The organism is Rhodoferax sp. MLSD5-FHT05B10 (genome assembly GCF_058793415.1).
The window spans coordinates 1-55,702 of record NZ_JBXAFT010000012.1 but is presented as its reverse complement, the minus strand read 5'-3'; the positions used below and the strand labels follow the sequence as shown (position 1 = coordinate 55,702).

Here is a 55,702-nt window from a genome sequence, read left to right as displayed (position 1 = left end):
GGCATGTGCCCGTGCAGCACCTTCAGGCTTGAATTGGAGCCTGCTGCGGCCTGACTAAAGGCTGGCCAACGGGGTGCCTGCAGCGGAGTCGTCGACCTGCAGCTCCTGGGTCAGCTTGTGCAGATCCGCACTCAGGCGCGCAAGGGTGGCTGCATCCAGCCGGGCCAGGGCGCCCGGCAGAACCCCTTCATAGGGGCCCTGAACCTTCTTGAAAATCTTTCGGCCCTCGGCGGTGAGGCGCAGCTCAACGGCGCGCTTATCGCCGGGCGACTTGGATACCGTGATCATGTCCTTTTTCAGCAGTGCCTTGACCAGGTTGCTGGCCGTGGACTGGTGGATGTCCATGCCTGCGGCGATGTCGTTGACGCCTATCCCCGGCGTACTCTGGATCAGACTCAGTGCCCAAACCTGGGCACCACCCAGGCCCGCTTCCTTCTCCACCTGGCGGAAGTGGGTGCGGACCGCCTTGAAGACACTGCGAAATTGCCGCAGCACTTGTGCGGCATCGTCGGGCGCGCTGGCAGGAGGTATGGCCTTCATGGTGTGTTCTTTGAGGTGTTGGCGCAATCATAAAAGCACTGCGCGGGTCTCAGCTTACCCGTGGCGGGCATTGCATGTGTGCATCGCATAATCGGGCTTTTAGCCGCTTCAGATCTATGACCTGGGATTTTCCCGACCCGTTTACGCTGCCTGTGACGCCGTTGAGCGGTGACATTGACCATTTCAATCACACCAACAATGCGGTGTACATCCAGTGGTGCGAGCGGGTGGGTTGGGCCCATTCAGAGGCTTTGGGCTTGCGTCTGGCGGACTACCAGCGCCTGGACCGCGCCATGGTCATTCGTCGCAGCGAATACGACTACCTGCTCCCGACGGTATTGCAGGACGAACTCACTCTGGCTACATGGCTGCTCGACAGTGATGGCAAGCTGACGATGCGGCGGGGATTCCAGATCCAGCGCAACCGCGATGGCGCCACGGTTTTGCGCGGACGGTGGGATCTGGTGTGTGTCGAGTTGCGCACCGGGCGGCCGCGTCGCATGCCACCCGAGTTCTGTGAGGGCTATCTGCCGGCCATCGTGGCCCCGGGTACCGCCGCGTGATCCCGTGTCCGAGACCGGCCCGCGCATGACGCTTTACCGACAGGCTGCCGCAGTGGCCCTGCAGGGGGTGCTGGGTCTGCTGGTGTGGGCTGGCAGCGGCGTGGCGCTGGCCTGGGGACCGCAGGGGCACCGGATCATCGCCAGCCTTGCCGAGCAACAGCTCACTCCGGCTGCGCGCAAAGAGGTTGCCCGGCTGCTGGCCGCGGAGCCGGGCGCGACTCTGGCATCGGTCGCCAACTGGGCCGACGAGTACCGCAGTGCAGAAACGGCGGCGTGGCACTACGTGAATTTTCCACGCCACGTCTGTGTCTACAGTGCGCACCGCGACTGCCCGGATGGTGCCTGCGTGGTGGAAGCGATCGCGCAGCAGACGGCCGTCCTGCAGGCCGATACGTCCGACGCGAGCCGCCTTGCTGCCCTGAAGTACCTCGTGCATCTGGTGGGAGACGTGCACCAGCCTCTGCACGCCGGATACCGTGACGACCGGGGCGCCAACACCTACCAGTTGCAGGTCTTCATGCGGGGCAGCAATCTGCATGCATTTTGGGACTCCGGGCTGCTCTACGCACTCAACGAGGACGTGGCCGCCCTGACCGCCCGCTTGTCATCCCAGCTTCCACCGGTCGCCGACACCCAGTGGACGGCCGCCGAGGCGGCGCAGGAATCCTGCCGGATCGTGGGGATGTCTGGCTTCTACCCGCCGAGACGGGTGGGGGTAGACTACATCAGGCGGTTCACGCCGGTGGTGGAGCAGCGTCTCGTGCAGGCAGGTTCCCGACTCGCCGGATTGCTCAATCGGATCTGGAAATAATTGACATGCTGCAATACCGCACCATCCCCGTAACACCCTTCAGTCAAAACTGTACCGTGGTCTGGTGCGACCAGACCCTGCAGGCCGCGGTCATTGATCCAGGTGGTGATCTGGATCGCGTGCAAGCCGAGGTTGACCGGCTCGGACTCACACTGGAGCAAATCTGGCTCACGCACGCACACATCGACCACGCCGGTGGTGCGGCCGAACTGGCGCGGCGCTTGGCGCTGCCCATCGTGGGGCCGCATGAGGGTGACCGCTTCTGGATTGACGGCCTGCCACAGCAGGCGCAACGGTTTGGTTTTTCCCATGCCGAGGTGTTTACGCCAACCCGCTGGCTGCACGATGGCGATACCGTGTCGGTGGGGCGCAGCCATTTGGAAGTGCGCCATTGTCCGGGGCATACGCCCGGCCATGTGGTATTCCATTCGAGCGAAGCCCACCGCGCTTTTGTGGGGGATGTGCTGTTTGCGGGGTCCATTGGCCGCACGGACTTTCCGCAGGGAGACCATGCCACTTTGGTCGCGAGTATCAGGAACCGCCTGTGGCCCATGGGCGATGACACGGTTTTCATTCCGGGGCACGGTCCGGAGAGTACGTTTGGATGGGAGCGGAAAACCAATCCGTATGTGGCCGACTAGCGCGCAGGGGACAGGTGGGGGGCGAGCGTCGGCATACATTTGACCCTGGATGCGCGTTTTGGTAGGCTCACTCAACCCCGGCGCACCCCCGCAAACAACCCAAGGAAAGAACGCATGACCATTCTCGTAGCCTATGCACCGCGTCCCGAAGGCCAGGCCGCCCTGGACAAGGGGATTGAAATCGCGAAACGCCGCAAGGAACGTCTGCTGGTGGTCAATGCCACCTCCGGTGGCAGCAAGGACGAAGCGGCCATGGCCAGCGTGCAGGACGTAGAGCGCATCGAGAAGCTGCTGAAGGAAGCCGGCCTGGATGCGGAATTCAAGCAGTATGGTCGCGGCAAGAATGCCGTAGAGGAAATCGAGGCCCTGGCCGAGTCCCTGAACCCCTACGTGCTGATCATTGGCTTGAGAAAACGCTCTCCGGTAGGCAAGCTCATCATGGGCAGCATCGCCCAGGAAATCCTGCTGTCAGTTTCCTGCCCGGTGTTGGCCGTCAAGGCCCCATAGGCCTTCGCGGCCACGGGTATCGATCGCGGCCGGGGACGGGTCTGACGGCTCGGCATGTCCGGCTGCGCCGGGCTTCACCCTGACGCCCGGCGGGTCGCTCACGGTAGGCGACAATGGGGGCTGTGAAGCGCCAGGGCGTGTCAGTGCGCCGCCCGGGATTCCCTAGATTGAACCGTCCAAGAGAGTTTGTATGCCTGTTTACCGTTCCAAGACCTCCACCGCCGGCCGCAACATGGCAGGTGCGCGTTCCCTGTGGCGCGCGACTGGCATGAAGGACGACGATTTCCAGAAACCCATCATCGCCGTGGTGAACTCGTTCACCCAGTTCGTGCCGGGCCACGTGCACCTGAAGGACCTGGGTCAGTTGGTGGCGCGCGAGATTGAAGCCGCTGGCGGCGTGGCCAAGGAATTCAACACCATAGCGGTGGATGATGGCATTGCCATGGGCCATGACGGCATGCTGTACTCACTGCCCAGCCGCGACATCATTGCCGATTCGGTGGAATACATGGTCAACGCCCACTGTGCCGACGCCATGGTGTGCATCTCCAACTGCGACAAGATCACCCCCGGCATGCTCATGGCGGCCATGCGCGTCAATATTCCGGTGGTGTTTGTCTCCGGTGGCCCCATGGAAGCCGGCAAGGTCCAGCTGGCCAACCCCACCACGCACAAGCTGGAGTTCAAGAAGCTCGATCTGATTGACGCCATGGTGATGGCTGCAGACGATTCGGCGTCCGACGCCGACGTGGCCGAGGTCGAGCGCAACGCCTGCCCGACCTGCGGCTCGTGTTCCGGCATGTTCACCGCCAACTCCATGAACTGCCTGACCGAGGCCCTGGGACTATCCCTGCCCGGCAACGGCACCGTGGTGGCCACGCACGCCGACCGCGAGCAGTTGTTCAAGCGTGCCGGCCGCCTGGTGGTCGACCTGTGCAAGCGTTACTACGAGCAGGAAGACAGCAGTGTGCTGCCGCGCTCCATGGGCTTCAAGGCGTTCGAGAACGCCATGACATTGGACATCGCCATGGGCGGCTCCACCAACACCATCCTGCACATCCTGGCGATCGCGCAGGAGGCCGAAATCGACTTCACCATGGCCGACATCGACCGCCTCTCGCGCGTCGTGCCCCAGCTGTGCAAGGTTGCACCCAACACCGACAAGTACCACATCGAAGACGTGCATCGCGCCGGCGGCATCATGGCCATCCTGGGCGAACTCGATCGCGCCGGCAAGCTGCACACCGACACGCCCACCGTACATGCCAAGACCATGAAGGATGCGCTGGACCAGTGGGACATTGCCCGCAAGCCATCCGAGGCGGTCAAGACCTTCTACATGGCCGGCCCCGCTGGCATTCCCACCCAGGTGGCGTTCAGCCAGAACACCCGCTGGCCCAGCCTGGATCTGGACCGGGCCGCTGGCTGCATCCGCAGCGCTGACCACGCGTTCTCGCAGGAAGGCGGTCTGGCCGTTCTGGTCGGCAACATCGCGCTCAACGGCTGCGTGGTGAAGACGGCCGGGGTGGATGACAAGCTGATGGTGTTCGAAGGCCCTGCCCACGTGACCGAATCGCAGGACGAAGCCGTGGACCACATCCTGGCCGACGAGGTCAAGGCCGGCGATATCGTTATCGTTCGCTACGAAGGCCCCAAGGGTGGCCCCGGCATGCAGGAAATGCTCTACCCCACCAGTTACATCAAGTCCAAGGGCCTGGGCAAAGCCTGCGCCCTGTTGACCGACGGGCGCTTCTCCGGCGGCACTTCGGGCCTGTCCATCGGCCACGCTTCGCCCGAGGCTGCTGCGGGTGGTGCGATCGGCCTGGTGCGCAATGGCGACCGCATCCGCATCGACATTCCCAACCGCAGCATCAATGTGCTGCTGTCCGACGAGGAACTGGCCCGTCGCCGCGCCGAGCAGGATGCCAAGGGCTGGAAGCCCGCACAGCCGCGCAAGCGCAGGGTTTCGGCGGCCCTCAGGGCCTATGCCAAGCTGGTGATGTCGGCCGACAAGGGCGCCGTGCGCGACCTGTCCCTGCTGAATGACTGAGCGACAACCGGCCCCTTTCGGCACTGACCGGAATTCCATGCAAGCAGAAAGCTTCATTGTCGGCAAGGACGCGTCCCTTGAGTCCTCCATCAGCACCATGCAGGCCAGGCTGGGGGCTCTGGGGTTCCAGGTCGAGGAGCGTTCGTGGCTCAACCCGGTGGACGGTATCTGGTCGGTGCATGTGCGCGACCGGGACTGTCCCCTGATGTTCACCAATGGCAAGGGTGCCTCCAGGCTGGCCGCTCTGGCCAGCGCCCTGGGGGAATTCTTCGAGCGCCTGTCGTGCAACTACTTCTGGAACCACTACTACCTCGGCTATGCCTACGCCGAAAGTGAAGAGCGTCCCTTTGTCCACTACCCACAGGAAGCCTGGTTTGTGCCGGGCGAGAATGGCGAATGGCCGTCCGGTCTGCTGACCCCCGAGCTGCAGGCGTTTTACAACCCGCGGGGCACCATCGATGCGGCCGCGCTGGTGGACTTCAACTCCGGCCACAGTGACCGTGGCATTTGTGCCATCCCGTATGTGCGCCTGCGCGATGCAGCCGTGGCCTATTTCCCGGTCAACATCATCAGCAACCTGTATGTCAGCAACGGCATGTCGGCCGGCAACACGCCGCCGGAGGCGCGCACACAGGCGCTGTCCGAGGTGTTCGAGCGCTTCATCAAGTTTCGCATCATCAGCGAAGGGCTATGCCTGCCGGACGTGCCGCAGGACGTCATCGACCGCTACCCGCGCATTGCCCGGGGCATCCAGGGCCTGCGCGATGCGGGCTTTGGCATCCTGGTGAAAGACGCGTCGCTGGGCGGCAAGTACCCGGTGATGAACGTGACGCTGCTCAACCCCAAGGACCAGGGCTGCTTCTCCAGTTTCGGGGCGCACCCGCGTTTCGAGATTGCACTGGAGCGCGCGCTGACCGAATTGCTGCAGGGGCGGGCGCTGGACGCGCTGGAGGGCTTTCCGGCGCCGGGGTTTGACCTGGAAGAAATTGCCAGTTCGCCCAACATCGAAATCCACTTTGTGGATTCCAGTGGCATCCTGAGTTGGAATTTCCTGGGCGCCCAGCCCGATTTCGCCTTTTGCGACTGGAACTTCAGCACCACCACCGCCGAGGACTACGCCTGGCTGGTCGACGCCATCCATGCCATGGGTCACGACATCTATGTGGCCGACTTCACCCACCTGGGGGTCTACGCCTGCCGCATCATCGTGCCCGGCATGTCGGAGATCTACCCCGTGGACGAGCTCGAGTGGGAGAACAACAGTGTGGCCAACCCCATCCGCGAGGCCATCTGCCATCTGGCCGATCTCGACGACGAGGAGTGCCGCGATCTGCTGGACACGCTCAACGAGAACGGCCTGACCGAAGACCGCCTGGTGGCGGCCCTGATTGGCCTGGCGCCCGGTGACGACGCATTCTGGAAAGACCTGCGGGTGGGCGAGCTCAAAACCCTGCTGGCACTGGCCATCGGCGACCAGCAGGCCATCAGCGAAGGCTGCGAGTGGATGCGCCACTTCGGACAGATCAATGCCCAGCGGCTGCGGGTGTACGGCTGCATCGAAAACCTGCAGCAGCTCGATTCCGGCCACGGCAGTGCCCATTTCGCATTGGCACTGCAAAGCCTCTACGGTGCGGAAACGTTGGATCAGGCCCGCGCACTGCTCAGCGGCACATGGCGGTTTTTCGGCCAGCCATCGCTCGGGCTGGACCTGGCCCAGTGCGACATGCACCAGCGCCTGCTCACCGCCTACGGCAAGTTGCACCGGAGCGCGCCGGCGGCCCACTGAACAGCCACAGTGCGGCCGTCCAATGCGGCACAATTCACGCATTACCCCGTGAACCTATCCACCATGACTGACGCATCCACCATTGCCCCCCGCGACAAGGCCGAGATCCTGGCGCAGGCGCTGCCCTACATCCGCAAGTTCCATGGCAAGACCATGGTCATCAAGTACGGCGGCAACGCCATGACCGACCCGGCCCTGCAAAAGGCCTTTGCCGAGGACGTGGTGCTGCTGAAACTGGTAGGCATCAACCCGGTGGTGGTGCATGGCGGCGGCCCGCAGATTGAAGGCCTGTTGCAGCGCCTGGGCAAGAAGGGCGAGTTCATCCAGGGCATGCGTGTGACCGACCCCGAGACCATGGAGGTGGTGGAGTGGGTGCTGGCCGGCGAGGTGCAGCAGGACATCGTGGGCCTGATCAACCACGCCGGCGGCAAGGCCGTGGGCCTGACCGGGCGCGACGGTGGCATGATCCGCGCGCAAAAGCTCAAGATGCTCGACAACGCCGACCCCACCAAGGAGCACGACGTGGGCCAGGTGGGCGACATCGTCAGTGTCGACCCGTCCGTGGTCAAGGCCCTGCAGGACGATGCCTTCATTCCGGTGGTCAGCCCCATCGGTTTTGGGGACAACAACGAGAGCTACAACATCAACGCCGACGTGGTGGCCGCCAAGCTGGCCACCGTGCTCAAGGCCGAGAAACTGATGATGCTGACCAACATCAGCGGCGTGCTGGACAAGTCCGGCCAGCTGCTGACCGACCTCACGGCACGGCGCATCGACGAGCTGTTTGCCGACGGCACCATTTCTGGCGGCATGCTGCCCAAGATTGCCGGCGCGCTGGACGCGGCCAAGAGCGGCGTGAACTCGGTGCACATCATCGACGGGCGCGTGCCGCACGTGCTGCTGCTGGAGATCCTGACCGAGCAGGCTTTCGGCACCATGATCCGGTCCCACTGAGGGCGGGGCGCAGGAATGCTATGGTTTCCATAGCTGTCTGCGCAGATTCCACGGGGTTTTTATCCCGATTGAATGCCTTTTTCGCCGGAAACCGGCCACCCGCCGCACCCGGGGCCGCCGGCACCGGGCGCCGGGCGTCGGCTGTGCGAGAATCATTGCACAACTGCTGTGTGCACCATGCCAGACGCCCTCACTACTTCCACTGATTCCCAGGACGGCGAGTTCCACGCGGCCAGTTCGCCTGCGCCCGGCGCGGTCGTGCGCAAGCGTCCCAAGCCCGGAGAGCGCCGGGTCCAGATTCTGCAGGCGCTGGCCAGCATGCTGGAGCAGCCCGGTGGCGACCGCATCACCACCGCCGCACTGGCAGGACGCCTGGCGGTAAGCGAGGCGGCCCTGTACCGGCATTTCGCCAGCAAGGCGCAAATGTTCGAAGGCCTGATTGAATTCATCGAACAGACGGTGTTTTCGCTGGTCAACCAGATTGTGGAACGCGAGCAGGCCGCTCCGTCTGGCGGGGCGCCGGACGCCGGGCGGCGCCAGGTAGCACGCATCGTGGTCATGCTGGTGCAGTTCGTCGAGAAAAACCCGGGCATGGCGCGCGTCATGGTCGGAGATGCGCTGGTGTTCGAAAACGAGCGCCTGCAGCAGCGCATGAACCAGTTCTTTGACAAGATTGAAGCCACGTTCCGTCAGTGCCTGCGGAGCGAAGACCCTGCCGCCGTGTCCGCCACGCCGACCCTGGACGCGCAGGTGCAGGCCTCGGTGCTGTCGGCCTTTGTCGCCGGTCGCCTGCAGCGTTTTGTGCGTTCGGGCTACAAGCGGCTGCCGTCCGAGCATCTGGACGCCAGTCTGCACCTGCTGCTGGGGTAAACCCTTCTTTTCGTTAGAAAAATACGTCTAGAACGCCAAAATAGTGGCGGTGGTCGGTGGAAATGTTGCAAAATAGCACGATCGTTCTATTTTTGGCATACTCCTCCTATGTCCCTTGCATCCCTTTCGGCCAAGCTGATCCGCAAGACCCAGCCGTCTGCTGCACGGTCCGGGCGCGCGCTGCAAAAAGGCCAGCAGACGAAGATGGCCATCGTGGACGCCGCGCTCGGCCTGGCCACCCAGATCGGCCTGGAGGGCCTCAGCATTGGCGCGCTGGCAGAGGCCACGCACATGAGCAAGTCGGGGGTGTTTGCCCATTTTGGCTCGCGTGACGAGCTGCAGATTTCGGTGGTGCACGAGTATTTCCACCGCTTCGAGCGCGATGTCTTTTCCGTCGCGCTGCGTGAGCCGCGCGGTCTGCCCCGGCTGCAGGCCCTGTTTTCCAACTGGATGAAGCTGGTGGCAGTGGAAATCCAGTCGGGTTGCATTTTCATCAGTGGCGCGGTCGATTTCGACGACCGGCCCGGCCCGGTGCGCGATGCCCTGGTCTCTTCGGTCCAGACCTGGCTCAACGCGCTGCTGCGCGCGGTGGTGCTCGCCAAGGAATGCGGCCATCTGCCGCCCGATGCGGACGAAAACCAGATCGCGTTCGAGATCCATGGCCTGATTCTGGCCCTGCACTACGAGGCCCGTTTCTTGCAGAAACCCGGTTCCATTGAGCGGGCCAACACGGGCTTTGCCAACATCCTTGCGCGCTACGGTGTACGCGTTCCTTCCCCTTAATCCCTTCCTTTTTTGTTACCTAGGAGTAATTCCGCATGCCTACCTATACCCCTCCCCTGCGCGACATGCAGTTTGTGATGCACGAAGTGTTCAACGTCGTTGCCGACCTGAAGCAGATTCCCAAGCACGCGGACATCGATGCCGACACCATCAACGCGGTGCTCGAAGAAGGCGGCAAGTTTGCGGCCGAAGTGACCTTCCCCCTGAACATCAGCGGTGACGCCGAAGGGTGCTCCATCGACCAGACCACCCACGCGGTTACCACGCCCAAGGGCTTCAAGGAAGCCTACGCCAAGTACGTCGAAGGCGGCTGGGCGGCCCTGGGCTGCGAGCCCGAGTACGGCGGCCAGGGCCTGCCGTTCGTGGTCAACAGCCTGTTCTATGAAATGCTCAACAGCGCCAACCAGTCGTGGACCATGTACCCCGGCCTGACCCACGGCGCCTACGCGGCCCTGGAAACCCACGGCACGCCCGAGCAGAAAGCCACCTACCTGCACAAGATGACCTCTGGTGAGTGGACTGGCTCCATGTGCCTGACCGAACCCCATTGCGGTACCGACCTGGGCCTGATGCGCACCAAGGCCGAACCCCAGGCCGACGGCACCTACAAGATCACCGGCAACAAGATCTTCATCAGCGCCGGCGAGCATGACATGACCGACAACATCATCCACCTGGTGTTGGCCCGTCTGCCCGATGCGCCCCCCGGAATCAAGGGCGTCAGCCTGTTCATCGTGCCCAAGTTCCTGGTCAACGCGGACGGCACGCTGGGCAAGCGCAATGGCATCTATTGCGGCGGCCTGGAGCACAAGATGGGCATCAAGGCCAGCGCCACCTGCCAGATGGTGCTGGAAGACGCCGTGGGCACCATGGTCGGCCAGCCCAACAAGGGCATGCAGGGCATGTTCGTGATGATGAACGCCGCCCGCCTGGGCGTGGGCAACCAGTCCCTGGGCCTGACGGAAGTGGCGTACCAGAACGCCCTGGCCTATGCCAAGGACCGTATCCAGATGCGTTCCCTCACCGGCCCCAAGGCCAAGGACAAGCCGGCTGACCCCATCATCGTCCACCCCGATGTCCGCCGCATGCTGCTCACCGCCAAGGCCTATGCCGAAGGCGGCCGTGCCCTGCAGGCCTACTGCGCCATGTTGCTGGAAAAAGAGCACCACCATCCCGATGAAAAAGTGCGCAAGGACTCCGCCGAGATGCTGGCCATGCTCACCCCCATCGCCAAGGCCTTCCTGACCGACAACGGCCACATCGCCACCAATGCCTGCATGCAGGTGTTTGGCGGCCACGGCTTCATCAAGGAGTGGGGCATGGAGCAGTTCGTGCGCGACAACCGCATCAACATGATCTACGAAGGCACCAACACCATCCAGTCGCTGGACCTGCTGGGTCGCAAGATCCTGGGCAACACCGGCGCCACGCTGCGCAAGTTCGGCAAGCTGGTGGGCCAACTGGTGGCCGAAGAGGGCGTGAACGAGAAGATGGCCGAGTTCATCAACCCCATCGCCGTGCTGGGTGACCAGATGACCAAGTTCACCACCGAAATCGGCTTCAAGGGCTTCCAGAATCCCGACGAAGTAGGCGCGGCTGCGGTGGACTACCTGCGTGTGGCCGGTCACCTGGTGTTCGGCTACTTCTTCGCCCGCATGGCCCAGGTGGCCCTGCGCGAAATCGCCGCCGGCAATACCGATCCGTTCTACGTGGCCAAGCTGCAGACGGCGCGCTTCTATTTCGCCAAGTTGTTCCCGGAAACGGCTACATTGATGCGCACTGCGCGTGCCGGCAGCAAGGTGCTGATGGATACGGACGCAGTGTTCGCCTGATCCGGAGTCCCCGGGTTGAGCGACTTCCCTGTCTGATTAATAACAAAGAGGAGTTCCTATGTTTCGCTCAGCTATTGCCATCCTGATCGCCGCGTCGTCTGCTTCTGCCATGGCGCAGATGACCCCCGTGGGTTTGTGGAAGACCATCGATGACCACGATGGTTCTGCTAAATCCGAAATCCGCATCGTGGAGAACGCGGGGGTCGTTTCCGGCAGGGTCGAGAAGATCCTGGAAAAGGGCAAGCAGGATGAAAAGTGCGTCGAATGCAAGGACGAGCGCAAGGACCAGCCCATCCAGGGCATGGAAATCCTGCGCGGTCTCAAGAAGGCGGAAGGCAAGGATGTGTGGGAGGGCGGCAACGTCCTCGATCCCAACAACGGCAAGGTGTACCGCGCTTCGGTAACGCCCATAGAGGGTGGCGCGAAGCTCCAGATGCGTGGCTACATCGGGTTCTTCTACCGCACCCAAACCTGGATTCGCGTCCAGTAATTTATTTCAGGAATTTATATGTCCCGTTTCAATGTCCGTAAAGTCGCCGTGCTCGGCGCCGGTGTGATGGGCGCGCAGATCGCGGCCCATCTGGTGAATGTGAAAGTGCCGGTGGTGCTGTTCGACCTGCCTGCCAAGGAAGGCCCCAAGAACGGCATCGTCACGCGCGCGATTGACGGCTTGAAGAAACTCAAGCCATCCCCCCTGGGCGTGGCCGACGACGCCGCACTGATCCAGCAGGCCAATTACGAAGAGCATCTGGAGCAGCTGCGTGGCTGCGACCTCATCATCGAGGCCATCGCCGAGCGCATGGACTGGAAACTGGACCTCTATAAAAAGATCGCCCCGTTCGTGGCACCGCACGCCATTCTTGCGTCCAACACCTCGGGCCTGTCCATTACCAAGTTGTCCGAGGCACTGCCCGAAGAGATGAAGCACCGCTTCTGCGGCATCCACTTCTTCAACCCGCCCCGCTACATGGCACTGGTGGAGCTGATCAACACGCCGGCCACCGAGGCGGTGTACCTCGATGCGCTGGAAGCCTTTGTCACCAGCAATCTGGGCAAGGGCGTGGTGCGCGCCAAGGACTCCCCCAACTTCATCGCCAACCGCGTCGGCATTGCCGGCATGCTGGCCACCATGAAGGAAGTGGAAAACTTCGGCCTGACCTACGACGTGGTGGACGACCTGACCGGCAAGAAGCTGGGCCGCGCCAGTTCCGGCACCTTCCGTACCGCCGACGTGGTGGGCCTGGACACCATGACCCACGTCATCAAGACGCTGCAGGACACGCTCTCCATCGAGACCGATCCCTTCTACGCCAGCTTTGCCACCCCCGCAGTGCTCCAGACCCTGCTGGATATGGGCAACCTGGGCCAGAAGACCAAGGCCGGTTTCTTCAAGAAAGTCGGGCGTGACGTGCTGCGCTTTGACCTCAAGAGCAAGGACTACGTGCCCGCCGGCCAGAAAGCCGACGAGGTGTACGGACGCATGCTCAAGAAGCCGGCGGCCGAGCGCTTGAAGCTGCTGCGCAACGCCGAAGGCGCGCAGGGCCAGTTCCTGTGGGCTATCCTGCGTAACAGCTTCCATTACGCTGCCGTGCACCTGGCCTCCATTGCCGACAACGCCCGTGATGTGGACTTCTGCATGCGCTGGGGCTTCGGCATGAAGCAGGGCCCGTTCGAGCTCTGGCAGGAAGCCGGCTGGCTGGAAGTGGCCAAGATGATCCAGGAAGACATCGATGCCGGCAAGGCCCTGTGCAAGGTACCGCTGCCCGACTGGGTCTTCAAGGGCCCCGTGGCCGAAGCCGGCGGCGTGCACACACCGCAAGGCTCCTGGAACCCGACCACCGGCACCTTCGTTCCGGTGCGCCAGCTGCCCGTGTACGCACGCCAGCATTTCCCCGAAAGCGTGCTGGGAGCCAACGCCGCTTCCGCTGCCACCGCGGGCAAGACGCTGCAGGAAGACGAATCCATCCGCCTGTGGACGCTGGACGGCGACGTGCTGATTGCCAGCATCAAGACCAAGATGCACGCCATTGGCGGCGGTGTCATCGAAGGCCTGAACCAGGCCATCACCCTGGCCGAGAAGGATTACCAGGGGCTGGTGATCTGGTCGCCGGACGAGATGTTCTCGGCCGGTGCCGACCTGCAGTCCATGCTGCCCGGCTTCATGATGGGTGGCGTCAAGGCCATCGACGGTGCTGCGCACGAGCTGCAGAAGGTCATGCTCAAGCTGCGCTACGCCAGTGTGCCCACCATTGCCGCCATCCGCGGCCTGGCGCTGGGCGGCGGTTGCGAGATGGCCGTCTACTCGGGCAAGCGCGTGGCCGCCATGGAAAGCTACATCGGGCTGGTCGAAGTGGGTGTGGGTCTGGTCCCCGGTGCCGGCGGCCTGACCTACATCGCCCGCCGCGCCGCCGAGAACATGGCGCTGTCCACGTCCAAGGACGTGCTGCCTTTCCTGACCGAAGGCTTCACCTGCGCGGCCATGGCCAAGGTGGGCACCAGCGCGCTGGAGTCGCGCAAGCTGGGCTACCTGCTGGAGAGCGACGTGGTCGTGCCACACAAGGACGAACTGCTGTTTGTTGCCATCAACGAGGCCAAGGCGCTGTTTGCCAGCGGCTACCGTGCACCGCACAAGCGCCTGTTCCCCGTGGCGGGCCGCAGCGGCATTGCCACCATCAAGGCGCAGCTGGTCAACATGCGTGACGGCGGCTTCATCAGCGCGCACGACTTCCACATCGCCGGCCTGATTGCCGAAGTGGTGTGCGGCGGCGCGGTGGACGCCGGCACCCTGGTCACCGAGGAATACCTCATGGCCATGGAACGCAAGGCCTTCTGCAGCCTGCTCACCCATCCCAAGACCCAGGAACGCATCATGGGCATGATGTCCACCGGCAAGCCGGTGCGCAACTAAGGACACACCACAATGAAACAAGTTCAAGACGCCTACATCGTTGCCGCCACGCGCACCCCCATCGGTCGCTCCGGCCGCGGCTACTTCCGCAACACCCGCCCCGACGAACTGCTGGTGGCCGCCATCAAGAGCGCCATGCTGCAGGTGCCTTCGCTGGACCCCAAGGCCATTGAGGACGCCATCATCGGCTGCTCCTTCCCCGAAGGCGAGCAGGGCATGAACATGGCCCGCATCGCTACCGGTCTGGCCTTCAGCCACCCGGTGGGCGGCGTTACCGTCAACCGCTTCTGCGCTTCCGGCGTGACCGCCATCCAGATGGCTGCCGACCGCATCCGCGTGGGCGAGGCCGACGTGATGATCGCCGGCGGTGCCGAGTCCATGAGCATGGTGCCCATGGGCGGCAACAAGCCATCGTTCAGCCCCGCCATCTTCGAGCGCGACGAGAACATCGGCATTGCCTACGGCATGGGCCTGACCGCCGAGAAGGTGGCCCAGCAGTGGAAGGTGACGCGCGAGATGCAGGACGCGTTTGCGCTGGAGTCCCACCTGCGCGCCATCAAGGCACAGCAGACCGGCGAGTTCACCGACGAAATCACGCCTATCGACATCATCGAGCGCACCCCCGACCTGGCCACCGGCGAAGTCCTTACCAAGGCCCGGACCGTGAACCTGGACGAAGGCCCCCGTCCCGACACCTCGCTCGAAGGCCTGGCCAAGCTCAAGCCCGTGTTCGCGGCCCGCGGCAGCGTCACCGCCGGCAACAGCTCGCAGACCAGCGACGGCGCTGGCGCGCTGATCCTGGCCAGCGAAAAGGCGGTCAAGCAGTTTGGCCTGACCCCGCTGGCGCGCTTTGTGTCCTACGCCGCACGCGGCGTGCCGCCCGAGCTTATGGGCATTGGCCCCATCGAGGCCATTCCCGCTGCCCTGCGCTACGCCGGCTTGCAGCACAGCGACATCGACTGGTTCGAGCTCAACGAAGCCTTCGCTGCCCAGTCGCTGGCGGTGGTCAACACCCTGGGACTGGATCCCGCCAAGGTCAACCCCATGGGCGGCGCCATCGCCCTGGGCCACCCGCTGGGCGCAACCGGGGCCATCCGCGCCGCGACCGTGGTGCACGCCCTGCGTCGCCACAACCTGAAGTACGGCATGGTGACCATGTGCGTGGGCACGGGCCAGGGGGCTGCCGGAATCTTTGAGCGCGTGTAAGCGCAGCCGCACCAGGCCACCTGCGGGTGGCCTTTTGCATGGAGTAACGCCATGGAAACCTTGACCCTGTCTGCGCCCGATGGCGCTCCCCTTGCCGCACGCGTGTTTGGCGCCGAAGGGGGCGCCCGCGGCAGCGTGGTGATCGGCGCGGCCATGGGCGTGCGTCAAGCCTACTATGCGCCGTTTGCGCAGTGGCTGGCCGGGCAGGGCTGGCGCGTCACCACCTTCGACTACCGCGGCATGGGGGACTCGCTGCCGGCGGCCGTCTCCCGCGGCCTGCGCGGGGTGCAGGCAACCCTCAACGACTGGGTGCTGGACTACGAAACCGTGGTGGCGCACGCGCGTGCCACCCAGGCGGACGGGCCGCTGTACCTGATCGGGCACAGCCTGGGCGGGCAGCTGCCGGGTCTGTTCGCGCAGCCCGAGCGGGTGGACGGCCTGCTGGGGGTGGCGTCGGGCAGCGGTTACTGGCGCGACACCGCACCGGCACTGCGGCGCAGCGCGCCCTTTTTCTGGCATGTGCTGGTGCCGGTTTCCACCGGTGTGTTCGGCTACTTTCCCGGTAACCGGCTGGGCATGGTGGGCGACCTGCCCGCGGGCGTGATCCGGCAGTGGCGCCGCTGGTGCCTGAATCCGCGCTACAGCGCGGGTGCGGAGGACGCCACGACCCGCTATGCCCGTGCACGCTTTCCGGTGCTGGCCCTGTCCATTGCCGACGATGAAATGATGACGCAGCGCGGCATCGAAAACCTGGTGGCCCTGTACCAGAACGCGCCGCGTCGCGTGCAGACGGTGGCGCCAGCCGACATGGCGGTGCGCCGCATCGGACACCTGGGCGCGTTTCGCAGCGAGCACGAGCCGGTGCTGTGGCCGCAGCTGCAGCAATGGATGCTAGGCTTGGCATCCAAGGAATCCACATGACACAGCATCTTTTTGACCAGGCCATTGCGCTCACGGCACAGCCTGACAACCATTTTTCCGGCCACACCAGCCCGGCCTACGCCAACATGGTGGGCCCGTTTGGCGGCATCACCGCGGCGCAGGCGCTCAATGCCGTGCTGCAGCACCCCCAGCTGCTGGGCGAGCCGGTGTCGCTGACCGTCAATTTCGCCGCGGCACTGGCCGATGGCCCGTTTGACGTCGTGGCCCGCCCGGCGCGCACCAACCGCTCCACCCAGCACTGGATGGTCGAGTTTTTCCAGGCCGGGCAGACCGTGCTCACGGCCACGGTGTTCACCGCCACGCGCCGCGAGACCTGGGGGCTGGACGACGAACCCCTGCCCGTGGTGCCCCCGCCCGACCAGGTGGCGCCTCCCGCCCGGCAGGCCCCCATGCCGTTTGTGCAACGCTACGAACTGCGGCCTGTGACGGGTGACATGCCCTCCGTGTGGGACGGCAGCGGCGGCAGCAGCAGCCTGTCCCAGCTGTGGGTGCGCGACAACCCGCCGCGCCCGCTGGACTTTGCGGCCCTGAGTGCCATGGCCGACATCTTTTTCCCCCGCGTGTTCATCCGACGGGCCAAGTCGGTTCCGGTGGGCACCGTCACCATGACGGTGTACTTCCACGCCGACTCCGAGCAGCTCATGGCCACCGGCAGCGGCTACCTGCTGGCCCAGGCGCGGGCCCAGGTGTTTCGCAACGGCTATTTCGACCACACCGCCCAGCTGTGGAACGAGGCCGGTGTCCTGCTGGCGACCACGCACCAGATCGTGTACTACAAAGAGTGATGCAATCACTGTCTCCATTCCAAGAAAGAGGAAGACCATGCAAGATGTTTTGATCCACACCGCCGATGGCGTTACCACCCTCACCATCAACCGGGTGGAGAAGAAGAATTCCCTGACGGCGGCCATGTACGCCGCCATGGCCGACACCCTGCAGCAGGCCCAGGACGACGATGCCGTGCGCGTGGTGGTGATCCAGGGTGACGTCACCGTGTTTAGTTCCGGCAACGACATTGGCGATTTCCTGAGCGGCCCGCCCGCCACGCCCGACGCGCCGGTGTCGCGTTTCCTGCGCGCCATTGCCACCTTCCCCAAACCCCTGCTGGCGGCGGTGTGCGGCCCGGCCGTGGGCGTGGGCACCACCATGCTGTTCCATTGCGATCTGGTCTACGCCGGCGACAACGCCGCGTTTTCCATGCCCTTCGTGAACCTGGGGTTGTGTGCCGAAGCGGCCTCCAGCCTGCTGGTGCCGCAGATGATGGGCTACCACCGCGCGGCCGAGGCGTTGCTGCTGGGCGAGCCCTTCATGGCCGAGGCGGCGCTGGAAGTGGGGCTGGTCAACCGCATCGTGCCGCCGCTGGAGGCCAACGCCTTTGTCCAGGCCCAGGCGCGCAAGCTGGCAGCCAAGCCGCTGTCGTCCCTCGTGGAGACCAAGCGCCTGATGAAGAAAGGCCAGATGGCCCAGGTGCTAGCGCAGATGGACGAAGAAGGCCAGAGCTTTGGCCGCATGCTGCGCGAACCGGCAGCCAAAGAGGCGTTCACCGCCTTCCTAGAGAAGCGCAAGCCGGACTTTTCCCGGGTTTGAAGGCAAAATCGGCTGTCTGGCGCCGTGCACTCTGCGCAGACAGCTATTAAAACAATAGCACTAGGAGACACCATGTCACTCGCGGGCAAGACCCTGTTCATCACCGGCGCCTCGCGCGGCATTGGCCTGGCCATTGCCAAGCGGGCGGCGGCTGACGGCGCCAACATCGTCATCCTGGCCAAGACCACGGACCCCAATCCCAAGCTGCCCGGCACCATCTACAGCGCCGCGGCCGAGATTGAAGCGGCCGGTGGCAAGGCCCTGCCGCTGGCGGTGGACATCCGCGACGACGCGGCCGTGTTCGCTGCCGTGGAGCAGGCAGTGCAGACCTTTGGCGGCATCGACATCCTGGTCAACAACGCCAGCGCCATCAGCCTGACCAACACCGAAGCCACGCCCATGAAGCGCTTCGACCTGATGAACGGCATCAATGCCCGTGGCACCTACCTGTGCACGGCAGCCTGCCTGCCGGAGCTGAAGAAAGCGGCCGCTGCCGGGCGCAACCCGCAGGTGCTGACGCTGTCGCCGCCCTTGTCCATGAAGACGCACTGGTTTGCGCCGCATACCGCCTACACCATGGCCAAGTACGGCATGAGCATGTGCACCCTGGGCCATGCCGGTGAGTTCAAGAAGTTCGGTATTGCCGTCAACAGCCTGTGGCCGCGCACGGCGATTGCCACTGCCGCCATGCAGATGATCCCCGGCGTGGACCTGGCGTTGTGCCGTACGCCCGAGATCATGGCCGACGCCGCCTACTGCGTTCTCACCCAGGCGCAGTTCGACACCGGCAACTTCCACATCGACGACACCGTACTGGCCGCCCACGGCGTGACCGATCTGGACCGCTATGCGGTCACGCCCGGCAACACGCAATTCCTGCCCGACTTTTTTGTGGACTGAGCCGTGCTGATCACTCTGGTTCTCATTGCCGGCATCTGGGCCGGCCTGCAAAATTCCCTGGCCGGCGGAGGCTCGTTCATCACCCTGCCGGTGCTGATGCTCTCGGGCATGTCCCCGCTGGCGGCCAACATCACCTCTACCGTGGCCCTGTTCCCGGGGCAGGTCACCTCCGGTCTGGCCGGGCGCAAGCTGGTGTCGGGCGCGGGGCGCTTGCCGTTCTGGGCACTGTTTGCCGTCAGCATCCTGGGCGGCGGCGTGGGCGGCCTGTTGCTGCTCAAGACGCCATCGACCGTCTTCGCGCTCCTGGTGCCGTGGCTGGTGCTGTTTGCGACCGTGGTCTTTGCCTGGGGCAGCTTCTGGCGCAAATCCGGCGAAGCGGCCGTGCACCTGGGGCCCGTGGGGGCCGCGCTGGCCCAGTTCCTGATTGCGGTCTATGGCGGCTACTTTGGCGGCGGCATCGGGTTCCTGATGATGGCGGCACTCACCATGGCCGGCTTGCCGACCCGCAACGCTGGGGCCACCAAGAATGCGCTGGCTGGCGTCATGAACGCCTCGGCTGTGTTGCTGTTTGTCACCTCGCCGCAGGTGCACTGGTACCAGGCGCTGGTGCTGGGGGCTGGCGCCATTGGCGGCGGTCTGCTGGGCGCGTGGGCCCTGCACCGGATCAACGAGCGGGTGCTGCGCATCGTGATCGTGGGCGTTGGCATCTGCCTGACCGTTGGTCTGTTCCTCAAGCCGGTGTGAACCCGGTTCTGGCCGTGGCATATTTATACAAAGCAACCGCTTGCTTTAAATAAAAATATTTGGTATGGTCGGGGCATGAAGCCCGACGCAGCACAACCCGCTACCGAACCCACGGCCAAACGCCCGCGGGGGCGCCCCCGCAAGACGGTGGATGAACGCGACGACGGCAACCGCCGCCAGGCGTTGCTGACGGCGGCGGCGCATCTGTTTCGCCGCAAGGGCTTCGATGCCACCACGACGCGCGACATTGCCGCCGCAGCCGATATGCAAAGCGGCTCCCCCTTCTACCACTTCAAGAGCAAGGACGCGCTCCTGTACGCCGTGATGGAGGAGGGCATGCACTCGGCACTGGCCCGTCAGCGCGCCGCCGTGCAGCAGCCCGGCCACGCCCGGCTGGCTCCGGCCGAACAGCTGCGCATGCTGGTGGCGGCGCATTTCGAGGTGCTGCTGGGGCCGGGCAGTGACTTCGTGCCGGTGATGCTGTACGAGTCGCGCTCGCTGCAGCCGCGCCAGCGCAAGTCGCTGGCCAAGCTGATTGCCGAATACGAATCCCTGTGGATGCCGGTACTCAATGCCCTGCATGCCAGCGGCCAGTTGCGGGCCCCGGTCGGGTTGGCGCGCCTGCTGATCCTGGGGGCACTGAACTGGTCGGTGCAATGGTTTGATCCCAAGAAGGGCGCGTCGTTGCAAGACCTGACCGACGCCGCCATGGCCTTGTTTTTGAAGGAGTCCTGATGCAATACGGTTCTGTTTTCGCCCCCAATCTGTTTGCGGGCAAGGTAGCGGTGGTGACGGGCGGCGGGTCCGGCATCGGCCGCTGCGTGGCCCATGAGCTGGCGGCGCTGGGCGCCCAGGTGGCGCTGGTCGGGCGCAAGGTGGAGAAGCTGCAGAAGGTGGCCGACGAGATCACCGCAGACGGCGGCACCGTGAGCTTCCAGGTCTGTGACATCCGCGAGGAAGAGTCCGTCAAGCAAACCGTGGCGGCCATTCTGGCGCAGCATGGCCGCATCGACGCGCTGGTGAACAACGCCGGCGGTCAGTTCATGACGCCGCTGGAAGCCATCAGCGCCAAGGGCTGGCAGGCGGTGGTCAACACCAACCTGACCGGCGGCTTCCTGATGGCGCGCGAGTGCTACCTGCAGGGCATGAACAAGACAGGCGGCAGCATTGTGAACATCGTGGCCGACATGTGGGGCTCCATGCCCGGCATGGGCCACAGCGGTGCGGCGCGCGCCGGCATGGTCAGCTTTACCGAAACGGCCGCTGTGGAATGGGCGGGCAAAGGCGTGCGTGTCAATGCCGTGGCACCGGGCTACATTGCGTCGAGCGGCATGGACAACTACCCGGTAGAGGCCGGCCCGATGATCCGCGAGATGGCCAAGACCATTCCCGCCGGGCGCTTTGGCACCGAATCGGAAACCGCAGCGGGCATTGTGTTCTTGCTCAGCCCCGCCGCGTCGTTTATCAGCGGAACCACCTTGCGCATCGACGGTGCGCGCCCGCAGGCCCGCAGCGGCTACCCCATGCGCGTGCCCGACGCCACGGTGCAGGCACGCGATGCGGTCAAGGCCTTCAACGGCTTTCACCGCGCCATCGTTCCCAAGGTGTTCCAGGTCTGAGCCAGCTGAGCACCCCTCCATTGCATTGAAAAGGAAATCCGCATGTCCATGACTGATATTGGCGACGAAGACATCGTCCTGGTGGAAGACGCCGCACGCAAATTCATTCAAACCGAAGTCGCCCCCCACCTCGAATCCTGGGAGGAGGCCGGCGTGTTTCCGCGCGCCCTGTACCAGCGCGCCGCCGACATGGGCTGGCTGGCCATGGGGTTCCCGGAGGCCTTGGGTGGCACACCCAGCCCCTGGAAACTGCGCAATGCGCTGACCATGACGCTGGCCCGCACGGGCGGCAGCGGTGGCCTGATGGCCAGTCTGTTCAGCCACAACATCGGCCTGCCGCCGGTGATGCGCCACGGCTCGCCGGAACTGCAGCGCGAGGTGATCCCCGACGTGCTGGCGGGCAAGAAGATTTCCGCCCTGGCCATCTCCGAGCCCGGCGGCGGCACCGACGTGTCGGCGCTCAAGACCACGGCGCGGCGCGAAGGCGACGAATATGTGGTCGATGGCGAGAAGATCTTCATCACCTCCGGCACCCGTGCCGACTGGTACACCGTGGCGGTGCGCACCGACCTGCAGAACAAGGGGCCCATGGGCATCTCCATGCTCATGGTCCCTGGCGACGCGGTGGGGCTGGAACGCACGCCGCTCAAGAAGATGGGCTGGCTGTGTTCCGACACGGCCCAGCTGCGCTTTGACGGCGTGCGCGTGCCGGCGCGCTACCTGGTGGGCGAAGAGGGGGCGGGCTTCAAGATGATCCTCACCAACTTCAATGGCGAGCGCCTGTCCATGGCCGCGCTGGCGCTGGGCTTCTCGGAGGCCTGCTACGACGAGGCCTTGAGCTGGGCGCAGCAGCGCAAGACCTTTGGCACGGCCATCATCGACCACCAGGTCATCCGCCACAAGCTGATGGACATGAAGATGCGCATCGAATCCACCCGGGCCTGGCTCCACAGCGTGTCGGCCCGTGCCGATGCCGGCGACCGCGGAGACAAGGCGGCCAAGGGCGCCGAGTGGGTGGCGCAGGTGTGCCTGTTGAAGAACCACGCCACGCAGACCATGCAGTTCTGCGCTGACCAGGGCGTGCAGATCCTGGGCGGCATGGGCTTCATGCGCGGCACCAAGTGCGAGCGCATCTACCGCGAGGTCAAGGTCATGACCATCGGTGGCGGCACCGAGGAAATCATGAAGGAGTTGGCCTCCCGCCAGCTGGGTCTGTAAGATCGCGGCATGGCCCATTCCAAATCCAGCGCCCCGGCGGCGCCCATTGTCTTCGAACCCGAGTTCATCCAGAACCTGGCCCGCATCTTTGAAGAGTCCATCGTCTTCAATACCGTGCTGGGCCTGAAGATCGACTCCATCGCCCCGGAGCGGGTGGTGGCCCACATTGCCATGAAACCCGAGCTGGTGGGCCATTACAGCTTCAACCGGCTGCACGGCGGCGTCATCAGCGCAGGGCTGGACGCCATGGGCGGGCTGGCCGTCATGGCCGCCATCGGTGCCCGCCACATGGACGAGGCGCCGATGCAGCGCCTGCACCGCTTCTCCAAGCTGGGCACCATTGATCTGCGGATCGACTACCTGCGTCCTGGCATCGGGGAGCGTTTCGAGTTGCGCGCCGAGGTGATGCGCCTGGGCTCGCGCGTGGCGTCCACCCGCATGGAGTTCCTGGGCGCCGACGGCAAGCTGCTGTCGACCGGCTCCGGCGCCTACATCGTCTCCTGATCTGCTATTGATTGCATAGCTGTCTGCGCAGTATCTGCGCCGCCTGGCGGCCGATTTGATATAAAAAAGCCACCTTGCGGTGGCTTTTTTGTTATGGGGCCCGCTTACTTCTTGGCGGCCTTGCCGGCGGGGGCCTTCACATCGTCGCCAAAGTATTCGGAGACCGGTTTCCACTTGCCGTCCTGAATCTGCGACAGCCGTGCGGCGTCGCTGCCCAGGTGGCGGGTGGGTGAGAACGACTGCGCCGGGCTGCCGAAGATATCGGGCGCGATGGACAGGGTGTCCATGACCTTGATGAAGCTCTCGGTCGTCAGGTTCTTGCCGGCCTTGTTGGCTGCGTTGGCAAAGTTGGTGATGATCTGGTAGCCGTAGACCGAGAACACGGCGGGATCCTCGTTGAACTTGGTCTTGTACTTGTTGGACCAGAAGCGGATCGGTTGCGACGCGTCATCCGTGTAGGGATTCTGCGAGGTCATGGCGGCGTAGAAGCCGTCCATGGCCTTGCCGCCGAGCTTGTGGATCAGGTCGGTGTAGGCCGCGCTGGAGCCCAGGAAGACAGGGTTGTAGCCCATCTTGCGGGCGGTGCCGATGGCGCCAATGGTTTCGCGGATGATGGTTCCCAGCACCACCATGTCGCAGTTGGCGGCCTGCAGCTTCTGGATCTGCGAGGAGAAGTCGGTTGCGCCGCGCTTGTAGGACGTCTTCTCGGCGTAGGTCATGTTGAGGGTCTTCAGCCCGGCTTCGCCGCCTTTGAGCACTTCCAGCCCGAAGTCGTCGTCCTGGTACAGGGTGCAGACCTTCTTGAGGCCTTTTTCCTTCACCAGCTTGGGCGTCGCATAGCGGATCTGGTCATAGTAGGCGCCGGCAAACGAGTACTTGAGCTTGTGGAAGGGCTCGTACATTTCCCGCGCCGCCGACAGCGGCATGAAGTTGATGACGTTCTTCTCGAACTGCACCGGCATGGCGGCCATGTTGTGCGCCGTGCCGATGTGGCCGACCATCATGAAGATCTTGTCCTGGTTGACCAGCTTCTGTGCGGCCAGCACGGCTTTCTTGGGGTCGTAACCCGAGTCTTCCACCAGCAGGCGGATCTTTCGGCCGTTGATGCCGCCCTGCTCGTTGAGTTCGTCCACGGCCAGCATCATGCCGTTGCGGGCCTGCTTGCCGTAGCCCGCCAGGGGGCCGGACAGGTCCTGGATGGACCCCAGGAGGATTTCATCCTTGCTGACGCCTTGCTGGGCACTGGCTGCGGTGGCCGTCAGTGCCAGCGCGGCGAGGGTGATAGCGGTGTGCAGTTTCATCGTCCGTCTCCTTTATGAAAATAATCGCAAGGACCGGCGGGGTCCTTGCCCGGGGTGCTCCGTATGGTGCCCCAACGGCGCGGTTTTGTCATGTCCCGCCGCTGGTGGCCGTTCAGTAGGTGTAGTCCATCACCACCGCCCAGCGTCCGTCCTTGATCTGCGACAGGCGCGATTCATCGCTGCCCAGGCGGCGGGTGGGCGTGAACTTCAGGGGTGGGCTGCCAAAGATGTCGGCCGGAATCCGGATGGTTTCCATGGCGCGGATGAACTTGCTGGTGGTGGGGCGGTCACCCGCGTCCCGCATGGCCTTGGCAAAGATGTTGATGGTGTTGTAGCCGAACACCGACATGTTGGACGGGTCCTCGTTGAACCGGGTCTTGTACTTGTTGGCCCACAGGCGCGCCGCCGGGGTGCCCGAATCCACGTAGGGAATCTGCGCCGTCATGGTGGCGTACAGGCCCTCCACGATCTTGCCGCCCAGCTTGGGGATCAGCTCGGAGTAGGCTGCGCTGCTGGCCAGGAAGACCGGGTTGAACCCGGACTTGCGCGACTCGCCAATGACGCCCACGGTTTCGCGGATGATGGTGCCCAGCACCACCAGTTCGCACCCGGCCGAGCGCATCTTGGCAACCTGCGAGGAGAAGTCGGTGGCGCCGCGCTTGAAGGTGGTCTTTTCCGTCAGCGCCATGCGCTGGTTCTTCAGGCTGTCTTCCGTGCCGTTCAGGATTTCCACGCCGAACTCGTCGTCCTGGGTGACCGTGCAGACCTTGGTGGCGCCGGTCTGGCGCACCAGCTTGGGCAGGGCGGTGCGGATCTGCTCGTAGTAGGTCGAGTTGATGGCGAACTTCAGGCGGTGAAACGGCTCGTACATCTCGCGCGCCGCGGTCAGGGGGAAGAAGTTGATGACTTCCTTCTCGAACTGGATGGGCATGGCCGCCATGTTCTGCGCCGTGCCGATGTGGCCGACCATCATGAAGATCTTGTCCTGGTTGACCAGCTTCTGCGCGGCCAGCACGGCTTTCTTGGGGTCGTAGCCCGCGTCCTCCACCAGCAGCTTGATCTTGCGGCCGTTGATGCCGCCCTGCTCGTTGACTTCCTCGATGGCCATCTGCATGCCGTTGCGTGCCTGCTTGCCGTAGCCGGCCAGCGGGCCGGACAGGTCCTGGATGGAACCCAGCAGGATTTCGTTCTTGCTGATGCCCTGCTGTTGGGCCGATGCCAGGGTGGCGCTGGTGGCCAGAACGGCCAGCGCGATAAGGTGCTTGGTTTGCATGGTGTGTGAATGGACTTTCGTGTTACAGGTACATCGCGTCGATTTGCGCGGCGTACTTCTTTTCGACCAGCTTGCGTTTGAGCTTCATCGTGGGAGTCAGCTCTTCATCCTCCGCTGTCAGCTGGTTCTCCAGCAGGAAGAATTTCTTGATCTGTTCGACGCGGGCGAACTTCTTGTTGACGCGGTCGAGCTCGCCCTGGATGAGCGCCTGCACCTCGGGCGCGCGGGTCAGGCTGGCGTAGTTGCTGAAGGGCACATCGGCATCCTGGGCAAACTTCTCCACGTTCTCCTGGTCGATCATGATGATCACGGTCAGGTAGGCGCGCTTGTCGCCAATGACCACGGCGTCGGTGATGTACGGCGAGAACTTCAGGTCGTTCTCCAATTCGCTGGGCGTGATGTTCTTGCCGCCGGCCGTGATGATGATGTCCTTCATGCGGTCGGTGATGCGGTAATAGCCTTCGTCGTCCACCACGCCCACGTCTCCGGTGTGCAGCCAGCCCTGCACGTCAATGGCTTCGGCGGTTTTCTCCGGCAGGTTCAGGTAGCCGGCAAACACGTTCTTGCCGCGCACCAGTAGCTCCCCGGTGGCGGGGTCCAGCCGGACCTCGTTGAAGCCGGCCGCCGGGCCGATGGAGCCCGGCTTCATCTTGCTGGCTGGCACGCCGGTGGAGGCGCCGCACGTTTCGGTCATGCCCCAGACCTCCAGCATGGGCACGCCCAGCGCCAGGTACCAGCGCACCAGATCGGGTGAAATGGGCGCCGCACCGGTGACCAGAAAGCGGGCGCGGTGGATGCCGATGAGCTTGCGCACATTGTTCAGCACCAGCCACTGCGCCAGCCGGAACTGTAGCTTGAGCCCGGGGCCCACCGGCTGCCCGGCCAGCACGCGGTCGGCAATGGTGGTGCCCACGCCAATGCCCCAGGCATAGGCCGCCTGCTGGATGAAGCCGGCTTCCTTCAGCGCGATCATCACGCCGGAGTAGAACTTCTCCCACACCCGGGGCACCGCCGTGAAGACGGTGGGGGCAATCTCCCGCACGTTCTCGGGAATGGTCTCGGGGTTCTCCACGAAGTTGAGCATGGCGCCGGTGTACAGGGCGAAATATTCGCCGCCCATGCGCTCGGCAATGTGGCACAGGGGCAGGAAGCACATGCGCTCGTCGCGGTCGTCTTGCGCCACCAGGGTGTTGAAGCCGCGCACGGTGTAGACCAGCCCGGCGTGCAGGTGCATGGCCCCCTTGGGCTTGCCGGTGGTGCCCGAGGTGTAGACCAGGATGGCCAGGTCTTCAGGCCGGCAGGCGTCCACGCGCTGCTGCAGTTCCTGGGGATGCTCGACCAGGTAGGCCCGACCAAGGGTGCGCAGGGCCTCCAGACTCATGACGCCGGGCTCGTCGAGGTCGCGCAGGCCCTCCATGTCGAACACCACGATCTGGCGCAGCCCGGGCAACTGGCTGCGCACCTCCAGGGCCTTGTCAAGCTGCTCGTCGTCTTCCACGAACAGCACCGTGGTGCGGGAATCGTCGCACAGGTACTGCACCTGCGGCGGGGCGTCGGTCGGGTAGATGCCGTTGGCCACACCGCCGCAGGACAGCACGGCCAGATCGGTCCAGACCCACTCGACCACGGTGTTGGCCAGAATGGACGCGCACTCGCCCCGGGCAAAGCCCAGGCTCAGCAGGCCGCCGGCGATCTCGCGCACGGCCTCGGCGGTCTGGTTCCAGGTCCAGCTGCGCCACAGGCCCAGGTGCTTCTGGCGCATCCAGACCTTGGGGCCGCGCTGGGCCACGGCGTTCCAGAAAATGGCCGGGATGGTTTCGCCCGGCATCACGATGTCGTGGCAGGGCTGGATGTTGCTGGTGTCCCAGAGTCCGCTCATCTGTGTTATCTCCAGGTCTTCTTCTTTTTCCAGCGCCGCTCGCCGCGCACGCCGTGCTCCTTCATGCCGAGGTAGAACTCCTTGATGTCGTCCTTCTCGCGCAGGTGGGCGCAGGTGTCTTCCATGACGATGCGCCCGTTTTCCAGCACATAGCCGTAGTCGGAGGCGTTGAGCGCCATGTTGGCGTTCTGCTCCACCAGCAGGATGGTGGTGCCGCGCTCGCGGTTGATGCGCACCACGATCTCGAAGATTTCCTTGGTGAGCTTGGGCGAAAGGCCCAGGCTGGGCTCGTCGAGCAGGATCAGGTCCGGGTTGGCCATGAGCGCGCGCGAGATGGCCAGCATCTGCTGCTGGCCGCCCGAGAGCAGGCCGGCGTCCTGCGCCGAGCGTTCCTGCAGGATGGGGAAGTAGCCATACACCGCCTCCATGTCCCGGGCCACGCCGTCGCGGTCGGTCCGGGTGTAGGCGCCCATCAGCAGGTTGTCGTGCACGGACAGCAGCGCAAACACCTCGCGCCCTTCGGGCACATGGCTCAGGCCCTGCTGCACGATGAAGGCCGGGTCCTTGGCGGTAATGGGTTCGCCCTTGAATTCGATCGAGCCCTTGCGCGGGTCGATGATGCCGGAGATGGTCTTCAGAATGGTGGTCTTGCCCGCGCCGTTGGAGCCCAGCACGGTGGCAATCTCGCCCCGGCGGACCTGCAGGCTGACGCCGCGGATGGCCTTGATGGGCCCGTACGCGCTCTCCACGTTGAGCAGCTTGAGCACCGGCTGGTCACTGATGGGTGGGGGCTGGATGCTCATGCGGCCTCCCGGGAAGGCGCGGTCTCGCGCCGCAGTGATGACACGTCGTCAATGGACCCCAGATAGGCCTCCACCACCCCCGGGTCGGTCTGCACTTCGCGCGGCGTGCCCATGGCGAGCACTGCGCCCTGGTTCATGGCCACTACCCGGTCCGATACCTTGGACACCAGTGCCATGTCGTGCTCCACCATCAGCACGGTGATGCCCAGCTCGTTCTTGATGTCCTGGATCCAGAAAGCCATGTCGTCGGTCTCCTCCACGTTCAGGCCGGACGACGGTTCGTCCAGCAGCAGCAGCCGCGGCTCGGTGCACAGCGCGCGGGCCATCTCCACCACCTTGCGCACGCCGTAGGGCAGGCCGGCAACCAGGGAGTCGCGGTAATGCTGCAGGTCCAGGAACTCGATCACCTCCTCGGCCTTTTCACGCGCCAGCAATTCGGTCTCGCGTGCCTGGGCGGTGAAGAACAGGTCTTGCCACAGGTTGGTCTTGCGGTGGGTGTGGCGCCCGATCAGCAGGTTGTGCAGGACCGAGGCGTGCTCGAACAATTCGATGTTCTGGAAGGTGCGGGCAATGCCCAGGGAGGCCACGGCCTGCGGCGGCTGGTCGGTGAGCCTGAGCAGGCCGTTGGGGCCCAGGTAGTCGATCCCGCCCGTGGTGGGCGTGTAGATGCGGCTGATCAGGTTGAAGACGGTGGTCTTGCCGGCGCCGTTGGGGCCGATCAGCGTGAACACCTCGCCCTGTTTGACGTCGAAGCTGACGTTGTTGACCGCCAGCACGCCGCCAAAGCGCACGCTCAGGTTGTTGGCAGAAAGAAGGGTGTCGGTCATCACTTCAGCCTGTCGGATTTTTGGAAGGATTTCTGCCGCTTGAACATGCCCTTGCGGTAGAACGGGAACATCTGCAGGTAGGTGCGGATCTTGAGCCAGCGCCCGTACAGGCCCATGGGTTCGAACAGCACGAAGGCAATCAGTACCAGGCCGTACACCAGGCCCTGCAGGCCGGGGGCCTGGCCAATGACGGCGGGCAAGAGGTCCTTGACCGAGGCAATGGCCTGGGGCATGGCGATCAGGAAGATGGCGCCCAGAAAGGCCCCGTGCACCGAGCCCACGCCGCCGATCACGATCATCAGCAGCAGGTCGATGCTTTGGAGGATGTTGAATTGGTCCGGTGAGATGAACTGCAGGTTGTGCGCATACAGCGCGCCGGCAATGCCGGCCAGCGCGGCCGACAGCGCAAACGACAGGGTCTTGTAGTAGGCCAGGTGAATGCCCATGCTCTGCGCCGAAATCTCGGAGTCGCGGATGGCGACAAAGGCCCGACCCGTGGGGGAGCGCAGCAGGTTCAGGATGCCCAGCGTGGCGGCCACGGTGATGACCAGGCACAGAAAGTAGAACTGCTCGCCGCTGTCCAGCACCCAACCAAAGAGGTTGGGCTTGAGCACTCGTATGCCGGCATTGCCGCCGGTGACCGATTCCCAGCGCGCCAGCACCTCTTCCACGATGAACCCGAATGACAGGGTGGCAATGCCCAGGTAAATGCCCTTGACGCGCAGCGCCGGCAGGCCCACCACCACCCCCACCGTGGCCGACAGCGCGGCCGCGCAGGCCAGCGCCAGCGGGAACGGCAGGCCCATGTTGGTCAGCACGGTGTGTGTGTAGGCGCCCACGCCCAGGAAGGCCGCATGGCCCATGGAGAACAGGCCGGTATAGCCTGCCAGCAGCATCAGGCCCAGGCCGGCCACGGAGTAGATCAGCACCAGGGTCAGCTGCGCCAGCCAGTATTCGGCAAACAGCCAGGGCGCGGCCAGCAGCAGCACCATGAGCAGGCTGTACCAGAAGACATGCCCGCCGTGCTTGGCCAGGTTGATGTCCTGGCCGTAATTAGTCTTGAAAATGAATCTCATACTTTTTTGCGCAACTTTTCGCCGAACAGCCCGTTGGGCCTGACCATCAGCATGACCAGCACCACGATGTAGGCAGCGGTGTCTTTGAAGCCGTCGGGCAGGTAGAAGCCCGAGAGCGATTCCACAATGCCGATCACCAGCCCGCCTACGATGGCGCCCGGCAGGCTGCCAAAGCCGCCCACCACGGCGGCCGGAAAGGCCTTCAGGCCAATGAAGCCCATGTTGGCGTGCACAAAGGTAATGGGCGCCAGCAGCAGGCCGGCAATGGCGGCGACCGCCGAGGCCAGACCCCAGGCAATGCCGTTGAGGCGCTTAACCGGAATGCCCATGTAGTAGGCCGCCAGCTGGTTCTGCGAGGCGGCCTGCATGGCAATGCCCAGCTTGCTGTAGCGGAACAGGGCGAACAGCAGCACGCACAGCACGGCGGTGGCGCCAATCACCACCATGTGCTCCACGTTCAGCACCAGGCCGCTGACGTTCCAGATTTCATCCTTGTAGGGCACGGGTAGCGCCTGCGTGTCGGTGCCGATGCCGGGAATAACGGTGATGAGGCCGCGCGCCACGTAGCCAATGCCGATGGTCAGCATCACCACGGAAAAAGCCGGCTGGCCCAGGATGGGGCGGATCACCACGCGCTCCAGCAGCACGCCGAAGACGGCCATGCCGGCAATGGCGCAGACGACGGCGAGCCAGTAGGGGAAACCCAGCATGGTCATGCCCACCAGGCCGCCGAACGCGCCCAGCATCATCAGCTCGCCCTGGGCAAAGCTGACGGTCTCCGTTGCCTTGTAGATGAGCACAAAGCCCATGGCGATCAAGCCGTAGATGCAACCCTGTGCAATCCCGCTGATCACCAATTGAAGAACTAGCACATTGGCTCCCGTTGTTGTTATGTGGCAGCCCGTTTATAGCGGCGGCTTATCGAATGCTTGATAGGGTTGTCACTGATGATCAGGGTAGACACCGATGCTTTTGTCCCCTGCGTGACTGTTTAATCGGGCGCCATGATGCCAACCGTCCAAACCACCCAACACGGGGCCGTTACCGTGGTGACCCTGTCGCGCGCCGATGTGCGCAATGCCGTGGATGCCGACACGGCGCGTCAGCTGTACGAGGCCTTCCTGGCGTTCGACGCCGACCCGCAGGCGCGCGTGGCCGTGTTCCACGGCGCGCATGGCCATTTCTGCGCCGGCTGGGATCTGCAGGCCGGTGCCCGCATGGCCCAGCACCTGCAGGAGGGCGTGGATCCCTTTGCAGCATTGAATTTTTCGCCGGCGAACGCGGCACCGCAGGGGCCCATGGGGCCTTCGCGTCTGCTGCTGTCCAAGCCGGTCATCGCCGCTATCAGCGGCGCCGCCGTGGCTGGCGGCATGGAGCTGGCCCTGTGGTGCGATTTGCGGGTGATGGAGGCGGATGCCTACTTTGGCGTGTACTGCCGCCGCTTCGGTGTGCCGCTCATTGATGGCGGCACCGTGCGCCTGCCGCGCCTGATCGGCATGGGCCATGCCATGGACCTCATCCTGACTGGGCGCAAGGTGGAGGCCGCCGAGGCCTTGCAGATGGGCCTATGCAACCGCGTGGTCCCCACGGGGGAGGCGTTGCCCGCTGCCCTGGCACTGGCCGAGCAGCTGGCAGGCTTTCCGCAGGCCACCATGCTGGCCGACCGCGCCAGTGCCTATGCCCAGTGGGACCAGGACTTGCCGCACGCGCTGCACCAGGAGTGGCAGCGCGGCAAGGCCTGCATTGCCCAAGGGCTGGAGGGCGCGGCGCGTTTTTCCGCCGGCGCGGGACGGCACGGAAAGTTCTAGCGCCCCCGCGTGCCGGCGCGGACCCTGCTGCTTACTTCTTCATCTCGTCCTTGGCCATGCCATCTTTGGCCATCGCGTCCTTCTTCATGGTGTCTTTCGCCATGGCATCCTTTTTCATCGCATCCTTCTTCATGGCGTCCTTTGCCATCGGTTCTTTTTTCATGGTGTCCTTCGCCATGGCATCGTTGGCCATTGCGTCCTTCTTCATGGCGTCTTGTGCCAGGGCATAGTTGCCGGCCAACAGCAAAGAGGCGGTGAGGATGGTGGTCGTGATCTTGTTCATGTTGAACTCCTTTGAGATGGTAAAAAATGGCAGTGATGCCGATACTTCAGGGCGCCCGCGCAGGATTGCTCAGGTGCCGCCGAACCAGTTGTACCCCTGGTCTTCCCAGTAACCGCCGGGGTAGGTATTGGTGACAAAAATTGCGTGGATATGCTTGGGATTCTTGTAGCCGAGCTTGGTGGGCATGCGCAGCTTCAAGGGGAAGCCGTAGCGTGGTGGCAGGGGCTGTCCGTCATAACTAAGGGCCAGCAAAGTCTGGGCATGCAGTGCGGTCGGCATGTCGATGCTGGTGTAATAGTCATCCGAGCACTTGAAGCCCACATACTTCGCCGTCAGGTCCGCGCCCACGCGGCGCAAGAAGCTGGAAAAGGGTATGCCCCCCCATTTGCCTATCGCGCTCCAGCCTTCCACACAAATGTGGCGGGTAACCTGATCGGCCTGGGGCAAGGCATGTAGCTCCCGCAGGGACCAGGAATGCCGGTCTGCCACCAGCCCCGTCACTTCCAGCCGGTAGCGCTCCCCGTCCACTGGCCGGATCTCGTCTTCGCCATAGAACGCATTGAATGGGAATGGCCGGGTGATCATGGAGTCGGCATACGTCGGTGCCAACCGGTTCGGATCGAACAGCCACCCCTGCACCTTGTCGTTCCAGCGCGAGACCTCCATCAGAGCCGCCTCGGCACTGTTCTCGTCGACGATGGTGCAGCCGCTCAGCAGAGACAGGCCACCCAACGTCAAGGCGCGACTGAGAAACATGCGCCGCGCTGGCTGCTCCATGCGGCGTGCCAGGTCTTTGGTCGCGTCCTTGAGGAAGGCATCGGAGTCGAAGGTCTGCAGGTTGTGGAAATGTTTGCTCACGGTGTGGACTCCTTATTTGCCGCGGATCATGGTCACCAACGTGCGTGGCACCAGCGCCACCATCACCAGATGGACGCCCACGAACGCCACGAGCAGTGCCATGGCCAGGAAATGCACACGCCGTGCGGCTTCATAGCCGCCGAGCAGCTCGCGCAACAACGGGAACTGGACCGATTTCCACAACACAAGACCGGACATCACCAGCAACACGCTGTCGAGCATCACCAGGAGGTAAGCCATGCGCTGCACAGCGTTGTACTGGCGTGGGTTGGCGTGCGACAGGCGTCCGTGCAACGTGGCGCGAAGGTCCTGCAACAGGGCGTGCAGTGACAGTGGAAAGAATTTGTGCCACAGCCGTGCGCTGCCGACGTTGCACAAAAAGTAGACCAGACCATTGGCCACCAGCAGCCACATGGCGGCGAAGTGCCATTGAATGGCCCCGCCGAGCCAGCCGCCCAGCGTAATGCCTGCCGGCACCGTGAAGTCGAAAAATGGTGCAGCGTTGTAGATGCGCCAGCCACTCAGTGCCAGAACCGAAACGGCGACAGCATTGAGCCAGTGCGTTACACGCAACCAGGCGGGGTGAATGGGCGGGGCATTGTTGGGCATTGCGAATCCAGGTTCAGGCTTCAAACGGTTACGCGGTTTCTGCTCCTCAGCGGAAGCGGATTGGCTGTACGATCTGCCCGTTAATTCGCCAAGACATGCCGTCCGGTTACAACACCGGGAAAATATTTTCCAAATGGGGCGAGAAAAATATTCTTCATCCGCCTGTAACCAAACCCTCCGATGCAACGAATAGAGAAGGTAGATCACTTGAGTGCTGGAGAACAGCAGCTCAGAGCGTTGCTGGTTTCGGGGCTGGCCGGTGATGCGCATGCCTACCACGCGTTTTTGCAGCAACTGAGTGCGCATTTGCGCGCCTTCCTGAGAGGGCGCCTATCCAGCCTGCCGGATGAAGTGGAGGATTTGGTGCAAGAGTCGCTATTGGCCATACACAATCAGCGCCACACCTATGAAGCCAGTCGACCGGTGACGGCGTGGATTCACGCCATTGCCCGCTACAAGCTGATCGACTTCCTGCGTCGACGGGCCGGGCGTGAGGCACTCAACGATTCGATCGAAGATGAATCAGAGCTATTTGCCGCCTCTGACATCGAAGCGAGCAGCGCACGGTACGACGTGACCCAGTTGCTGGATCAGCTGCCTGACCGGCACCGGCTGCCCATCGTGTGTGTGAAATTGGAAGGTTTGTCGGTAAGCGAGGCGGCGCAGAAAACGGGCATGTCGGAGTCCGCCATCAAGGTTGGCATTCACCGTGGCCTGAAGGCACTTGCAGAAAAAATACGGGGAACAGAATGAAGACGGAAGATCTTGTCAATATGCTCGCGACCGGCGTCGAGGCCATCCCGCCGCATGTGGCCGCTCGCCGTTTTGCCGTGGCCTTGGGCTGGGGCGCGGTGGGGGCCACCCTGCTGATGCTGCCGCTGCTGGGTGTGCGCCCGGATCTGGGCGCCGCAGTTTTGCTGCCCATGTTCTGGGTCAAAGTGCTGTTTGTTGTATGCCTGTTGGCCGCCAGCTTGTTTGCAGCGGTTCGCCTGTCACAACCCGGCAGTCGGCTGCAACGGGGCGCAGGCATATCGGTTGCGCTGCCTGTGTTGGCCATGTGGGCGCTTGCGGTTCTTGATTTGAACCGGGCTGAGCCCGTGCAGCGGGCTGGGTTGTTCTGGGGTGATACGTGGGCTTCCTGCCCGTTCCTCATTGCCATGCTGTCCGTTCCCGTATTCGCCGGCGTTTTGTGGGCCATGCAGGGTCTTGCGCCAACGCGGCTGCGCCTCGCTGGTGCGGCAGCCGGGCTTCTTTCCGGGGCAACCGGGGCACTCGTGTACTGCCTGCATTGCCCGGAACTGACGGCGCCGTTTATAGGATTTTGGTATCTGCTGGGCATCCTTATCCCGACGGTGGTGGGGGGGGGGCTGGGGCCGCGGATGCTGCGTTGGTAGAGACAAAGGGTCGCAACGCGGAGTAGGTCGGCGGGTTGTTTGCGACCAACTTCTGTCCGTCGCTTTGGGACTGCGAACGTCGGAAAATGGCGGGAAGCAGCCCCATGGCTTCTTCAGCCTAGTACCGCAACGGACCAATATCAGGTGCTGACCAATGACCGCTTGTTAGCGATGCACTCAAATGAAGTTGTTGTTTTGATTGACTGATCTGGCAGCTTCAGACTGATTGCAGCCGATCAGTTTCCGCGGCCGAATGACTGCGTCTGCGGAAACTGGAAGTTGAACTTTTGTCTTCGCATGGTCCTAGAGCCTCCCCTCGCGCTAAACCGATATCAGAAGTCGGGCAAGAGCAACTGTTTGATATTGTTGTATGATGAACGTCATGCGAAATAAACAAATCAGCGCCAGGGCTGCAGCCAAAGAAGAGACGCACGAGCGAATCGTGGCCGTGGCTGCGCGGGCCATCCGTCGAAGCGGCTATGACGGAACGGGTGTTGCGGACATCATGAAGGAAGCCGGTCTGACTCATGGCGGGTTCTATTCCCATTTCACTTCGCGCGAGGCTATGCTGGCCGAGGCGGCCAGTCGGGCGTGCGCCGAGTCTGCCGCCGCCGTGGCGGAGGTTGTGGCTGACGTGCCACCCGACAGGTCCTTCGAGGCCATGGTGCGTGCCTATCTTTCCAAGGACCACTTGGAGCAAATAGAGGCGGGCTGCCCCCTGGCTGCCATCGGTTCCGAAACCTCGCGCCAGGCGCCCGAAGTGCGTCGGGTAACCACGCGCCACATCCAGGAAATGGTAGACCTCGCGGCCCGGCAATCGCCAGACTGGGGCCAGCCCGCGGCTCATGAACGCGCATTGGTGACAGTGGCCACCATGGTGGGTTCCTTGCTGCTGGCGCGCGCCGTGGACGATCCGGCCCTGTCCGATAGCCTGCGCGAGGCTGCCGTCAAACAACTGCTTTCCGCGGCTTCTTGACTTGCCTAAGGTTGTGGCCTATTTTTTTGTCTTTACATATGATGATCATCATTTCAAATAAGACGAGCCGCTTCATTTGACCCCCTTAATTCGACGGAGAACACACCATGAACATGAAACAGAAAATCGCACTGGTAACCGGTGCTTCATCGGGCATCGGCCTGGCCACCGCCCTGCGGCTGACGAAAGCCGGCTACAAGGTCTACGGCACCAGTCGGCGCGGCGGCACTGCCAAGGGCGCATCGTTTGAGATGTTGCCGCTGGACGTGACCAACGACGCGTCGGTCGATACCGCCGTCCAGCAACTGATGGTGTGCGAGGGCCGCATCGACCTGCTGGTCAACAACGCAGGCTTCGGGGTCGCCCCCGCTGCAGCCGAGGAAAGCTCGCTGGACCAGGCGCGGGCCATCTTCGATACCAACTTCTTCGGCATCATCCGCATGACGCGCGCCGTCGTGCCGCACATGCGCCGTCAGGGCAGCGGACGCATCATCAACATCGGCTCGGTGCTGGGCTTTCTGCCCATGCCCTACATGGCCTTGTACTCGGCGACCAAGCACGCGGTGGCGGGCTACACCGAGGCGCTGGACCATGAACTGCGTACCCTGGGCATTCGTGCCGTAGTGGTGGAGCCCGCCTACATCAACACACCGTTCGAGGCGAACCTGATGGCGCCCGACGCTCCGCTGGACGTGTACCGCGATATCTGCGCTGGTGTGGAGAAACGGGTCAAAGAAGTTCTGGTGAACGCCGACGGCCCCGAGGTGGTGGCCGAAATGGTGCTGACCGCCGCCCAGGCCAACCGACCCAAGCTGCACTACACCCCGGGGCTTGCCAAGCGCATGCAGTTGCTGCGCCGATTCGCACCCGCCAGTGTGCTGGACTCTGGGATGCGCAAGGACCTGCGTCTTCCCGCCTGATCACTAAGAAACACACAAGGAACCACCATGAAAGCATTTGTTCTTGACGGCTATGGGAAGAAGCGCGCATTGCGCTTGGCAGACGTGCCAGAGCCTGAATTGCGCGACGACGAAGTCCTGGTGCAGGTGCATGCTGCTGGCGTGAACCTGTTGGACTCCAAGATTCGGGCTGGGGAATTCAAGCTCATCCTGCCCTATCGCATGCCGCTGATCCTGGGTCACGATGTGGCCGGTGTGGTGGTCAAGGTGGGCGCGCACGTGCGGCAGTTCAAGCCGGGCGACGCGGTCTATGCGCGGCCCGATGACTTCCGCATCGGAAGCTTCGCCGAGTTGGTTCCGATCAAGGAGGCATCGCTGGCGCTCAAGCCCCAGGGGCTCACCATGGAAGAGGCGGCCTCCATCCCTCTGGTGGGCCTGACCGCGTGGCAGGCGCTGGTCGAGGTGGCCAAGCTGAAGAAAGGACAGAAGGTCTTCATCCAGGCCGGCTCGGGCGGCGTGGGCACCTTCGCAATTCAATTGGCCAAGCATCTTGGTGCCACGGTTGCCACCACAACGAGTTCGGCCAACGTGGCGCTCGTGAAGCGCCTGGGAGCGGATGTTGTCGTTGACTACAAGACGCAAGACTTTGAAGAGCATCTGCGCGACTACGACGTGGTGTTGCACAGCCAGGACAGCGCCGCACTGGAAAAGTCCCTGCGCGTGCTCAAGTGTGGCGGCAAGCTCGTCTCCATCTCCGGGCCAGCCGATCCGGCGTTTGGTCAGCAGATCACGGCGCCGGGCTTCGTGAAGGTGGTTATCCGGCTGCTGAGTGCCGGTGTGCGGCGCAGGGCAAGCAGGCTGGGTATCGACTATTCCTTTCTCTTCATGAAGGCCAGCGGCAGCCAGTTGCGCGACATCACGCGTCTCATCGAGGCGGGCGCGATCCATCCGGTTGTCGACAAGGTATTTCCTTTCGATTCCACCAACGAGGCCCTGGCCTACGTCGAGTCCGGTCGGGCCAAAGGGAAGGTCGTTATCAGCATCAAGTGATCGCAGCTTACTGCCCTACGAGAAGCCGCGGCAGTTGTCTCAGACGCGGCACTTGCGGCGTTTGCGAATGGCCGTATTGCATTGAAGGCTGAGCGCTCACGCATTGTTGGTTTCCGACACTATTCACAGCCGGACGCCTGTGGATCATGCCAGCCTGTAAGAACAGTCTTCAAATAGAACGATCAAGCGCATTGAAGGCATTGCCTTGTGAGGCGACCCCCGCCTTTGGATAAAGAGTGCGGCGCAAAAAAAAATGCGGCTGCACCAACGCGCCCGAAACCGGGGTGGGCATTTCTGGAGTATCTTGGCGGCAGAGCCTTTGCCTTACTGAATACGAACCATGCCCACCTCTGCAACCTCGGCCGCGCCGCCCGGACCCAAAAAACGACGCCGCCCGTCTCCGCTGACCCTGGATGCGTGGAAGCAGTTCGTCCATGTGGCAAAACCGTACTGGCAGGAAGACCAGAAGAAGGCAGCGTGGACCCTGCTGGCCCTGCTGATTGCCCTGATGCTGGCCGAAACCCAGCTGGCGGTGATGCTCAACGACCAGAGTGGCGAGATGACCTCGGCACTGGCCGGCCGCGATGCCGACCGGTTCTGGAAATCGGTGTGGGCCTGCCTGGGCATATTGGTGTTCGCGGTGCCGATCTACGCCTTTTATTACTACATGCGCGATGCCTTCGCCAACCAGTGGCGGCGCTGGCTCACCGGCCGCTTCCTGGACGGCTACCTGCAGAACCGCAAGTACTACGAGCTGGGCTCCGGCGGCGAGATCGACAACCCCGACCAGCGCATCAGCGAAGACATCAACACCTTCACCGGCCGGTCCATCCACTTCCTGCTCATCTTCCTGGGTTCGATGATGCAGTTGGTGGCCTTCAGCGCCGTGCTGTGGTCGATCTCGCATCTGCTGGTCGGCGTGTTGGCGGTTTACGCGCTGGTGGGCACGGTGGTTGCGCTGTACGTGTTCGGCGCGCCGCTGATCCAGCTGAATTTCTGGCAGCTGCGCCGCGAGGCCGATTTCCGCTTCGGTCTGATGCGCCTGCGCGAGAACGCCGAATCCATCGCCTTTTATCGCGGGGAGGCGCAGGAGCGCGCGCAGATCGACAGCAAGTTCGGCAAGGTGTTTGCCAACTTTGCGCGGCTGATCCGCAAGCAGCGCTCGCTCAACATGTTTCAGCGCGGCTTCAACCAGCTCACGCTGGTGATTCCCAGCGTGATCCTGGCCGATGGCGTGCTGTCGGGCCGGCTGGAGGTCGGCCGGGCCGTGCAGGCAGCCGGGGCGTTTGCCGCCGTGCTCGGGGCCGTGGCGCTGATCGTTGATAACTTTGAGAGCCTGAGCCGGTTTGTGGCGGGCATAGACCGCCTGCAGGCGCTGTCCAGGCTGGTGCTGGTCGATCCGGCGTCCAGGCCCGCTGCGGATGCGCAGCACCCGCAGATCCAGACCCGGCTGGGCGAGCAGTTGGCGCTGGAGTCGCTCACGCTGTACACGCCGCAGTTCGAACGGGTGTTGATCCGGGAGCTGAGCCTGACCCTGAAGCCGGGCGATGGCCTGCTGATCACCGGCGACAGCGGCTGCGGCAAGAGCTCGCTGTTGCGGGCGATTGCGGGGCTGTGGCGGTCTGGCACGGGCGTGGTCCGTCACCCGCCGCTGGAGGACGTTTTCTTCCTGCCGCAGCAGCCCTACATGCAGGTCGGCACCCTGCGCAGCCAGCTCATTTACCCCAGCGCAGAGTCCGGCTTGAGCGATGCGCGGCTACTGGAAATACTGGAGGAAGTGCACATGGCCGAGCTGGCTGACCGCGTGGGCGGGCTGGACGCCGTGCATGACTGGGAGAAGCTGCTGTCCGTGGGCGAGCAGCAGCGCATCTCTTTCGGGCGCGTGCTGGTGCACCGGCCCCGCATCGCCATCCTCGACGAAGCCACCAGCGCGCTGGACGACGCCAACGAAAACGCGTTGTATGAACGCCTGCGCAGCGGCGGAACCACCCTGGTCAGCATCGCCCACCGCGCTGCCGTGCTGCGCCACCACACCCATGTGCTGCGGCTGCTCGGCGAGGGCGCATGGGAGTTGCACGCCGCCAGCGGCTACCAGTTTCACGGCCCGGCATTGGGTGTGGTGGACTAGCCGCAAGGCTGGCTCCGGGCTCTGTTTGGGGCTTGGTGCGCCATACTCCCGGCAGGCGCCCCCACGGTGGGGTGCAACAGCAAGAAGGAATCGGCGTGCAATCAGCAAGTGACCAGTGGTTTGACGAGGCGTACTACCAGCGCTACTACTTCGACAAAAAAACCAGTGTGGTCGACCCCGAGCACGTCCAGCGGCTGGGCGCTTTTGTATGCAGCTACCTCAAGTACCTGCGCGTACCCGTCAAGCGGGTGCTGGATGTGGGCTGTGGCATCGGCCTGTGGCGTGAACCGCTGGCCAGGCACTTCCCGGACGCCACTTACCACGGCGTGGAGTACAGCGCATTTCTGTGCGAACGCTACGGCTGGGAGCGCGGATCGGTGGTGGACTATTCGTCTGCCGATCCGTATGACCTGGTGGTCTGCCAGGGGGTTCTGCCCTACCTGAGTGCGGTAGATCTGCAGCGGGCGCTGCGCAACCTGGGCACGTTGAGCCGTGGCGCGCTGTATGTGGAAGCCGTGGCGCGTGAGGACTATGAGCGCGGCACCCTCGACGAGGAACTGACCGACCCCCGCCTGTTCCGTCACCGGGCGCAGTTGTACCGGCGTGGCCTGTCGGAGGGGTTCACCGAGCTGGGCGGCGGCGTGTGGCTGAGCCACAAGGCCGAGGTGCCGCTGTTTGAACTCGAATGCGTGGGCGGCCGTTGACGTCGGGCGCTGCCTTATACCGCCGTCTTTGAGATTTCGCGCGGCTTGCCGTTGTCGTCAATGGCCACATAGGTGAGCGTGGCCTCGGTCACCTTGATGTACTGGCCCTGCGCGGTGAAGCGCTCGGCGTAGACCTCCACCTTCACGGTGATGGACGTGCGGCCAATGCGGCTGACCTTGGAGAAGAAGCTCAGGATGTCACCCACCCGCACCGGCTGCTTGAAGATGAACTCGTTCACCGCTACCGTGGCCATGCGCCCCTGGGTGTAGCGTGCGGGCAGCACCGAGCCCGCCAGGTCGACCTGCGCCATGACCCAGCCGCCGAAGATATCGCCGTTGGCGTTGCAGTCGGCCGGCATGGGAATCACCTTGAGCACCAGAGCCTCGTCAGTGGGTAATTGGATGCCTGTGGGGCTGGTATTGGTAGACATGGGCACAATCCTCCTGAAATAACTCAGAGAATTGTCGCCCATGCGCCCCAATGGTCACCACGCAGCGGCTATTGCCCCGGTTTCGCCCGGTGCGGCCACCCCGCCCAAGTCCGACTGGACCACCCTGCAGCGCCTGTTCCCCTACCTGTGGATCTACAAGTGGCGCGTGGTGGCGGCGCTGGCCTTCATGGTGGGGGCCAAGCTGGCCAACGTGGGCGTGCCACTGTTGCTCAAGAACCTGGTCGACGCCCTGGCGGTGAAGCCGGGTGACACGGTGGCGGTGCTGGTGGTCCCGGCGGCGTTGCTGCTGGGCTACGGTGCCTTGCGCCTGTCCACCTCGTTGTTTACCGAGCTGCGCGAACTGGTGTTTGCCAAGGCCACTGAAGGGGCGGCGCGCTCCATCAGCTTGCAGGTGTTCCGCCACCTGCACGCCATGAGCCTGCGCTTCCACCTGGAGCGCCAGACGGGCGGCATGACGCGCGACATCGAGCGCGGCACGCGCGGCGTGCATTCCCTCATCAGCTATTCGCTCTACAGCATCATCCCCACGCTGATCGAGGTGACCCTGGTTCTGACCCTGCTGGCGGTCAAGTTCGACGTGTGGTTTGCCTGGATCACCATCGTGGCGCTGGCGGTCTACATCGTCTTCACCATCACGGTCACCGAGTGGCGCACACAGTTCCGCAAGAAGATGAACGAGCTGGACTCGTCCGCCCACAGCCGCGCCATCGACTCGCTGCTGAACTACGAGACCGTCAAGTATTTCAACAACGAAGAGTTCGAGGCCCGGCGCTACGACGACAACCTGGAGCGTTACCGCCGCGCCGCCGTCAAGAGCCAGACCACACTGTCCGTGCTCAACACTGGCCAGCAGCTCATCATTGCCGTGGCATTGGTCACCATGCTGTGGCGGGCCACGCAGGGCGTGGTCGACGGGCGCATGACGCTGGGCGACCTGGTCATGGTCAACGCCTTCATGATCCAGCTCTACATTCCGCTGAATTTCCTGGGCGTGATCTACCGCGAGATCAAGCAGAGCCTGACCGATCTGGAAAAGATGTTCACCCTGATGGAGCGCGAACGCGAGATTGCTGATGCGCCCGATGCCCCGGCGCTGCAGCTGGCCGGCACACCTGCCGTGGTGTTTGACGACGTGAGCTTTGCCTACGACCCGTCGCGCCCCATCCTGCACCACATCCGGTTCGAGATTCCGGCCGGCAAGACGGTGGCCGTGGTGGGGCCCTCGGGCTCGGGCAAGTCCACCCTGGCGCGGCTCATGTTTCGTTTCTACGACGTGCAGCAGGGCCGCATCACCATTGCCGGGCAGGACATCAAACAGGTCACCCAGGCCAGCGTGCGCCAGGCCATCGGCATCGTGCCGCAGGACACGGTGCTGTTCAACGACACGGTGGAGTACAACATCGCCTACGGCAAACCCGGCGCCTCCCGCGCCGAGGTGGAGGAGGCGGCCAAGGCGGCCCACATTCACGCCTTCATCGCGGCCACGCCCGCCGGCTACGACACCATGGTGGGCGAGCGCGGGCTCAAGCTTTCGGGCGGCGAGAAGCAGCGCGTGGCCATTGCCCGCACCCTGCTCAAGAACCCGCCCATCCTGATCTTTGACGAAGCCACCTCGGCGCTGGACTCGGCCAACGAACGCGCCATCCAGGCCGAGCTCAACAGCGTGGCCCGCAACAAGACCACGCTGGTCATCGCCCACCGCCTGTCCACGGTGGTGGACGCGCACGAAATCCTGGTGATGGAAGCCGGGCGCATCATCGAACGCGGCAACCACACCGCGCTGCTGGCGGCGCAGGGGCGCTATGCCGAGATGTGGGCGCTGCAACAGCAGGGTGGGGACGTGGTTGAGGGTGAAATGGCGCGCTAGTAGCCGTGTAATGCGCGTGAAGTGCTATTGATTTAGTAGTGCTTTGGCCTGCGCGAGACAGGGTTTGGGGCATTGTCCCCCGCCTCATGCTGTCAAATGCCCAGAAATCGGCGGAGGCCAATGTCCCAAACTCTGCGGGTGGTCCGTTGGCCGGGATTCAAAGTCGCGGTTTGGACCACAGTGGGCCAAAAGCGGTCTTCGACTAATGTCTGCATTCGGGTAAAGTCCTAGATAAATTGCTATGCATTTGAACCCGACACATGCACAGCCCTAGCGGAAACTTTAACCCCAGTGACTATTGATAGACACCCAAGCCAGCGATGATGTTGCTCGGCAAGTTGCGCAACCCAGGCTGTAAAGCTCATGCCGTAGCCAATTCGCAAAGTGCCTTTGGAGAAGTGCGCACGTCGCGTCAGACGTGGAAACATTTAGATAGCGAGAACCTACCTTATGACGCTTGATATCCGCGGGGGGCTCAAGAACACTGCCATCAATCACAGTGATTACGTTGCATTCGAGGAGATGCTATCGAATGCCATCGACTCCTATTTAATTCGCAAGAGCAGGGGCAGCACCGCACCGCCATTCTTGATGAAGATCGACATCAAGATAATCGACGCCGATTTGTTTGGCGCTCAATTTGGCGTCGAGATCTATTGCGCGGACAACGGCGCTGGCTTTGGAGATGATGAGGTTAAGGCCTTTGTTACCAAAGATTCGACGTACAAGGACCAATTACAAATCCCAGGTATTGGTAAGTGCAAGGGCGCTGGCCGCATTCAGTTCTTTCACCACTTTGACCGACTGTCAATTGATAGTGTCATCGAGCGATCCGGCAGTATCGTAAGGAGAACACTGCAGGTAGATGAATCGACCCGCGAAATCTCCGAAAATTCGTTTAACACCACTCCGGCCGATGGTGCGGAAGTCCAGACTTCTTTCACACTAAAGAGTTGGCGGCAGAACACGCTCACGGCTGAACAAAAAGCGGAACGATGCTCCATACCCGAAGTCTTCTCTGCGTCGGCAGTCTCCGCCCACCTATACACCGCCCTACTGCAACGGCTCATCATCCTTAAGAAGCTGATTGGGGATTTCAAAATTGAAGTCACTTCAAGCCAAGGGGATATCTCCGCCACGAAAACGATTGAGGGGAGAGATCTGCCGGAACCTATCGGGCAAGTCGCGGAAATCCCTCTCACGTGTATGCACTCGAAGGAGTTTCGAATCGGACCGAAATTGAGAGTGACTAGGTACTCGTTCCCAGAAAGTGAGTTTCCGAATTTTCGGCATGAGATAGCCCTCTGTGCCAACTCGGCGGTGGTGCAGTTGATCACGAAGCGCTACTTGCGCAATGCCAATGAACGCAAGCGCGCAACTGCCGGAAACTTCGAGCTGCTCCTTGTGGAGGGTGAACTCCTCGAGGAGAAGGTCAACCAGCAGCGAGATGGGTTCGACATCCCATTCGCCTGCACTGACAATGAAACTCTGTTGGAGGAGTTCTCGCTAGATGATGTCGTCGAATCGCTGGAAGACTATGTTTTTCAAATCATCACACCAAGCGATTTTGACAAGGACATATTGGTCAAATCTACCGAGCAAAGATTCGGCATTACTCGGCAAATGATTGAGGGAACAAACGTCAAAATCCACTACGGAGACAACGAAGAAAACATTGCGCGCCGGGTTTTGAAAAAACTGCAAGATGACATCGTTGGAGATACCTCCAAACTCTTCAAAATCAAGGATGAGCTTCTTCAACTTGATCCTCGCTCAGCAGATTTTCGAAGCAAGGTCAGCGAACTCTCTTGGAAGTACGCCAGCTCCATCAAAAAGATGGATATGACCAACCTATCTCAGTTGGTTGTCCGTCGGAGTGCAATGATCGAAGTACTCGGTCTTGCCGTTGGAGGGTTGCTTACGTGCCAAGTTGAGGAGCCGGGAAAGCGGAATGAGAATGAGCGCATCATTCACAATATTTTCTTCCCAATGGGCAAGGACTCCACAGAGACGGCCGACCACGATATCTGGCTCCTCAACGAGGAGTACCAATATTTTGAGTACATCGCTCCTGACAAGTCTCTCAAAACTATCAAATGGTCTGATGCGGAGAATCTATTTGAAGCCGATATCGATGAGAGTTTGGGAAAGCTATTTGCATTCAATAATAAGACTCACGAAGGCAAACGACCTGACATCGCGATCTTCACAAATGAGGGGGCAGCAATCATTATTGAGTTCAAGGCGCCAGACGTTGGGATTCAAGAGCACATCCCAGATTTGGCGCAATATGCTCGCCTTTTGGCCGCAAAGTCCAACGGTCGTATTAGGAAGTTCTATGGCTATTTGATTGGCTGCACATTGGACCCTTCCAGAATGACTCCTGGGTATACGCGATTTGCCAACGGTAAAGGGTATTTCCGAAGCGACAAACTGGTCGATGATGAGACCAACCGTGTCTATGGGGAGTTGTACAGTGAGGTCTTGCTGTACGAGCATTTCATCGATCGCGCAGCACTTCGCCTGCGCGTCTACAAGGACAAGTTGAAGGTTCAATTTGAGTGACGTCGCTCATTGACAGACCAATCTACCAGCGACGGCAAAGGCTACTTTTCAGTCGTCCATCGCATACGCGCGGTACCATGTGCCGGCATGTCCGCTATTTGGCAATGTGACAGATGCTGCGGATTTCCGCTTCGGGTCGTATTCGGGCATCCAGCGGAACGCTTGCTTAGAAGCGTTTTGCAAGACCACTACCAGTCTGAACCCATCTCAATTCCAAGGGTCTGCTTCCAACTCGGTGCAGCACTCGCCTCCATGCATTCCGCGCATAATTTAGGCCATGGAAACCAAATGGCTTGAGGATTTTGTCTCGCTGGCTGAAACCCGCAGCTTCAGCCGTTCGGCCCAGCTGCGGCACGTGACGCAGCCTGCGTTCTCGCGGCGCATCCAGTCGCTGGAAGCCTGGGCCGGCACCGATCTGGTGGACCGCAGCAGCTATCCCACGCGCCTTACCCCGGCCGGTGAGACCCTGTACGACCAGTCGCTGGAGGTGTTGCAAGCCCTGCAGAGCACGCGCGCCATGCTGCGCGGCCACACCACGGCCGGGCTGGATGTGATCGAGTTCGCGGTGCCGCACACGCTGGCGTTCACCTTTTTCCCGGCCTGGGTGTCGTCCCTGCGCCAGACCTTCGGCCCCATCAAGAGCCGGCTGATTGCGCTCAACGTGCACGACGCCGTGATGCGCATGGTGGAGGGCAGCTGCGACCTGCTGATTGCCTACCACCACCCCTCGCAGCCCTTCCAGCTGGATGCCGATCGCTACGAAATGGTGAGCCTGGGCGAGGAGACGCTGGCGCCCTACGTCAAGCCCGATGCCAACGGCGCTCCGCTGTTCCAGCTGCCGGGAAGGGTGGGCCACCCGCTGCCGTACCTGGGCTACGCGCCCGGGGCCTACCTGGGGCAGATGGTGGACCTGATCCTCAAGCAGTCCGGCACCGCCATCCACTTCGACCGGGTGTACGAAACCGACATGGCCGAAGGCCTCAAGGCCATGGCGCTCGAAGGCCACGGTGTCGCCTTCCTGCCGCACAGCGCCGTCAAGAAGGAGCTGCGCACCAAGCGGCTGGTCAGCGCCCTGCCGCCCGACATGGCGGGGCTGCAGATCACCATGGACATCCGCGTCTACCGCGAGAAACCCGTGGCCCGGGAGTCGCAACGCGGAGCCGCGCGGGCGCACAAGAGCAGCGCGCAGGCCTTGTGGGATTACCTGGTGGCCGCGTCCGCCCGCAAGTAAAAAACCACGCAGCCCGGCTTTTGGGACAATAGGGGCATGAACGAACTGACCCTGACCCGACCCGACGACTGGCACCTGCATGTGCGCGATGGCGACGCCCTGCGCACCGTCGTGCCCCACACGGCCGCCCAATTCGGACGCGCCATCATCATGCCCAACCTGCGCCCGCCCGTAACCACCGCGGCCCAGGCCGTGGCCTACCGGGCCCGCATCCAGGCGGCCGTGCCGGCCGGGGTGGCTTTTGAGCCGCTGATGACGCTGTACCTCACCGACAACCTGCCGGCGGATGAAATTGCGCGCGCCCAGGACGCCGGGGTGGTGGCCCTCAAGCTCTACCCCGCAGGTGCCACCACCAACAGCGATGCCGGTGTGACCGACCTGCGCAAGACCTACAAGACGTTGGAAGCCATGCAGCGCGCCGGCCTGCCGCTGCTGGTGCACGGCGAGGTGACTTCGCCCGACATCGACCTGTTCGACCGCGAAGCGGTGTTCATCGACACGCAGCTCATTCCTTTGCGCAAGGATTTTCCCGAACTGAAGATCGTGTTCGAGCACATCACCACGCGCGAAGCCGCGCAGTACGTGGCCGAGGCCGACCGCTTCACGGGTGCCACCATTACGGCGCACCACCTGCTCTACAACCGCAACGCCATCTTCACCGGCGGCATCCGCCCGCACTACTACTGCCTGCCGGTCTTGAAGCGCGAGACGCACCGCCTGGCCCTGGTGCAGGCCGCCACCAGCGGCTCCAGCAAGTTCTTCCTGGGCACCGACAGTGCGCCGCACCCGGCACACCTCAAGGAACATGCCAGCGGTTGCGCCGGCTGCTACACCGCGTTCAATGCCATGGAGCTGTACGCCCAGGCCTTTGACGCCGCTGGCGCACTGGACAAGCTGGAAGCCTTTGCCAGCTTCAACGGTGCCGCCTTCTACGGCCTGCCGCGCAACACCGGCACCATCACCCTGCGCCGCGAGGCCTGGACCATGCCCGAGAGTTTTGCCTTTGGCGAGGCCCAGCTCAAACCCCTGTGCGCCGGTGAATCCTTGCCGTGGAGACTGGTATGAGCGCGCGTGACGGGCAAAGGACCGAGGCACGCATTGCGCTGTTGATCGATGCAGATAACTCGCCTGCGTCAAAAATCGATGTCATCCTCACAGAGCTTTCCACGTTTGGTGTAACCAATGTGCGCCGCGCCTATGGCAACTGGAAGAAAAGTGAACTCAAGGGTTGGGAAGAGAAATTGCATGAGCACGCTATTCGCCCCATGCAGCAGTTTGATTACTCCAAGGGTAAAAACGCCAGCGACATGGCAATGGTCATTGATGCGCTGGAGCTGCTCTACACCGACAGGCCAGACGCTTTCGGGATTGTGTCGTCGGACGCGGACTTCACGCCATTGGTGATGCACCTGCGCGCGAAGGGTGCAGCGGTCTATGGCTTTGGCGCACAGAAAACGCCGGAACCCTTTGTCAACGCATGTTCCCGCTTCCTGTATCTGGATCGGTTGGGCAATGGTGATCTGGGGGAAGCCGCTGTCGCGGCAGTTACCGTGGCAGCGACGGATCCGAGCGCGCTGCCGGCCAAGGCTGCACAACCGCTGCGCGTGCCAACGGATCAGTTGCGCAAGGATGCCAAATTGCTGGGCCTGTTGCGTACGTCGGTGATTGCGTGTGAGGATGAGGACGGCTGGGCGAAAGTCGGGGCGGTTGGAACCCACCTGAGCAACCGGGCCTCGTTTGATCCGCGCAATTATGGCTATGCCACGTTGACCAAGTTGCTGGTGGCCACCGCCGCTTTCGATTTGCGCGACGAGGGGACATCCAAGGTCAGCGTGCGGGACAAGCGCCATTTCCTGGCACTCGCGACGGCGTGAGTACGGGGAGCCAGTCGGTCGCGGATATCGCGCGCATTGACTGGGGTGCGCCATGGCTGGCGCCTTGGCGTGGGGTTGGCGAACCGGTTGCCACGCACATGGAGCAAGGATGTGCGGCGGCGCTAAATGCCGCGGTGCCGCCGGCGCCGGTGCAGTTCGTGCCGCAGGCGGTGCTGCCCGCCGGCGAGGCCTACGAGGCGTTCATTTTCCGCACCGGGCAGGTGCCCACGCGCGACGGTCTGCACGACTTCTTCAATGGCCTGTGCTGGCTGCAATTTCCGCAGACCAAGCGGCGTCTGAACCAGTTGCAGGCGGCGCAGATTGCGGCCTCCGGCATCCAGCCGGTGCGGGGCCCCACGCGGGACGCCATCACCGTGTTTGACGAGAATGCTGCCTTTTTTCAGGGGCCCGATGCCCTGTGGGAGGCCCTGGTGGTCAAGGACTGGCACAGGGTGTTCGTGACCCTGCGCCCGCAGTGGGCGCAGGTGCAGCTGCTGCTGTTTGGCCACGCCCTGCTGGAGAAGCTGGTTGCACCCCGAAAACCGATCACCGCCCACGTGTACCGTGCGCAGGCTGCTAGCAATTCCATAGCGGATCTGGACGCCTGGATGGCGGCGGACCTGCACGCGGACAAGCTCGCGGGCAAGCCCTTTGCCCATCTGCCGGTCCTGGGGGTTCCGGGGTGGTGGCCGGGCAATGGCGACCCGGCTTTCTACCAGGACCCCGGCGTGTTCCGGGCCCGCGCCAGCCACCCTTGAATTCGGCCTGTTTGACCTTACCATTGGCGGTGTCGGCCCGCGTGGACTGGGCTGCAACGCAAGGAAACCATGAAACGTATTTTGCTGTTTGTCTTGACCAACGTCTTGGTCGTTGCCGTGCTGGGCATTGTGGCCAGCCTGCTGGGTGTCAACCGTTACCTCACGGCCAACGGCCTCAACCTGGGCGCCTTGCTGGGCTATGCCCTGGTGATGGGTTTTGGCGGCGCCACCATTTCGCTGCTGATCAGCAAACCCATGGCCAAGTGGAGTTCGGGCGTGCGGGTGATCGAGCAGCCGCAGAACGCGGACGAAGCCTGGATTGTGGAGACCGTGCGCAAGCTGGCCAGCACGGCCGGTATCGGCATGCCCGAAGTGGGCATCTTCGAGGGCGCGCCCAACGCGTTTGCCACCGGGGCCTTCAAGAACTCGGCCTTGGTCGCCGTGTCCACCGGCTTGCTGCAGGGCATGACCAAGGACGAGATCGAAGCGGTCATTGGGCATGAGATTGCCCACGTGGCCAATGGCGACATGGTCACCATGACCCTGATCCAGGGCGTGATGAACACCTTCGTGGTGTTCCTCAGCCGGGTCATCGGCTACGCGGTGGACAGCTTCCTGAGCAAGGGCGACGAGCGCCGCTCCGGCCCCGGCATCGGCTACATGATCACCACCGTGGTGCTCGACATCGTGTTGGGTTTTGCCGCCGCCATCGTCGTGGCATGGTTTTCGCGCCAGCGTGAATTCCGTGCGGACGCCGGCTCGGCCCAGCTCCTGGGGCGCAAGCAGCCCATGATCAACGCCCTGGCCCGTCTGGGGGGCATGGTGCCGGGCGAGTTGCCCAAGAGCATGGCAGCCATGGGCATTGCCGGTGGCATCGGACAGCTGTTCTCGACCCACCCGCCGATTGAAGCGCGCATTGCCGCGCTCCAAGGCGCGCAGGGCTGATTCCCCCACCGGACCGCACCATGGAATTCGCGACCTGGCTGACATTCTTCGCCGCCTGCTGGGCCATCAGCCTGTCGCCGGGCGCGGGCGCCGTGGCGGCCATGAGCGCCGGCCTGAACCACGGGTTTCGCCGCGGCTACTTCACCACCTTCGGCCTGGTGCTGGGCATCTGGACCCAGGTGCTTGTGGTGGGCGTGGGGCTGGGGGCGCTGGTAGCGGCGTCCAGCACGGCGTTCCAGGTGGTCAAGTGGGCGGGGGTGGCCTACCTGGTCTGGCTGGGCATCAGCCAGTGGCGCGCGCCGGCCACGCCCATGGTGGCGCAGAGCGACGAGGGCCCCACGGTCACCCGCCGCTCCATGATTTTGCGCGCCTGGATGATCAATGCCGTCAACCCCAAGGGCACGGTGTTCCTGCTGGCGGTGGTGCCCCAGTTCATGGTGCTGTCGCACCCCCTGCTGCCCCAGTACCTCATCATTGCGGCCACGCTGGCCTTCACCGATCTGGTGGTCATGGCCGGTTACACCGCGCTGGCCGCCCGGGTGCTGGGCGCGCTGAAGTCGCCGTACCACATCCGCGCCATGAACCGCGTGTTTGGCACCCTGTTCGTGGTGGCCGGCTCGCTGCTGGCGTTGTTCAAGCGCGCGGACTGAACGCGCGGGCCCGGTTGGGAGATTACTTTTCCTCACACGATGTAAACACTTTGTTTACATCTTCGGGTGCACACTAGGTCTTTGAAGTTGCCGTGCGGTCCCTGCGGCCGCACCCTACAGAAGGAGGTGTTGCATGCAACAGCCGTACGACCCCGCCGCCACCAGTGCGGCCACCAGCCAAGGCGCGCTGGTTCCGGTCGATCAATTGATTCTGGACGTCTATGCCACGGCCCCGGTGCAGGTGCGCAGCCGCATCCTGTCCCGCCTGATCGCGAAGGTGTATGCCGCCGCGCCGCCGGCCACCCAGCGCAAGCTGCTGGGGCATCTGCTGCGTCCCCTGGGCTTGCTGTCCCTGGCCGTGGTGGCCGACGGGATTTTTGCCAAGATTCTGGCGCGCAGCGGCTGGATGGAGCAGAACGTGTCCCTTGAGGACGTGCAGGCCATCCAGCCTGGCGACGTGGTGTCGCTGGTGGACTATGTGCTGCAAGTCAGCGGGGACGCCATCAACGGGCTGGCCCAGTTGCTGATGGCCTCGCCCAACCTGATGGGCTCGGTGGCGGCAACGGTGCTGGTCACCCTGCTGCTGCAACGGGCCCGCCAGAGCCGCCTGGCCGACCGGGAGCTGGACTAGCGTTCGTCGGGGTGCGTGCTGCTGCCCAGCACGCTGCGCGCCACCGCCTCGGCCACCTTGATGCCATCCACGCCGGCTGACAAGATGCCTCCGGCGTAGCTGGCGCCTTCGCCGGCCGGGTACAGGCCGGCCACATTCACGCTTTGCAGCTGCGCGTTGCGCGGAATCTTCAGCGGGGATGAGGTGCGCGTTTCCACGCCGGTGAGCACGGCGTCGGCCATGTCAAAGCCCTTGATCTTGCGGCCAAAGGCTGGCAGCGCCTCGCGGATGGCGTCAATGGCGTAGGGCGGCAGGCTGGGCGCCAGGTCGCCCAGCTTCACGCCGGGTTTGTAGGATGGGTGCACGCTGCCCCAGTGGCTGGACGCTCGCGCGGCAATGAAGTCGCCCACCAGCTGCCCCGGCGCCTCGTAGCTGCTGCCGCCCAGCACATAGGCACCGGCTTCCAGCTGGCGTTGCAGGGCAATGCCGGCCAGCGGGTGGGTGCTGTCCGCGCTGCCGGGGGCTGCCTGCGCCCGCAGGGCGGCGGCTTCCTGGGCGTAGCGTTTGCCGTCCATCGGGCCAAAGGCCTGCACGAAGGCGGCCTCGTCGCCGGGGAAGTCCTGCGGGTCTATGCCCACCACAATGCCGGCATTGGCGTTGCGTTCGTTGCGTGAATACTGGCTCATGCCGTTGGTGACCACGCGCCCGGGTTCCGACGTGGCGGCCACCACCGTGCCACCGGGGCACATGCAAAAGCTGTATACCGCCCGGCCGTTGCTGGCGTGGTGCACCAGCTTGTAGTCGGCCGCGCCCAGCATGGGGTGGCCGGCGTGGCGGCCCCAGCGGGCGCGGTCGATCACGCTTTGCGGGTGCTCGATGCGAAAACCCACCGAGAAGGGCTTGGCCTGCATGGCCACGCCGCGCTGGTACAGCATGGCAAAGGTGTCGCGGGCGCTGTGGCCCAGCGCCATCACCACGTGGTCGGCGTCCAGCGTGTAGCGGCTGCCGTCATGCATGTTTTCGACTTGCAAGCCGCATATGTACTGCGTGGACTGCTCTGTTTCCAATAGCACGTCAACCACGCGCTGCTCAAAACGCACCTCGCCGCCCAGCGCAATGATCTGGTTGCGGATGCTCTCCACCACCTTGACCAGCTTGAAGGTGCCGATGTGCGGATGCGCTTCGTACAGGATTTCGGGCGGCGCGCCGGCCTGGACGAACTCGGCCATCACCTTGCGCCCCAGGTGGCGCGGGTCCTTGATCTGGCTGTACAGCTTGCCGTCCGAGAAGGTGCCGGCGCCGCCTTCGCCGAACTGCACATTGCTTTCCGGCTTGAGGGTTTTGCGGCGCCACAGGCCCCAGGTGTCCTTGGTGCGCTGGCGCACCGTGGTGCCGCGCTCCAGCACCAGCGGCTTGAAGCCCATCTGGGCCAGCACCAGTGCGGCGAACATGCCGCAGGGGCCAAAGCCCACCACCACCGGGCGCAGGGGCAGATCGGCCGGGGCGTGGCCCACCGGGTGGTAGGCCATGTCGGGTGTGGGGCCGATGTGGGGGTGGTTCGGGAATTGCGCAAGCAGCACGGCCTCGCGGGCCGGGTGGGCCAGCGCCAGGTCCACGATGTAGACCACCAGCAGTTCGGCCTTGCGGGCGTCAAAACTGCGTTTGAACACCTGCAGTGTGGCAATCTCGGTCTCAGCAATGCCCAGTGCCTGTGCGGCCAGCGCGGTCAGGGCGGCAATGGGGTGGGGCGCCGGCGCGCGGTCCTGGTCGGTTTCCGTGGGCGCGTCGGCGGCGCGGCGGGCCTCCACCGGAACGGCCGACAGCGGCAGCTTGAGCTCGGTGATGCGGATCATGGCTTCTTGGGCACGCGCCGGATCAGCCCTTCCTGCGTCACGCAGGCCACCAGCTTGCCGTCACGGCTGAAGATGCTGCCGTGGTTCAGGCCCCGCGCATGGCTGGCCGTGGGGCTTTCGCAGACATACAGCAGCCAGTCGTCGATGCGGAAGTCGCGGTAGAACCACATGGAGTGGTCCAGGCTGGCGGTCACCATGTCGGGCTGGTAGTAGCTGGCCGCGTGGGGGCGCAGCGAGGTGCCCAGCAGGCCGAAGTCCGATGCGTAGGCGAGCAGACACTTGTGCAGCGCCTGGTTGCCGGTCACCGTGCCGGCGGCGCGGAACCAGGTGCGCTGCATCGGGGGCTGTTTCTCCGGGTGGAAGTGGTCCACCGGGTCCACGGGCCGGATTTCAATGGCGAGGTCGGGGACTGCGCGCGGCCCGCTTTTGGTGGGGATGAGTTCCGGGACCGGGCGGTTGCTCAGGGCCTGGCTGGCCAGCGACTCGGGCGATGGCACCTCGGGCATGGTGGCCTGGTGCTCGAAACCTTCTTCGTTCGCCTGGAACGAGGACGACAGGATGAGGATGGGCTTGCCGCCCTGCGACGCGGTGACCCGGCGCACGCTGAAGGTGTTGCCGTCCCGGATGCGGTCCACGTTGTAGTGGATGGGGGCCAGCGGGTCGCCGCCGCGCAGGAAGTAGGCGTGCAGCGAGTGGGCGTCGCGCTCCTCGCAGGTGTTCCCGGCGGCAACCAGCGCCTGGCCCAGGATGTGGCCGCCAAACAGGTTGCGAAATCCCAGGTCCAGGCTCTGCCCGATGAAGTGGTCGGGCGCCGCGCATTCGAGCGCGAACAGGCCGAGCAGTTCGTTCAGTGCGGTAGGCGTATCGCCTGCGGAAGGGGTGTGCGCTGCGGCGTTTTCCTGCATACCAGTCTCGATCATCTCAATCTATTGAAGGGGAGGGTCGATTGTAGGCAGGTGCCTGTGCGCGGCTACACCGTGCCGGCAGCGCGCGTGGTCTGGCGGAACTTGTGCTCCAGTTCCTGGCGCAACTCCTTGCGCATCAAGGCCGCGGCAAACCGGCGCTTTTCGTCCGGCGTATCCGGGCGCAAGGGCGGCACGGTGGTGGCCTTGCCGTCGTCGTCCACGGCCACCATGGTGAAGAAGCAGCTGTTGACGTGGCGTACTTCCTGGGTCCGGATGTTTTCCGCCACCACCTTGATACCCACTTCCATGGACGATGTGCCGGTGTAGTTCACGCTGGCTAGGAAGGTGACCAACTCGCCAACCTGGATGGCCTGCAGGAACAGCACGCGGTCCACGCTGAGCGTGACCACATAGCGCGACGCGTAACGGCTGGCGCAGGCGTAGGCCACCTGGTCGAGCAGCTTCAGGATGGCGCCGCCGTGCACTTTGCCGGAGAAGTTGGCCATGTCCGGGGACATGAGAACCGTCATGGTGAGTTGGTGGGTGAGCAGGTTCATGGGCGGGCGCGAAAGCGAAAGGGTGCCAGTGTACGGGCCGGCGGGAAAACGCGCACCGCAGTCGGTGCGGCCTTTATTGCGTGGCGGCGCGGCTTTCGTATACCAGCACCGCGGCGGCGAGGTCTTCCAGCGCGGTGCCGACCGATTTGAAGACGGTCTGCTCCAGCGGAGACTGGCGCCCCGGTACGGTGCCCCGGCACAGGTCCTGCAGCGTGCCGCATACGCTGTCCGCGGACAGCACGCCACGCGACAGCGGGCCGAGCAGGTCGCCGCTTTTCTGCAGGGCCTCGGCGGTGTCGACAAACAGGCGTGCGCCGGCAAAGCAGGCGTCGTCGGCCTCGCGCATCGTGGGCGTGAAACCGCCGATCAGGTCCAGGTGGCTGCCGGCACGCAGCCAGGCGCCCTGCACGACGGGCTCGGTGGCCAGCGTGGCGCAGCTGACGATGTCCGCCTGCGCGGCCGCGTGCGCCAGGTCGTCGGTCACGCGGGCGGCGACACCGCTGGCGTTCAGGGCATCCACCAGCGCCTGGGCCTGGGGCGTCTTGCGCGCCCACACCAGGACCTCGTCAATGGGCCGCACCTGGCGGTAGGCATGCGCCAGC

54 protein-coding genes and 1 pseudogene are annotated in these 55,702 nt (G+C 63.6%); 39 read left to right on the top strand and 16 right to left on the bottom strand.

What is annotated here, in order from left to right; genetic code table 11:
• Positions 1-54: 54 nt before the first annotated feature.
• Positions 55-540, bottom strand: coding sequence for a MarR family winged helix-turn-helix transcriptional regulator (locus tag AC1Q5W_RS15475; protein ID WP_492644245.1), 486 nt, complete (start codon positions 538-540; stop codon positions 55-57).
• A gap of 116 nt (positions 541-656) precedes the next feature.
• Between AC1Q5W_RS15475 and AC1Q5W_RS15470 the strand changes: the two genes are divergently transcribed.
• The 22 genes from AC1Q5W_RS15470 to AC1Q5W_RS15365 all read left to right on the top strand — a co-directional run bounded on the left by AC1Q5W_RS15470 (position 657) and on the right by AC1Q5W_RS15365 (position 22,965).
• The gene (locus AC1Q5W_RS15470) at positions 657-1,103 is read left to right on the top strand and encodes an acyl-CoA thioesterase (protein ID WP_492644244.1); all 447 of its coding nucleotides are present in this window, start codon (positions 657-659) and stop codon (positions 1,101-1,103) included.
• A gap of 4 nt (positions 1,104-1,107) precedes the next feature.
• Positions 1,108-1,914 carry a S1/P1 nuclease gene (locus AC1Q5W_RS15465; protein WP_492644243.1) on the top strand — a complete coding sequence of 269 codons (807 nt, stop codon included), beginning with the start codon at positions 1,108-1,110 and terminating at the stop codon, positions 1,912-1,914.
• Between the two features lie 5 nt (positions 1,915-1,919).
• Positions 1,920-2,555, top strand: coding sequence for an MBL fold metallo-hydrolase (locus AC1Q5W_RS15460; RefSeq protein ID WP_492644242.1), 636 nt, complete (start codon positions 1,920-1,922; stop codon positions 2,553-2,555).
• A gap of 114 nt (positions 2,556-2,669) precedes the next feature.
• Positions 2,670-3,062: a universal stress protein gene (locus AC1Q5W_RS15455; RefSeq protein WP_492644241.1), complete on the top strand. Its 393-nt coding sequence runs from the start codon at positions 2,670-2,672 to the stop codon at positions 3,060-3,062.
• Positions 3,063-3,252: 190 nt separating this feature from the next.
• Positions 3,253-5,112, top strand: coding sequence for a dihydroxy-acid dehydratase (gene ilvD, locus AC1Q5W_RS15450; RefSeq protein ID WP_492644240.1), 1,860 nt, complete (start codon positions 3,253-3,255; stop codon positions 5,110-5,112).
• 37 nt (positions 5,113-5,149) lie between these two features.
• On the top strand, positions 5,150-6,898 hold the full coding sequence (ycaO, locus tag AC1Q5W_RS15445) for a 30S ribosomal protein S12 methylthiotransferase accessory factor YcaO (RefSeq protein WP_492644239.1): 1,749 nt from the start codon (positions 5,150-5,152) through the stop codon (positions 6,896-6,898).
• 63 nt (positions 6,899-6,961) lie between these two features.
• Positions 6,962-7,852, top strand: coding sequence for an acetylglutamate kinase (argB, locus tag AC1Q5W_RS15440; protein WP_492644238.1), 891 nt, complete (start codon positions 6,962-6,964; stop codon positions 7,850-7,852).
• 177 nt (positions 7,853-8,029) lie between these two features.
• Positions 8,030-8,722, top strand: coding sequence for a nucleoid occlusion factor SlmA (gene slmA / locus AC1Q5W_RS15435; protein WP_492644237.1), 693 nt, complete (start codon positions 8,030-8,032; stop codon positions 8,720-8,722).
• A 108-nt stretch (positions 8,723-8,830) separates the two neighbouring features.
• Positions 8,831-9,505 (top strand): TetR/AcrR family transcriptional regulator, encoded by a 675-nt coding sequence (locus AC1Q5W_RS15430; protein WP_492644236.1) that lies wholly within the window; start codon positions 8,831-8,833, stop codon positions 9,503-9,505.
• Between the two features lie 35 nt (positions 9,506-9,540).
• Positions 9,541-11,337: an acyl-CoA dehydrogenase C-terminal domain-containing protein gene (locus tag AC1Q5W_RS15425; RefSeq protein WP_492644235.1), complete on the top strand. Its 1,797-nt coding sequence runs from the start codon at positions 9,541-9,543 to the stop codon at positions 11,335-11,337.
• A gap of 58 nt (positions 11,338-11,395) precedes the next feature.
• Positions 11,396-11,827, top strand: coding sequence for a DUF2147 domain-containing protein (locus AC1Q5W_RS15420; RefSeq protein ID WP_492644234.1), 432 nt, complete (start codon positions 11,396-11,398; stop codon positions 11,825-11,827).
• A gap of 18 nt (positions 11,828-11,845) precedes the next feature.
• Positions 11,846-14,245, top strand: a complete 2,400-nt coding sequence (locus tag AC1Q5W_RS15415) for a 3-hydroxyacyl-CoA dehydrogenase/enoyl-CoA hydratase family protein (protein ID WP_492644233.1) — start codon at positions 11,846-11,848, stop codon at positions 14,243-14,245.
• Positions 14,246-14,257: 12 nt separating this feature from the next.
• Complete coding sequence (locus AC1Q5W_RS15410) at positions 14,258-15,451, top strand: acetyl-CoA C-acyltransferase (RefSeq protein ID WP_492644232.1); 1,194 nt, start codon at positions 14,258-14,260, stop codon at positions 15,449-15,451.
• 51 nt (positions 15,452-15,502) lie between these two features.
• Complete coding sequence (locus tag AC1Q5W_RS15405) at positions 15,503-16,372, top strand: alpha/beta hydrolase family protein (protein WP_492644231.1); 870 nt, start codon at positions 15,503-15,505, stop codon at positions 16,370-16,372.
• On the top strand, positions 16,369-17,178 hold the full coding sequence (locus AC1Q5W_RS15400) for an acyl-CoA thioesterase (RefSeq protein WP_492644230.1): 810 nt from the start codon (positions 16,369-16,371) through the stop codon (positions 17,176-17,178). Before AC1Q5W_RS15405 ends, AC1Q5W_RS15400 begins: the two co-directional genes overlap by 4 nt.
• Positions 17,179-17,215: 37 nt before the next feature.
• The gene (locus AC1Q5W_RS15395; RefSeq protein ID WP_492644229.1) at positions 17,216-17,980 is read left to right on the top strand and encodes an enoyl-CoA hydratase; all 765 of its coding nucleotides are present in this window, start codon (positions 17,216-17,218) and stop codon (positions 17,978-17,980) included.
• A gap of 72 nt (positions 17,981-18,052) precedes the next feature.
• Positions 18,053-18,880 (top strand): SDR family oxidoreductase, encoded by an 828-nt coding sequence (locus tag AC1Q5W_RS15390; protein WP_492644228.1) that lies wholly within the window; start codon positions 18,053-18,055, stop codon positions 18,878-18,880.
• Between the two features lie 6 nt (positions 18,881-18,886).
• Positions 18,887-19,624, top strand: coding sequence for a sulfite exporter TauE/SafE family protein (locus AC1Q5W_RS15385; protein WP_492646136.1), 738 nt, complete (start codon positions 18,887-18,889; stop codon positions 19,622-19,624).
• A 75-nt stretch (positions 19,625-19,699) separates the two neighbouring features.
• Positions 19,700-20,359, top strand: a complete 660-nt coding sequence (locus tag AC1Q5W_RS15380) for a TetR/AcrR family transcriptional regulator (RefSeq protein WP_492644227.1) — start codon at positions 19,700-19,702, stop codon at positions 20,357-20,359.
• Positions 20,359-21,243 carry an SDR family oxidoreductase gene (locus tag AC1Q5W_RS15375; protein ID WP_492644226.1) on the top strand — a complete coding sequence of 295 codons (885 nt, stop codon included), beginning with the start codon at positions 20,359-20,361 and terminating at the stop codon, positions 21,241-21,243. Before AC1Q5W_RS15380 ends, AC1Q5W_RS15375 begins: the two co-directional genes overlap by 1 nt.
• 42 nt (positions 21,244-21,285) lie before the next feature.
• Positions 21,286-22,461 (top strand): acyl-CoA dehydrogenase family protein, encoded by a 1,176-nt coding sequence (locus AC1Q5W_RS15370; protein WP_492644225.1) that lies wholly within the window; start codon positions 21,286-21,288, stop codon positions 22,459-22,461.
• A gap of 9 nt (positions 22,462-22,470) precedes the next feature.
• Entirely contained in the window at positions 22,471-22,965 is a 495-nt protein-coding gene (locus tag AC1Q5W_RS15365) for a thioesterase family protein (RefSeq protein WP_492644224.1), read from the top strand.
• A gap of 104 nt (positions 22,966-23,069) precedes the next feature.
• On the opposite strand, the gene AC1Q5W_RS15360 is transcribed toward AC1Q5W_RS15365, so the two are convergent.
• The 7 genes from AC1Q5W_RS15360 to AC1Q5W_RS15330 all read right to left on the bottom strand — a co-directional run bounded on the left by AC1Q5W_RS15360 (position 23,070) and on the right by AC1Q5W_RS15330 (position 30,996).
• Positions 23,070-24,266: an ABC transporter substrate-binding protein gene (locus AC1Q5W_RS15360; protein ID WP_492644223.1), complete on the bottom strand. Its 1,197-nt coding sequence runs from the start codon at positions 24,264-24,266 to the stop codon at positions 23,070-23,072.
• A 112-nt stretch (positions 24,267-24,378) separates the two neighbouring features.
• Positions 24,379-25,539 carry an ABC transporter substrate-binding protein gene (locus AC1Q5W_RS15355; RefSeq protein WP_492644222.1) on the bottom strand — a complete coding sequence of 387 codons (1,161 nt, stop codon included), beginning with the start codon at positions 25,537-25,539 and terminating at the stop codon, positions 24,379-24,381.
• A gap of 22 nt (positions 25,540-25,561) precedes the next feature.
• Complete coding sequence (locus tag AC1Q5W_RS15350) at positions 25,562-27,418, bottom strand: AMP-dependent synthetase/ligase (protein ID WP_492644221.1); 1,857 nt, start codon at positions 27,416-27,418, stop codon at positions 25,562-25,564.
• Between the two features lie 5 nt (positions 27,419-27,423).
• Positions 27,424-28,221: an ABC transporter ATP-binding protein gene (locus tag AC1Q5W_RS15345; RefSeq protein ID WP_492644220.1), complete on the bottom strand. Its 798-nt coding sequence runs from the start codon at positions 28,219-28,221 to the stop codon at positions 27,424-27,426.
• A complete protein-coding gene (locus tag AC1Q5W_RS15340; protein ID WP_492644219.1) occupies positions 28,218-29,048 on the bottom strand; it encodes an ABC transporter ATP-binding protein in 831 nt (276 codons plus the stop codon). The genes AC1Q5W_RS15345 and AC1Q5W_RS15340 overlap by 4 nt, the downstream gene beginning before the upstream one ends.
• On the bottom strand, positions 29,048-30,124 hold the full coding sequence (locus AC1Q5W_RS15335) for a branched-chain amino acid ABC transporter permease (RefSeq protein ID WP_492644218.1): 1,077 nt from the start codon (positions 30,122-30,124) through the stop codon (positions 29,048-29,050). Before AC1Q5W_RS15335 ends, AC1Q5W_RS15340 begins: the two co-directional genes overlap by 1 nt.
• Entirely contained in the window at positions 30,121-30,996 is an 876-nt protein-coding gene (locus AC1Q5W_RS15330; protein WP_492644217.1) for a branched-chain amino acid ABC transporter permease, read from the bottom strand. Before AC1Q5W_RS15330 ends, AC1Q5W_RS15335 begins: the two co-directional genes overlap by 4 nt.
• Before the next feature lie 135 nt (positions 30,997-31,131).
• Between AC1Q5W_RS15330 and AC1Q5W_RS15325 the strand changes: the two genes are divergently transcribed.
• On the top strand, positions 31,132-31,932 hold the full coding sequence (locus tag AC1Q5W_RS15325) for a crotonase/enoyl-CoA hydratase family protein (protein WP_492646135.1): 801 nt from the start codon (positions 31,132-31,134) through the stop codon (positions 31,930-31,932).
• A gap of 31 nt (positions 31,933-31,963) precedes the next feature.
• On the opposite strand, the gene AC1Q5W_RS15320 is transcribed toward AC1Q5W_RS15325, so the two are convergent.
• The 3 genes from AC1Q5W_RS15320 to AC1Q5W_RS15310 form a co-directional block, all read right to left on the bottom strand.
• Positions 31,964-32,215 carry a pentapeptide MXKDX repeat protein gene (locus AC1Q5W_RS15320; RefSeq protein WP_492644216.1) on the bottom strand — a complete coding sequence of 84 codons (252 nt, stop codon included), beginning with the start codon at positions 32,213-32,215 and terminating at the stop codon, positions 31,964-31,966.
• A gap of 69 nt (positions 32,216-32,284) precedes the next feature.
• A complete protein-coding gene (locus AC1Q5W_RS15315; RefSeq protein WP_492646134.1) occupies positions 32,285-33,052 on the bottom strand; it encodes a molybdopterin-dependent oxidoreductase in 768 nt (255 codons plus the stop codon).
• A gap of 33 nt (positions 33,053-33,085) precedes the next feature.
• Positions 33,086-33,682 carry a cytochrome b/b6 domain-containing protein gene (locus AC1Q5W_RS15310; protein WP_492644215.1) on the bottom strand — a complete coding sequence of 199 codons (597 nt, stop codon included), beginning with the start codon at positions 33,680-33,682 and terminating at the stop codon, positions 33,086-33,088.
• A gap of 180 nt (positions 33,683-33,862) precedes the next feature.
• Between AC1Q5W_RS15310 and AC1Q5W_RS15305 the strand changes: the two genes are divergently transcribed.
• The 7 genes from AC1Q5W_RS15305 (at position 33,863) to AC1Q5W_RS15275 (ending at position 40,833) form a co-directional block, all read left to right on the top strand.
• Positions 33,863-34,435 carry a sigma-70 family RNA polymerase sigma factor gene (locus AC1Q5W_RS15305; RefSeq protein WP_492644214.1) on the top strand — a complete coding sequence of 191 codons (573 nt, stop codon included), beginning with the start codon at positions 33,863-33,865 and terminating at the stop codon, positions 34,433-34,435.
• Positions 34,432-35,076 carry a DUF1109 domain-containing protein gene (locus AC1Q5W_RS15300; RefSeq protein ID WP_492644213.1) on the top strand — a complete coding sequence of 215 codons (645 nt, stop codon included), beginning with the start codon at positions 34,432-34,434 and terminating at the stop codon, positions 35,074-35,076. Before AC1Q5W_RS15305 ends, AC1Q5W_RS15300 begins: the two co-directional genes overlap by 4 nt.
• 370 nt (positions 35,077-35,446) lie before the next feature.
• Positions 35,447-36,052 (top strand): TetR/AcrR family transcriptional regulator, encoded by a 606-nt coding sequence (locus AC1Q5W_RS15295; RefSeq protein WP_492644212.1) that lies wholly within the window; start codon positions 35,447-35,449, stop codon positions 36,050-36,052.
• A 107-nt stretch (positions 36,053-36,159) separates the two neighbouring features.
• The gene (locus AC1Q5W_RS15290) at positions 36,160-36,972 is read left to right on the top strand and encodes an oxidoreductase (RefSeq protein WP_492644211.1); all 813 of its coding nucleotides are present in this window, start codon (positions 36,160-36,162) and stop codon (positions 36,970-36,972) included.
• 27 nt (positions 36,973-36,999) lie between these two features.
• Positions 37,000-38,001: an NADP-dependent oxidoreductase gene (locus AC1Q5W_RS15285; RefSeq protein ID WP_492644210.1), complete on the top strand. Its 1,002-nt coding sequence runs from the start codon at positions 37,000-37,002 to the stop codon at positions 37,999-38,001.
• 340 nt (positions 38,002-38,341) lie between these two features.
• A complete protein-coding gene (locus AC1Q5W_RS15280) occupies positions 38,342-40,129 on the top strand; it encodes an ABC transporter ATP-binding protein/permease (protein WP_492644209.1) in 1,788 nt (595 codons plus the stop codon).
• Between the two features lie 95 nt (positions 40,130-40,224).
• On the top strand, positions 40,225-40,833 hold the full coding sequence (locus tag AC1Q5W_RS15275) for a class I SAM-dependent methyltransferase (protein ID WP_492644208.1): 609 nt from the start codon (positions 40,225-40,227) through the stop codon (positions 40,831-40,833).
• Positions 40,834-40,847: 14 nt separating this feature from the next.
• Here the strand turns inward: AC1Q5W_RS15275 and AC1Q5W_RS15270 are convergent, their stop codons facing one another.
• Positions 40,848-41,264, bottom strand: coding sequence for an acyl-CoA thioesterase (locus AC1Q5W_RS15270; RefSeq protein ID WP_492644207.1), 417 nt, complete (start codon positions 41,262-41,264; stop codon positions 40,848-40,850).
• Positions 41,265-41,304: 40 nt separating this feature from the next.
• Between AC1Q5W_RS15270 and AC1Q5W_RS15265 the strand changes: the two genes are divergently transcribed.
• The 9 genes from AC1Q5W_RS15265 to AC1Q5W_RS15225 all read left to right on the top strand — a co-directional run bounded on the left by AC1Q5W_RS15265 (position 41,305) and on the right by AC1Q5W_RS15225 (position 51,806).
• Positions 41,305-43,152 carry an ABCB family ABC transporter ATP-binding protein/permease gene (locus AC1Q5W_RS15265; protein ID WP_492644206.1) on the top strand — a complete coding sequence of 616 codons (1,848 nt, stop codon included), beginning with the start codon at positions 41,305-41,307 and terminating at the stop codon, positions 43,150-43,152.
• A 450-nt stretch (positions 43,153-43,602) separates the two neighbouring features.
• Positions 43,603-45,717 (top strand): hypothetical protein, encoded by a 2,115-nt coding sequence (locus AC1Q5W_RS15260; RefSeq protein WP_492644205.1) that lies wholly within the window; start codon positions 43,603-43,605, stop codon positions 45,715-45,717.
• 277 nt (positions 45,718-45,994) lie between these two features.
• Positions 45,995-46,948: a LysR substrate-binding domain-containing protein gene (locus AC1Q5W_RS15255; RefSeq protein WP_492644204.1), complete on the top strand. Its 954-nt coding sequence runs from the start codon at positions 45,995-45,997 to the stop codon at positions 46,946-46,948.
• A 36-nt stretch (positions 46,949-46,984) separates the two neighbouring features.
• Positions 46,985-48,013, top strand: a complete 1,029-nt coding sequence (gene pyrC / locus AC1Q5W_RS15250; protein WP_492644203.1) for a dihydroorotase — start codon at positions 46,985-46,987, stop codon at positions 48,011-48,013.
• Positions 48,010-48,822: an NYN domain-containing protein gene (locus AC1Q5W_RS15245; protein ID WP_492644202.1), complete on the top strand. Its 813-nt coding sequence runs from the start codon at positions 48,010-48,012 to the stop codon at positions 48,820-48,822. The genes pyrC and AC1Q5W_RS15245 overlap by 4 nt, the downstream gene beginning before the upstream one ends.
• A 98-nt stretch (positions 48,823-48,920) precedes the next feature.
• Positions 48,921-49,580, top strand: coding sequence for a DUF3025 domain-containing protein (locus tag AC1Q5W_RS15240; protein ID WP_492704242.1), 660 nt, complete (start codon positions 48,921-48,923; stop codon positions 49,578-49,580).
• A gap of 69 nt (positions 49,581-49,649) precedes the next feature.
• Complete coding sequence (htpX, locus tag AC1Q5W_RS15235; protein WP_492644200.1) at positions 49,650-50,525, top strand: protease HtpX; 876 nt, start codon at positions 49,650-49,652, stop codon at positions 50,523-50,525.
• Positions 50,526-50,545: 20 nt separating this feature from the next.
• Positions 50,546-51,175, top strand: a complete 630-nt coding sequence (locus tag AC1Q5W_RS15230; protein ID WP_492644199.1) for a LysE family transporter — start codon at positions 50,546-50,548, stop codon at positions 51,173-51,175.
• A gap of 133 nt (positions 51,176-51,308) precedes the next feature.
• Positions 51,309-51,806 carry a hypothetical protein gene (locus tag AC1Q5W_RS15225; RefSeq protein WP_492644198.1) on the top strand — a complete coding sequence of 166 codons (498 nt, stop codon included), beginning with the start codon at positions 51,309-51,311 and terminating at the stop codon, positions 51,804-51,806.
• On the opposite strand, the gene AC1Q5W_RS15220 is transcribed toward AC1Q5W_RS15225, so the two are convergent.
• The 4 genes and pseudogenes from AC1Q5W_RS15220 to AC1Q5W_RS15205 form a co-directional block, all read right to left on the bottom strand.
• On the bottom strand, positions 51,803-53,638 hold the full coding sequence (locus AC1Q5W_RS15220; RefSeq protein WP_492644197.1) for an NAD(P)/FAD-dependent oxidoreductase: 1,836 nt from the start codon (positions 53,636-53,638) through the stop codon (positions 51,803-51,805). The two genes, AC1Q5W_RS15225 and AC1Q5W_RS15220, sit on opposite strands and share 4 nt — an antisense overlap.
• Entirely contained in the window at positions 53,635-54,558 is a 924-nt protein-coding gene (locus AC1Q5W_RS15215) for an acyl-CoA thioesterase (protein WP_492704240.1), read from the bottom strand. Before AC1Q5W_RS15215 ends, AC1Q5W_RS15220 begins: the two co-directional genes overlap by 4 nt.
• 50 nt (positions 54,559-54,608) lie before the next feature.
• Positions 54,609-55,100 carry an acyl-CoA thioesterase gene (locus AC1Q5W_RS15210; RefSeq protein ID WP_492644195.1) on the bottom strand — a complete coding sequence of 164 codons (492 nt, stop codon included), beginning with the start codon at positions 55,098-55,100 and terminating at the stop codon, positions 54,609-54,611.
• 73 nt (positions 55,101-55,173) lie between these two features.
• Positions 55,174-55,702 (bottom strand): annotated as a pseudogene (locus tag AC1Q5W_RS15205) (bifunctional Delta(1)-pyrroline-2-carboxylate/Delta(1)-piperideine-2-carboxylate reductase); the annotation flags it as partial.

Excerpts from the sequence above, each read along its gene's own strand:
- AC1Q5W_RS15405 (WP_492644231.1), top strand. The coding sequence starts at position 15,503 with ATGGAAACCTTGACCCTGTCTGCGCCCGATGGCGCTCCCCTTGCCGCA.
- AC1Q5W_RS15380 (WP_492644227.1), top strand. The coding sequence starts at position 19,700 with ATGAAGCCCGACGCAGCACAACCCGCTACCGAACCCACGGCCAAACGC.
- AC1Q5W_RS15240 (WP_492704242.1), top strand. The coding sequence starts at position 48,921 with ATGGAGCAAGGATGTGCGGCGGCGCTAAATGCCGCGGTGCCGCCGGCG.
- AC1Q5W_RS15295 (WP_492644212.1), top strand. The coding sequence starts at position 35,447 with ATGATGAACGTCATGCGAAATAAACAAATCAGCGCCAGGGCTGCAGCC.
- AC1Q5W_RS15430 (WP_492644236.1), top strand. The coding sequence starts at position 8,831 with ATGTCCCTTGCATCCCTTTCGGCCAAGCTGATCCGCAAGACCCAGCCG.
- pyrC (WP_492644203.1), top strand. The coding sequence starts at position 46,985 with ATGAACGAACTGACCCTGACCCGACCCGACGACTGGCACCTGCATGTG.
- argB (WP_492644238.1), top strand. The coding sequence starts at position 6,962 with ATGACTGACGCATCCACCATTGCCCCCCGCGACAAGGCCGAGATCCTG.
- AC1Q5W_RS15350 (WP_492644221.1), bottom strand. The coding sequence starts at position 27,418 with ATGAGCGGACTCTGGGACACCAGCAACATCCAGCCCTGCCACGACATC.
- AC1Q5W_RS15460 (WP_492644242.1), top strand. The coding sequence starts at position 1,920 with ATGCTGCAATACCGCACCATCCCCGTAACACCCTTCAGTCAAAACTGT.
- AC1Q5W_RS15255 (WP_492644204.1), top strand. The coding sequence starts at position 45,995 with ATGGAAACCAAATGGCTTGAGGATTTTGTCTCGCTGGCTGAAACCCGC.
- AC1Q5W_RS15345 (WP_492644220.1), bottom strand. The coding sequence starts at position 28,221 with ATGAGCATCCAGCCCCCACCCATCAGTGACCAGCCGGTGCTCAAGCTG.
- AC1Q5W_RS15210 (WP_492644195.1), bottom strand. The coding sequence starts at position 55,100 with ATGAACCTGCTCACCCACCAACTCACCATGACGGTTCTCATGTCCCCG.
- AC1Q5W_RS15365 (WP_492644224.1), top strand. The coding sequence starts at position 22,471 with ATGGCCCATTCCAAATCCAGCGCCCCGGCGGCGCCCATTGTCTTCGAA.
- AC1Q5W_RS15400 (WP_492644230.1), top strand. The coding sequence starts at position 16,369 with ATGACACAGCATCTTTTTGACCAGGCCATTGCGCTCACGGCACAGCCT.
- AC1Q5W_RS15370 (WP_492644225.1), top strand. The coding sequence starts at position 21,286 with ATGTCCATGACTGATATTGGCGACGAAGACATCGTCCTGGTGGAAGAC.
- AC1Q5W_RS15260 (WP_492644205.1), top strand. The coding sequence starts at position 43,603 with ATGACGCTTGATATCCGCGGGGGGCTCAAGAACACTGCCATCAATCAC.
- ilvD (WP_492644240.1), top strand. The coding sequence starts at position 3,253 with ATGCCTGTTTACCGTTCCAAGACCTCCACCGCCGGCCGCAACATGGCA.
- AC1Q5W_RS15270 (WP_492644207.1), bottom strand. The coding sequence starts at position 41,264 with ATGTCTACCAATACCAGCCCCACAGGCATCCAATTACCCACTGACGAG.
- AC1Q5W_RS15455 (WP_492644241.1), top strand. The coding sequence starts at position 2,670 with ATGACCATTCTCGTAGCCTATGCACCGCGTCCCGAAGGCCAGGCCGCC.
- AC1Q5W_RS15475 (WP_492644245.1), bottom strand. The coding sequence starts at position 540 with ATGAAGGCCATACCTCCTGCCAGCGCGCCCGACGATGCCGCACAAGTG.
- AC1Q5W_RS15245 (WP_492644202.1), top strand. The coding sequence starts at position 48,010 with ATGAGCGCGCGTGACGGGCAAAGGACCGAGGCACGCATTGCGCTGTTG.
- AC1Q5W_RS15340 (WP_492644219.1), bottom strand. The coding sequence starts at position 29,048 with ATGACCGACACCCTTCTTTCTGCCAACAACCTGAGCGTGCGCTTTGGC.
- AC1Q5W_RS15390 (WP_492644228.1), top strand. The coding sequence starts at position 18,053 with ATGTCACTCGCGGGCAAGACCCTGTTCATCACCGGCGCCTCGCGCGGC.
- AC1Q5W_RS15220 (WP_492644197.1), bottom strand. The coding sequence starts at position 53,638 with ATGATCCGCATCACCGAGCTCAAGCTGCCGCTGTCGGCCGTTCCGGTG.
- AC1Q5W_RS15325 (WP_492646135.1), top strand. The coding sequence starts at position 31,132 with ATGCCAACCGTCCAAACCACCCAACACGGGGCCGTTACCGTGGTGACC.
- AC1Q5W_RS15375 (WP_492644226.1), top strand. The coding sequence starts at position 20,359 with ATGCAATACGGTTCTGTTTTCGCCCCCAATCTGTTTGCGGGCAAGGTA.
- AC1Q5W_RS15410 (WP_492644232.1), top strand. The coding sequence starts at position 14,258 with ATGAAACAAGTTCAAGACGCCTACATCGTTGCCGCCACGCGCACCCCC.
- AC1Q5W_RS15415 (WP_492644233.1), top strand. The coding sequence starts at position 11,846 with ATGTCCCGTTTCAATGTCCGTAAAGTCGCCGTGCTCGGCGCCGGTGTG.
- AC1Q5W_RS15360 (WP_492644223.1), bottom strand. The coding sequence starts at position 24,266 with ATGAAACTGCACACCGCTATCACCCTCGCCGCGCTGGCACTGACGGCC.
- htpX (WP_492644200.1), top strand. The coding sequence starts at position 49,650 with ATGAAACGTATTTTGCTGTTTGTCTTGACCAACGTCTTGGTCGTTGCC.
- ycaO (WP_492644239.1), top strand. The coding sequence starts at position 5,150 with ATGCAAGCAGAAAGCTTCATTGTCGGCAAGGACGCGTCCCTTGAGTCC.
- AC1Q5W_RS15310 (WP_492644215.1), bottom strand. The coding sequence starts at position 33,682 with ATGCCCAACAATGCCCCGCCCATTCACCCCGCCTGGTTGCGTGTAACG.
- AC1Q5W_RS15420 (WP_492644234.1), top strand. The coding sequence starts at position 11,396 with ATGTTTCGCTCAGCTATTGCCATCCTGATCGCCGCGTCGTCTGCTTCT.
- AC1Q5W_RS15215 (WP_492704240.1), bottom strand. The coding sequence starts at position 54,558 with ATGATCGAGACTGGTATGCAGGAAAACGCCGCAGCGCACACCCCTTCC.
- AC1Q5W_RS15225 (WP_492644198.1), top strand. The coding sequence starts at position 51,309 with ATGCAACAGCCGTACGACCCCGCCGCCACCAGTGCGGCCACCAGCCAA.
- AC1Q5W_RS15425 (WP_492644235.1), top strand. The coding sequence starts at position 9,541 with ATGCCTACCTATACCCCTCCCCTGCGCGACATGCAGTTTGTGATGCAC.
- AC1Q5W_RS15355 (WP_492644222.1), bottom strand. The coding sequence starts at position 25,539 with ATGCAAACCAAGCACCTTATCGCGCTGGCCGTTCTGGCCACCAGCGCC.
- AC1Q5W_RS15290 (WP_492644211.1), top strand. The coding sequence starts at position 36,160 with ATGAACATGAAACAGAAAATCGCACTGGTAACCGGTGCTTCATCGGGC.
- AC1Q5W_RS15285 (WP_492644210.1), top strand. The coding sequence starts at position 37,000 with ATGAAAGCATTTGTTCTTGACGGCTATGGGAAGAAGCGCGCATTGCGC.
- AC1Q5W_RS15305 (WP_492644214.1), top strand. The coding sequence starts at position 33,863 with ATGCAACGAATAGAGAAGGTAGATCACTTGAGTGCTGGAGAACAGCAG.
- slmA (WP_492644237.1), top strand. The coding sequence starts at position 8,030 with ATGCCAGACGCCCTCACTACTTCCACTGATTCCCAGGACGGCGAGTTC.
- AC1Q5W_RS15470 (WP_492644244.1), top strand. The coding sequence starts at position 657 with ATGACCTGGGATTTTCCCGACCCGTTTACGCTGCCTGTGACGCCGTTG.
- AC1Q5W_RS15280 (WP_492644209.1), top strand. The coding sequence starts at position 38,342 with ATGCCCACCTCTGCAACCTCGGCCGCGCCGCCCGGACCCAAAAAACGA.
- AC1Q5W_RS15265 (WP_492644206.1), top strand. The coding sequence starts at position 41,305 with ATGCGCCCCAATGGTCACCACGCAGCGGCTATTGCCCCGGTTTCGCCC.
- AC1Q5W_RS15320 (WP_492644216.1), bottom strand. The coding sequence starts at position 32,215 with ATGAACAAGATCACGACCACCATCCTCACCGCCTCTTTGCTGTTGGCC.
- AC1Q5W_RS15335 (WP_492644218.1), bottom strand. The coding sequence starts at position 30,124 with ATGAGATTCATTTTCAAGACTAATTACGGCCAGGACATCAACCTGGCC.
- AC1Q5W_RS15300 (WP_492644213.1), top strand. The coding sequence starts at position 34,432 with ATGAAGACGGAAGATCTTGTCAATATGCTCGCGACCGGCGTCGAGGCC.
- AC1Q5W_RS15395 (WP_492644229.1), top strand. The coding sequence starts at position 17,216 with ATGCAAGATGTTTTGATCCACACCGCCGATGGCGTTACCACCCTCACC.
- AC1Q5W_RS15230 (WP_492644199.1), top strand. The coding sequence starts at position 50,546 with ATGGAATTCGCGACCTGGCTGACATTCTTCGCCGCCTGCTGGGCCATC.